This is a genomic window from Streptomyces sp. NPDC058295 (genome assembly GCF_042880655.1).
Taxonomy (GTDB): domain Bacteria; phylum Actinomycetota; class Actinomycetes; order Streptomycetales; family Streptomycetaceae; genus Streptomyces; species Streptomyces coriariae.
Window position 1 is genome coordinate 120,734 of the sequence record NZ_JBHVYO010000014.1, and the last position, 57,671, is coordinate 178,404.

45 protein-coding genes (1 of these 45 cut by a window edge) are annotated in these 57,671 nt (G+C 71.6%); 30 read left to right on the forward strand and 15 right to left on the reverse strand.

The features are described from left to right. Positions 1-341: 341 nt before the first annotated feature. The 5 genes from ACFVYS_RS17460 (at position 342) to ACFVYS_RS17480 (ending at position 3,658) form a co-directional block, all read left to right on the forward strand. Entirely contained in the window at positions 342-1,535 is a 1,194-nt protein-coding gene (locus ACFVYS_RS17460; protein WP_389502877.1) for a PotD/PotF family extracellular solute-binding protein, read from the forward strand. A gap of 120 nt (positions 1,536-1,655) precedes the next feature. Beyond that, the gene (locus ACFVYS_RS17465; protein WP_389502879.1) at positions 1,656-2,030 is read left to right on the forward strand and encodes a sortase-dependent protein; all 375 of its coding nucleotides are present in this window, start codon (positions 1,656-1,658) and stop codon (positions 2,028-2,030) included. Beyond that, the gene (locus ACFVYS_RS17470; protein WP_389502881.1) at positions 2,027-2,647 is read left to right on the forward strand and encodes a class F sortase; all 621 of its coding nucleotides are present in this window, start codon (positions 2,027-2,029) and stop codon (positions 2,645-2,647) included. Before ACFVYS_RS17465 ends, ACFVYS_RS17470 begins: the two co-directional genes overlap by 4 nt. After that, entirely contained in the window at positions 2,644-3,144 is a 501-nt protein-coding gene (locus ACFVYS_RS17475; RefSeq protein WP_389502883.1) for an RNA polymerase sigma factor, read from the forward strand. The genes ACFVYS_RS17470 and ACFVYS_RS17475 overlap by 4 nt, the downstream gene beginning before the upstream one ends. After that, positions 3,128-3,658 carry a hypothetical protein gene (locus ACFVYS_RS17480; protein ID WP_389502885.1) on the forward strand — a complete coding sequence of 177 codons (531 nt, stop codon included), beginning with the start codon at positions 3,128-3,130 and terminating at the stop codon, positions 3,656-3,658. Before ACFVYS_RS17475 ends, ACFVYS_RS17480 begins: the two co-directional genes overlap by 17 nt. 13 nt (positions 3,659-3,671) lie before the next feature. Here the strand turns inward: ACFVYS_RS17480 and ACFVYS_RS17485 are convergent, their stop codons facing one another. Continuing rightward, on the reverse strand, positions 3,672-4,823 hold the full coding sequence (locus tag ACFVYS_RS17485) for a serine hydrolase domain-containing protein (protein ID WP_389502887.1): 1,152 nt from the start codon (positions 4,821-4,823) through the stop codon (positions 3,672-3,674). A 321-nt stretch (positions 4,824-5,144) separates the two neighbouring features. Between ACFVYS_RS17485 and ACFVYS_RS17490 the strand changes: the two genes are divergently transcribed. Then, positions 5,145-6,836, forward strand: coding sequence for a sigma-70 family RNA polymerase sigma factor (locus ACFVYS_RS17490; RefSeq protein ID WP_389502889.1), 1,692 nt, complete (start codon positions 5,145-5,147; stop codon positions 6,834-6,836). Here the strand turns inward: ACFVYS_RS17490 and ACFVYS_RS17495 are convergent. Continuing rightward, positions 6,818-7,177, reverse strand: coding sequence for a winged helix-turn-helix transcriptional regulator (locus ACFVYS_RS17495; RefSeq protein ID WP_389502891.1), 360 nt, complete (start codon positions 7,175-7,177; stop codon positions 6,818-6,820). The two genes, ACFVYS_RS17490 and ACFVYS_RS17495, sit on opposite strands and share 19 nt — an antisense overlap. A gap of 111 nt (positions 7,178-7,288) precedes the next feature. Between ACFVYS_RS17495 and ACFVYS_RS17500 the strand changes: the two genes are divergently transcribed. After that, positions 7,289-7,882: an NADPH-dependent F420 reductase gene (locus ACFVYS_RS17500; RefSeq protein ID WP_389502893.1), complete on the forward strand. Its 594-nt coding sequence runs from the start codon at positions 7,289-7,291 to the stop codon at positions 7,880-7,882. 48 nt (positions 7,883-7,930) lie between these two features. On the opposite strand, the gene ACFVYS_RS17505 is transcribed toward ACFVYS_RS17500, so the two are convergent. Beyond that, positions 7,931-8,617 carry a glycerophosphodiester phosphodiesterase gene (locus ACFVYS_RS17505; RefSeq protein WP_389502894.1) on the reverse strand — a complete coding sequence of 229 codons (687 nt, stop codon included), beginning with the start codon at positions 8,615-8,617 and terminating at the stop codon, positions 7,931-7,933. A 26-nt stretch (positions 8,618-8,643) separates the two neighbouring features. After that, the gene (locus ACFVYS_RS17510; RefSeq protein ID WP_389502896.1) at positions 8,644-9,780 is read right to left on the reverse strand and encodes an adenosine deaminase; all 1,137 of its coding nucleotides are present in this window, start codon (positions 9,778-9,780) and stop codon (positions 8,644-8,646) included. Positions 9,781-10,141: 361 nt separating this feature from the next. Here ACFVYS_RS17510 and ACFVYS_RS17515 point away from each other — a divergent pair, with 361 nt between their 5' ends. Beyond that, on the forward strand, positions 10,142-11,122 hold the full coding sequence (locus ACFVYS_RS17515; RefSeq protein WP_389502898.1) for a DUF4190 domain-containing protein: 981 nt from the start codon (positions 10,142-10,144) through the stop codon (positions 11,120-11,122). A 423-nt stretch (positions 11,123-11,545) separates the two neighbouring features. Here ACFVYS_RS17515 and ACFVYS_RS17520 read toward each other — a convergent pair whose 3' ends face one another. After that, positions 11,546-12,124 (reverse strand): NADAR family protein, encoded by a 579-nt coding sequence (locus ACFVYS_RS17520; protein ID WP_389502900.1) that lies wholly within the window; start codon positions 12,122-12,124, stop codon positions 11,546-11,548. A gap of 222 nt (positions 12,125-12,346) precedes the next feature. On the opposite strand from ACFVYS_RS17520, the gene ACFVYS_RS17525 reads away from it, so the two are divergent. The 7 genes from ACFVYS_RS17525 (at position 12,347) to ACFVYS_RS17555 (ending at position 20,105) form a co-directional block, all read left to right on the forward strand. Beyond that, positions 12,347-13,861 (forward strand): gamma-aminobutyraldehyde dehydrogenase, encoded by a 1,515-nt coding sequence (locus tag ACFVYS_RS17525; protein ID WP_389502902.1) that lies wholly within the window; start codon positions 12,347-12,349, stop codon positions 13,859-13,861. 56 nt (positions 13,862-13,917) lie between these two features. Further along, positions 13,918-15,165, forward strand: coding sequence for a spermidine/putrescine ABC transporter substrate-binding protein (locus tag ACFVYS_RS17530; protein ID WP_389502904.1), 1,248 nt, complete (start codon positions 13,918-13,920; stop codon positions 15,163-15,165). A gap of 5 nt (positions 15,166-15,170) precedes the next feature. Further along, positions 15,171-16,322 carry an ABC transporter ATP-binding protein gene (locus ACFVYS_RS17535; protein WP_389502988.1) on the forward strand — a complete coding sequence of 384 codons (1,152 nt, stop codon included), beginning with the start codon at positions 15,171-15,173 and terminating at the stop codon, positions 16,320-16,322. Continuing rightward, on the forward strand, positions 16,322-17,251 hold the full coding sequence (locus ACFVYS_RS17540) for an ABC transporter permease (RefSeq protein WP_389502906.1): 930 nt from the start codon (positions 16,322-16,324) through the stop codon (positions 17,249-17,251). The genes ACFVYS_RS17535 and ACFVYS_RS17540 overlap by 1 nt, the downstream gene beginning before the upstream one ends. Further along, on the forward strand, positions 17,252-18,052 hold the full coding sequence (locus tag ACFVYS_RS17545; RefSeq protein ID WP_389502908.1) for an ABC transporter permease: 801 nt from the start codon (positions 17,252-17,254) through the stop codon (positions 18,050-18,052). A 29-nt stretch (positions 18,053-18,081) separates the two neighbouring features. After that, positions 18,082-19,500: an NAD(P)/FAD-dependent oxidoreductase gene (locus ACFVYS_RS17550; protein ID WP_389502910.1), complete on the forward strand. Its 1,419-nt coding sequence runs from the start codon at positions 18,082-18,084 to the stop codon at positions 19,498-19,500. Between the two features lie 152 nt (positions 19,501-19,652). Then, positions 19,653-20,105 carry a hypothetical protein gene (locus ACFVYS_RS17555; RefSeq protein WP_389502912.1) on the forward strand — a complete coding sequence of 151 codons (453 nt, stop codon included), beginning with the start codon at positions 19,653-19,655 and terminating at the stop codon, positions 20,103-20,105. Between the two features lie 538 nt (positions 20,106-20,643). Here the strand turns inward: ACFVYS_RS17555 and ACFVYS_RS17560 are convergent. After that, the gene (locus ACFVYS_RS17560; protein ID WP_389502914.1) at positions 20,644-22,272 is read right to left on the reverse strand and encodes a PucR family transcriptional regulator; all 1,629 of its coding nucleotides are present in this window, start codon (positions 22,270-22,272) and stop codon (positions 20,644-20,646) included. Positions 22,273-22,376: 104 nt separating this feature from the next. After that, a complete protein-coding gene (locus ACFVYS_RS17565; RefSeq protein ID WP_389502916.1) occupies positions 22,377-24,770 on the reverse strand; it encodes an ATP/GTP-binding protein in 2,394 nt (797 codons plus the stop codon). A gap of 237 nt (positions 24,771-25,007) precedes the next feature. Between ACFVYS_RS17565 and gabT the strand changes: the two genes are divergently transcribed. The 3 genes from gabT (at position 25,008) to ACFVYS_RS17580 (ending at position 29,036) form a co-directional block, all read left to right on the forward strand. Beyond that, on the forward strand, positions 25,008-26,342 hold the full coding sequence (gene gabT / locus ACFVYS_RS17570) for a 4-aminobutyrate--2-oxoglutarate transaminase (protein ID WP_389502918.1): 1,335 nt from the start codon (positions 25,008-25,010) through the stop codon (positions 26,340-26,342). 450 nt (positions 26,343-26,792) lie between these two features. Beyond that, on the forward strand, positions 26,793-27,551 hold the full coding sequence (locus ACFVYS_RS17575; RefSeq protein WP_389502920.1) for a phosphatase PAP2 family protein: 759 nt from the start codon (positions 26,793-26,795) through the stop codon (positions 27,549-27,551). A 39-nt stretch (positions 27,552-27,590) separates the two neighbouring features. Then, complete coding sequence (locus ACFVYS_RS17580; RefSeq protein WP_389502922.1) at positions 27,591-29,036, forward strand: aldehyde dehydrogenase family protein; 1,446 nt, start codon at positions 27,591-27,593, stop codon at positions 29,034-29,036. Between the two features lie 97 nt (positions 29,037-29,133). On the opposite strand, the gene ACFVYS_RS17585 is transcribed toward ACFVYS_RS17580, so the two are convergent. Beyond that, a complete protein-coding gene (locus ACFVYS_RS17585) occupies positions 29,134-32,022 on the reverse strand; it encodes a glycoside hydrolase family 3 C-terminal domain-containing protein (protein ID WP_389502924.1) in 2,889 nt (962 codons plus the stop codon). Positions 32,023-32,347: 325 nt separating this feature from the next. Here ACFVYS_RS17585 and ACFVYS_RS17590 point away from each other — a divergent pair, with 325 nt between their 5' ends. From ACFVYS_RS17590 to ACFVYS_RS17620, 7 genes are all read left to right on the forward strand, one after another. Further along, complete coding sequence (locus tag ACFVYS_RS17590) at positions 32,348-34,051, forward strand: extracellular solute-binding protein (RefSeq protein ID WP_389502926.1); 1,704 nt, start codon at positions 32,348-32,350, stop codon at positions 34,049-34,051. A gap of 25 nt (positions 34,052-34,076) precedes the next feature. After that, positions 34,077-35,111 carry an ABC transporter permease gene (locus ACFVYS_RS17595; protein ID WP_389502928.1) on the forward strand — a complete coding sequence of 345 codons (1,035 nt, stop codon included), beginning with the start codon at positions 34,077-34,079 and terminating at the stop codon, positions 35,109-35,111. Then, positions 35,108-36,043 (forward strand): carbohydrate ABC transporter permease, encoded by a 936-nt coding sequence (locus ACFVYS_RS17600; RefSeq protein WP_389502930.1) that lies wholly within the window; start codon positions 35,108-35,110, stop codon positions 36,041-36,043. The genes ACFVYS_RS17595 and ACFVYS_RS17600 overlap by 4 nt, the downstream gene beginning before the upstream one ends. A 218-nt stretch (positions 36,044-36,261) precedes the next feature. Beyond that, on the forward strand, positions 36,262-38,460 hold the full coding sequence (locus ACFVYS_RS17605; RefSeq protein WP_389502931.1) for a WD40/YVTN/BNR-like repeat-containing protein: 2,199 nt from the start codon (positions 36,262-36,264) through the stop codon (positions 38,458-38,460). Further along, on the forward strand, positions 38,457-40,436 hold the full coding sequence (locus ACFVYS_RS17610) for a beta-galactosidase (RefSeq protein ID WP_389502933.1): 1,980 nt from the start codon (positions 38,457-38,459) through the stop codon (positions 40,434-40,436). Before ACFVYS_RS17605 ends, ACFVYS_RS17610 begins: the two co-directional genes overlap by 4 nt. Beyond that, a complete protein-coding gene (locus ACFVYS_RS17615; protein ID WP_389502934.1) occupies positions 40,433-42,673 on the forward strand; it encodes a glycoside hydrolase N-terminal domain-containing protein in 2,241 nt (746 codons plus the stop codon). The genes ACFVYS_RS17610 and ACFVYS_RS17615 overlap by 4 nt, the downstream gene beginning before the upstream one ends. Before the next feature lie 35 nt (positions 42,674-42,708). Further along, entirely contained in the window at positions 42,709-43,422 is a 714-nt protein-coding gene (locus ACFVYS_RS17620; RefSeq protein ID WP_389502936.1) for a hypothetical protein, read from the forward strand. 137 nt (positions 43,423-43,559) lie between these two features. On the opposite strand, the gene ACFVYS_RS17625 is transcribed toward ACFVYS_RS17620, so the two are convergent. Together ACFVYS_RS17625 and ACFVYS_RS17630 are read right to left on the reverse strand one after the other, a co-directional pair. Next, entirely contained in the window at positions 43,560-45,602 is a 2,043-nt protein-coding gene (locus ACFVYS_RS17625) for a TIM-barrel domain-containing protein (protein WP_389502938.1), read from the reverse strand. A gap of 149 nt (positions 45,603-45,751) precedes the next feature. Beyond that, positions 45,752-46,765 (reverse strand): LacI family DNA-binding transcriptional regulator, encoded by a 1,014-nt coding sequence (locus tag ACFVYS_RS17630; protein ID WP_389502940.1) that lies wholly within the window; start codon positions 46,763-46,765, stop codon positions 45,752-45,754. Between the two features lie 412 nt (positions 46,766-47,177). Here ACFVYS_RS17630 and ACFVYS_RS17635 point away from each other — a divergent pair, with 412 nt between their 5' ends. Next, positions 47,178-49,112 (forward strand): acyl-CoA dehydrogenase family protein, encoded by a 1,935-nt coding sequence (locus ACFVYS_RS17635; protein WP_389502942.1) that lies wholly within the window; start codon positions 47,178-47,180, stop codon positions 49,110-49,112. Between the two features lie 38 nt (positions 49,113-49,150). Here ACFVYS_RS17635 and ACFVYS_RS17640 read toward each other — a convergent pair whose 3' ends face one another. Genes ACFVYS_RS17640 through ACFVYS_RS17660 form a run of 5 tightly spaced genes read right to left on the reverse strand, consistent with a single transcriptional unit; the run spans position 49,151 to position 52,428 of the window. Further along, complete coding sequence (locus tag ACFVYS_RS17640; RefSeq protein ID WP_389502944.1) at positions 49,151-49,870, reverse strand: hypothetical protein; 720 nt, start codon at positions 49,868-49,870, stop codon at positions 49,151-49,153. After that, on the reverse strand, positions 49,867-50,904 hold the full coding sequence (locus tag ACFVYS_RS17645; protein WP_389502946.1) for a hypothetical protein: 1,038 nt from the start codon (positions 50,902-50,904) through the stop codon (positions 49,867-49,869). The genes ACFVYS_RS17640 and ACFVYS_RS17645 overlap by 4 nt, the downstream gene beginning before the upstream one ends. 11 nt (positions 50,905-50,915) lie before the next feature. After that, entirely contained in the window at positions 50,916-51,773 is an 858-nt protein-coding gene (locus ACFVYS_RS17650; RefSeq protein WP_389502948.1) for a ThiF family adenylyltransferase, read from the reverse strand. A 33-nt stretch (positions 51,774-51,806) separates the two neighbouring features. Further along, positions 51,807-52,247 (reverse strand): hypothetical protein, encoded by a 441-nt coding sequence (locus ACFVYS_RS17655; RefSeq protein WP_389502950.1) that lies wholly within the window; start codon positions 52,245-52,247, stop codon positions 51,807-51,809. A 1-nt stretch (position 52,248) separates the two neighbouring features. Beyond that, positions 52,249-52,428, reverse strand: coding sequence for a hypothetical protein (locus ACFVYS_RS17660; protein WP_020128630.1), 180 nt, complete (start codon positions 52,426-52,428; stop codon positions 52,249-52,251). Positions 52,429-52,672: 244 nt separating this feature from the next. Between ACFVYS_RS17660 and dxr the strand changes: the two genes are divergently transcribed. The 4 genes from dxr to ACFVYS_RS17680 all read left to right on the forward strand — a co-directional run. After that, on the forward strand, positions 52,673-53,926 hold the full coding sequence (dxr, locus tag ACFVYS_RS17665; RefSeq protein ID WP_389502952.1) for a 1-deoxy-D-xylulose-5-phosphate reductoisomerase: 1,254 nt from the start codon (positions 52,673-52,675) through the stop codon (positions 53,924-53,926). Next, entirely contained in the window at positions 53,923-55,227 is a 1,305-nt protein-coding gene (locus tag ACFVYS_RS17670; RefSeq protein ID WP_389502954.1) for a M50 family metallopeptidase, read from the forward strand. The genes dxr and ACFVYS_RS17670 overlap by 4 nt, the downstream gene beginning before the upstream one ends. 216 nt (positions 55,228-55,443) lie before the next feature. After that, positions 55,444-56,601 (forward strand): flavodoxin-dependent (E)-4-hydroxy-3-methylbut-2-enyl-diphosphate synthase, encoded by a 1,158-nt coding sequence (gene ispG, locus ACFVYS_RS17675; RefSeq protein WP_028806657.1) that lies wholly within the window; start codon positions 55,444-55,446, stop codon positions 56,599-56,601. Between the two features lie 497 nt (positions 56,602-57,098). After that, positions 57,099-57,671: the 5' portion of a GNAT family N-acetyltransferase gene (locus tag ACFVYS_RS17680; protein ID WP_389502956.1), read on the forward strand. The gene runs 276 nt beyond the window's last position; the window shows 573 of its 849 coding nt (coding positions 1-573); the start codon lies at positions 57,099-57,101; its stop codon lies off the right edge, out of view.

Consider the following 57,671-nt stretch of genomic DNA (forward strand, 5'->3'; position numbering starts at 1 on the left):
CGTGACGCTCCGCTGGGTGGGGCGGGTTCAGTCTGCGGGGTCCGCTCTGTAGGTGCGGTGCTGTGCTGTGCTGTGCTGTGCTGTGCTGTGCTGTGCGGTACGGGTGTGGGTGCGGGTGCGGGTGCGCTGTGGCTGGTCGCGCAGTTCCCCGCGCCCCTAGGGGGTTCGGGTGGGCGTGTGGTTTTGCGTGCCCCTTGGGGAGTTCGGCCCTCGGTTCTTGGACCGGGGGCCGTTCCGTTCGCCGTTTGCCGGACCGGTGATCGACAGGGTGTCGGGTCGGGTGCGATGTGGTTGACGCAGCGTCGATTGTTCCGTGCGGGGCCCCACGGCATGCTGACGGCGTGCCCCAGACTCCCTCGCTCTCCCGTGCCGTGTCCCGCCGTTCCCTGCTGCGCGCGCTCGGGGGGACCGTCGCCCTCGGCGGGCTCGCCGGCTGCGGGGTGCCCGCCGCGTACGTACGGCCGGGCGATCGCGCCGGGGCCGACCTCTCCGCCGACGACAAGCGGCTGACCTGGGCGAACTGGCCGCTCTACATCGACACCGACGACGAGGACCCCGACCGGCGGCCCACGCTCGACGCCTTCCGCGAGAGCACGGGCATCGCCGTCGACTACGTCGAGGAGATCAACGACAACGACGAGTTCTTCGGCAAGATCAGCCCCGCGCTGATGAACCATCAGCAGACCGGCCGCGACCTGATCGTCATCAGCGACTGGATGTGCGCCCGCTTCGTCCGGCTCGGCTGGGTGCAGGAGATGGACCGGGCCGCGCAGCCCCACGTCACCGAGTACCTCGACCCGCTGCTGCGTTCGCCCGCCTTCGACCCCGGACGCGCGTGCACCGTGCCGTGGCAGTCCGGCATCACGGGCATCGCCTACAACCGGCGGAAACTGGGCCGGGAGATACGCAGCGTCTCGGAGCTGTGGGCCGACGACCTCAAGGGGCGGGTGACGCTTCTGTCCGGCCTGGACGAGGCGTTCGCGCTGCTGATGCAGGGCAACGGCGTGGACGTCACGAAGTGGACGGCCGACGACTTCCACCAGGTCTGCGACGAGGTGGAGCAGCAGGTCGGCCGCGGCCAGATACGCCGTTTCACCGGCAACGACTACACCAAGGACCTGGTCAGCGGCGATGTCCTGGCCTGTCAGGCGTACTCGGGCGACGTCATCCAGCTCCAGGCCGACAACCCCGACATCCGCTTCGTCGTGCCCGAGGAGGGCGCCGAGCTGTGGGCGGAGTCCCTGATGATTCCCAACCTCGCCCGGCACAAGGCGAACGCCGAGAAGCTGATCGACCACTACTACCGGCCCGAGGTCGCCGCCGAGCTCGCGGCCTGGGTGAACTACGTCTGCCCGGTCCCCGCCGCACAGGCGGTCCTCGCCGACTCCGACGACGAGGAGACGGCCGCCCTCGCGGAGAACCCGCTGATCTTCCCGGACGCCGAGATGCGGAAACACCTCGCGATCGCACGTGACATCACCTCCACGGAGCGCCTGGAGTTCGCCAAGCGATGGAACGCGATCGCGGGGCTCTGACGGCGGCTTTCCGGGGTCGTGGGCTGCCGATCGGGACTTTGCCAGTTCTTTACAACCCACTGCCCGGCTGTCTCGTCTCTTCGCTCGATCCGTCAACGGACCGAGGAAAGAGAGCGATTCATGCGACTCATGCCGCGAACGGGCCTTGCCGCCCTGGTAGTTGTGGGCACCGCCCTGTGGATGGGCGCGGCGCCCGCGCTGGCCGACGGCGGGACGCCGACACCCGGCGCCACCACCGCGGACCGCAGCGCCACACCGGCCCCCACCGAGGCGGGCGGCGACGCGAGCACGGTCCCCGCCCCGGCCGATGCCACCACGGCTCCGTCCGCCGTTCCGAGTCAGGTCGGTGTGGTGCCGCGGGGCGGTGCCGACACCGGGGTCGAGGAGCCGTCCGAGAGCCGCGGCGGGCTGATCGGCGGCAGCGCGGCAGCGGTGGCCGCGGCGGCCGGCACCGGCTTCTACGTCGTACGGCGCCGGAGGGCGACCGGCGCATGAGCCCGCTCTCCAGGCGCGCCCTGATCCTCTCGGCCCTGGCGGCGCCGCTGGTCGCGGGCTGTGCCGGCGATCCGGCCGAGCCGGCTGCCCCGGGCGGCGCCGCACGTACGCCGGGCACCTCCGCGGCTCCCTCCGTCCGGGCGGCGCGTCCCCTCGCGCGCTCGGTGCCGGTCGGGCTGCGGATTCCGGCGATCGAGGTCGACACCCCGGTCATGCGGCTGGGGCTGGCCGCCGACGGCACCGTGGGCGTGCCTCCGGTCGAGGAGCACGACCGGGCGGGATGGTACGAGAACTCACCGACGCCCGGACAGACCGGCCCGTCGGTGATCCTCGCCCATGTCACGGTCGGCAGCTACGGGGACGGTGTCTTCCGGCACCTCGACCGGCTGCGCCGGGGCGACCGGATCGGGGCGCGTCTGGAGAACGGCACGACGGCCGAGTTCGCCGTCACCGAGGTGACGACCGTCGACAAGGCGGAGTTCCCGACCGAAAAGGTCTACGGGAACGTGGACCGCCCCGAACTGCGTCTCATCACGTGCGGCGGCCCGCGCTCCGGCGACGGATACCGCGACAACGTGATCGTCTTCGCCGCCCTGACTCCCGCGGGAGAACGTTGAAACGGCCTGCTCGGTCCCGTGAGAGGGCGGCGTCCGAGTTGTTCGCCGCCCTCTACCCGCGCCTCGCCGGCTGGTGCCGCCGTCTCGTCGACGACGACGAGACGGCGCACGAGATCGCCTCGGAGGCGTTCACCCGGCTCTGGGCCCGCTGGACGGCCGTCGCGGAGCCCCAGGGGTTTCTCTTCGTCACCGCCGCCAACCTGGTCCGCGACCACTGGCGCAAGCTGGAACGCGAGCGCCGGGCCCTGCGCCGGGCCACCGTCGAGGCCGCCGTCGCCGCGCCCGCCGAGCCGGCCGACCCCTCGGTGCGGCTGCTCGTGCAGTCCCTGCCCGACCGGCTGCGCGTCCCGATCCTGCTGCACTACTACGCTGACATGCCGATCCGGGAGGTGGCCGTGCTGACCGGGCGCAAGGAAGGAACCGTCAAGGCCGACCTGCACGCGGCCCGCGAACTGCTCCGCGCCCACCTGAGGAGAAGCCTTGATCACACCCACTGACGACTTCGACGACGGACCGGACCTCGACCCCGACGACCCCCTCACCGTCATCCTGGGGCCCGTCCCCGGCCACCTCGGCCCGCCGCCCGGCCGTTACGAGGAGATCCGCCGCGGCGCGGTCCGCCGCCGGCTGCTGCGTACCGCGGCCGGGGTCGGCGCGACCTGCGCGATCGCCGCGCTCGCCGTGCTGCTGCCGTTGCGCCTGGTGGCGTCCGACGCGCCCACGCGCCCGGTGGTGCCGCTCGCACCGCCGTCGGTGAGCGGTCCGTCCACCGTGCCCCCGCCCTCGGCCTCGCCCTCGCCCGTACCGGGTACCGAGCGCCCTACCGAGGGGGCTTCGACCCCGGCCCCGGATCCGCGGACGTCGACTGCGCCCGTCGGCACCGCTGCCCCGACCATCGGCAGCGACGGTCGTAGCGCCTCGCCGGAACCGACCACGGCGAGCGAACCGGGCACCTCCTCCGCGGCGCGGCCCACCCCGTCCGTCGAGCCGTCGGAGGGCTCGCCGGAGTGAGGCTGCCGCGCCGTCACTTGAGTGCGGCCATGGCGATGCGCTGGGCCACCGGGTTCATGCCCTCGCCCTTGGCGTCGGTGGAGTTGACCGAGTAGACGAGGGTGCGGTCGAGGTTCCGGGTGCCGGCGATCAGCGCGTTGTAGCCGTAGCGGCCGCCCGACTTGAGCCAGTAGACCTTCCCCTCGTACGCGAAGCGCTGGAGGCCCGCGCTGTAGGTGGCGCCGTCGATGTGCGCGGGGACCGTGAACATCTCGCGCAGTTGGGGCCGGGGGACGATGCGGCCCCGGAAGAGCGAGGTGAGGAGGCGTTCCAGGTCCGCGGTCGTGGAGATCATGTCGCCGGCCGCGAACCGGTCCGCCTGGTTCCACTCGGTGACGTCCACCAGCTCCGTCGTCCCGTCCGTCTTCTTCACCGCCTGGTAGCCGCGGTTGTGCGGGCCGGCGATGCGCGGGTCGGTGCCGGGAAAGTACGTGTTTTTCATGCCCGCGGGCGCCAGGACCAGGCGGGTGGCCTCGGACGCGTACGACCGGCCGGTCACCTTCTCGATCAGCAGGCCCAGGACCGTGTAGTTGATGTTCAGGTAGTGCTGTTGCGTGCCCGGACGGAACTCCGGCCCCTTCGCCGCCGCGGAGACCACGACCTGCTGTGGGGGCAGCGTGTCGAAGCGGTGCGCGTACACCTCCTCGAAGGTGGTGCCGAGGCCGTCGCCCGCCGGGATGCCGCTGGTGTGGTTGAGCAGTTGCCGTACGGTGATCGGCCGGAACTTCCCGCCGAGCAGGCCGGGCAGATAGTGCTGGACCGGCGTGTTCAGGTCGATGCGCCGCTCGGCCGCCAGGCGCAGGACGGCCGCCGCCGTCACCACCTTGGTCGTCGAACCTGCCCGGAACCGGGCGTCCGGGTCGGCCGGTGCGGCGCTCGGCAGGTCGTGCACGCCCGCGCTGCCGCGCCAGGTGCCGTCGGCGCCGCCGACCCGGACGAGCGCGGCGGTCGCGTCCTGGTCCGGGAGCCCGGTGAGCGCGGCGGTCAGCGCTTTGACGTCGAGGGTGTTCGCATGGTGGGCCGAGGCCGGCGCGGGCGTCGCGAAGGCGGGCGCGGCCAGCGGGCCCGCGGCGAGGACGGCCACCAGGGAGGCGGCGAGGACCGTGGTGCGACGGCGAGCGTGCACAGGGGCTCCAGAGGAAGGGGGGCGGAGGGTTCGAGAGGATCTTCCGCCGGGATGCGACCGCCGCGGATCGTCGCCGAGGAGGGTGCCCGACCCTGGGGAAACCCTGAGCAACTGGCTTGCTGCTTGAGGAAGTTGCTCGGGGTGTCCCCTAGGGGTGCCGGACGGGTGTGGGCGGGGGGCCGACGTGGGCGCCGGTGTCTGTGCCGGATTCCGCGCCGGTCCGGGTGGTGAAAAGTGTTATCCGCGGCCCGTTACGGCCGTCTCCCTGGATGTGATCTGCGACCTTGCCAACAGCGGGGTCCCGGCTGAGAGGGTGCGGGCATGAGGACGTACGCCGAGGCCGGCCGGCACTGGCGTGCCACCATCGCCGACGCGCAGGCCGGCGACCGGCGGGCGCTGGACGAGTTGGTGGCGGGCTGGCTGCCGCTGGTCTACAACATCGTCGGCCGCGCCCTGAACGGCCACGCCGACGTCGACGACGTCGTGCAGGAGACCATGCTGCGCGCCGTCGACAACATCGGCTCGCTGCGCGACCCCGACAGCTTCCGCTCCTGGTTGGTCGCGATCGCCATGCGGCAGATCCGGGACCGGGCCCGCCGCAGGACACCACAGCGCCTCGACGAGAGCCTGCCGCCCGCCGAAGCCGCCGACTTCGCCGAACTCACCGTGCTGCGGCTCCAGTTGGCGGGGCAGCGGCGCGAGGTCGCGGAGGCGGCGCGCTGGCTCGACGACGAGGACCGGCAGTTGCTGTCCCTGTGGTGGCTGGAGGTCGCGGGCGAGCTCACCCGCCGCGAGCTGGCCGCGGCCGTCGGTATCAGCCGGCAGCACGCCGCCGTGCGCGTCCAGCGGGTGAAGGAACGCCTGGAGATCTCCCGGGGCATCGTCCGCGCCCTCGACGGGGCCTGCCCCGACCTGCGCGACCTGACCGCCCGCTGGAACGGCCGGCCGGACTCCGTGTGGCGCAAGCGGCTGGCCCGGCACATCCGCGGCTGCGGCTACTGCGGCGACAGCCGTGAGTCCGTCGTACCGGCGGAACGGCTGCTCGTCGGGATCGCGCTGGTCCCGTTGCCGGCCGGCTTCACGATCTCCCTCGCGCTCGGCGGCAAGACGGCCGCCGCGGCCACCGGCACGGCCTCCGTCGGCTGGTCCGCGAAGGTGCTGACCGCCCTCACCAAGCCGGCCGTCGCGGTCACGGCCGGCGCGACACTCGCCGCGGGCGGCGCCTACGTCGTCGTACAGACCCCCGACGATCCGCCCGCACGGGCGGCCGTGGTCCCCACGGCGGCGAGCGCGCCCGCCACCGGGCCGTCCTCCGCCCCCGGCCCCTCCGCCTCGGCCGCGCCGTCGGCATCCCCCTCGGCGTCGGCGAGCGAGCGCAGGACGGCCCGGTACGGGAGTGTCGTCGACGCCGTCGACAGCGCGCCCGATCCGGACACCCCGCCCGCCGCCCTGCCGGAGCGGCCCGCGTCCGGCGTCACCAGCAGCGGCGGCGCGCACGCCACCATGAACCACCGCGGGGACGGCGTGACGCTCAGCGGACAGGGCTATGTCCTCGTGCGCTGGCAGATATCGCCGCAGTACCGGTCCGGCGCCCTGGTCATGCCGAGCTGGACGGGGCTGAAGGGCAAGCTCTTCCACGTGGCCTCCGGCGGCGGCCGTCGCATGGACGACCCCGTCAGCGCCACGGACACCACCGCCACCGGGATGGGCAGCAAGGCCACCGGCTACATCGTCCTGCCGTCCGGCACCCAGCAGATGTGGCAGAACGAGTACTTCTACCTCGTCGGCAGCGTCACCCTCACCGTGAACGAGCGGGGTGCCGACTACGGCCTCAACGTCTTCCCGACCACCTGGGACGCCGTGGAGAAGGACGTCACGAGCGGTCCCGGCCAGGGCTCCGGGCGCTACGGCCTGGTCCGTGACACCGGCGAGGACGACACACCGGTCCCGCAGTACGTCACCCGTGAGACGCCGGCCGACCCGGCGACGGTCCCTCAGGCCTCGCGCCTGTAGCGGTCCTGGGCCCGGGTCACCTCGTCCCCGTGGTCATGGGCCCAGATGCCGAAGGCCTGGATCGGCGGGAGCAACGTCCGTCCCAGGTCGGTGAGTCCGTACTCCACCCGCGGCGGCGACCCGCCGTACGCCTGCCGCGTGACGAGCCCGTTGGACTCCAGTCTGCGCAGCGTCTCCGTCAGCACCTTCTGGCTGATTCCGCCGATGCGTGTCCGCAGCTCGCCGGGGCGTCCGGGGCCGTCCTTGAGGGCCCAGATCACCACCGGGTTCCAGGTGTGGGAGACGAGGTCGAAGGCGAGCCGGGTCCGGCAGTCGGCCAGGAACGCGAGGTCGGGGTTCACGTACCGAATGGTGCCTGAACGGCTTCCTACTGTCGTGGGAGATCCAGGGAACGGGCGATCCGCGGAACGCCGATCCATGGCACGGCGATCCGTGGAACAGGAGGAGGAACCATGCGCGTGGGAATTCTCGGTACGGGCGGAATGGCGGATGCGCTGGGCACCCGGTGGCGGCGGGCCGGACACGAGGTGGTCGCCGGCGGCCGCTCGGGAGGGCTGCGGGCGGCGGCGGAGGCGGGGACGGACGCGGTGCTGCTCGCGGTGCCGTACCAGGCCGTCGTCGAGGTGGTCGGCGGGCTGGAGGAAGCCCTGCGCGGACGGGTGCTGATCGACTGCACCAATCCGGTGGGCCCGGATTTCGGACTGCTCACGGCGGACGGCCCGGCGGCGGCCGAACGCATCGCCGCCGCCGCGCCCACCGCGCACGTGGTGAAGGCCTTCAACCTGTGCCACGTCGACGTCTGGCGACTCGACCCGCCCGTCTTCGACGGCCGCCCCCTGGCGGTCCCGCTGTGCGGGGACGACGAAGCGGCCCTGTCCGTCGTACGCCGGCTCGTCCGCGACCTGGGCTGCGAGCCGCTGAACGCGGGAGGACTCGACAGGGCCGGTCTGCTGGAGGCGACGGCGGCGCTGCTGATCCGGCTGTGGCTGGGGGAGGGCGCGGACGCCCAGGCGATCTCACCGCCGCTGGCGTACGCGGCGGGTTAGGCCCTGTCGTGTCGTGCGGATCAGCCACAGGATGCCGACGACGCGCGGTCAGCCCTGCTTGCGCAGAGCCGTCAGCACCTCGATCCGGTTGGTGGTGATGGAGTCGACGCCCAGGTCGATGAGCCGGCGCATGGAACGGCGGGTGTCGGGGGTCCAGACGGAGAGCAGGTAGCCGTCGTGGTGCACGCGGGCGGCCAGATCCCGGTCCACCAGGGAGAAGCGGTAGTTGAGCCAGCGCGGCTTCACCGCGTCGAGCAGCGCGGGCCGCGGAGGCGCCAGGCTGGTGCAGGTCAGGGCGATCTCGGCGGACGGATCGGCGGCGCGTACGGCGAGCATCGCGCCGGCGTCGGCGCAGTAGTAGACCCGGTCCGCCGCCCCGGCCTCGCGGACGGCGTCCACGATCCGCCGTGCCGTGCGCACGTCCCGGGTCCCCGGCAGATCGAGCATCAGCCGGCTGCCTTCGGTCGCCGCGAGCGCCTCCGCGAGGGTCGGCACCGCGCCGGCCGTCAGCCCGCGCACCTCGGCGGCGGACAGCGACAGCAGCGGCCGGTCCTGCTCCCACAGCCGCTTCAACGTCGCGTCGTGCAGCAGGACGGGTACGCCGTCCCGGGTGAGCCGTACGTCGCACTCGACGGCGTCCGCGCCCCGGTCGAGCGCGGAACGCAGCGAGTCGACGGTGTTCTCACGGAAGCGATAGGGGTCGCCACGATGGGCCACGGCAGTCACGTTGTGCATGGGCCCATTGTGGCGGCCGCCGGTCCTCAGGGAGCGAGCCAGCCCCTCGTGTAGGCCTCGATCTCGGCCCGGATGCGTGCCTTGCCGGCCTCGTCCAGGAAGGACGCGTCGACCGCGTTGCCGGCGAGGGCGGCGAGGCCCCGCTCGTCGAGGTCGAGGAGGCGGGCGGCGACCGCGTACTCGTTGTCGAGGTCGGTGCCGAACATGGGCGGGTCGTCGGAGTTGATCGTGACCAGGACGCCGGCCCGCACGAACTCCTTGATCGGGTGCTCGTCGAGGGTGCGGACCGCGCGCGTGGCGATGTTCGAGGTCGGGCACACCTCCAGGGCGATGCGGTGCTCGGCGAGGTGCGCGAGCAGCTTCTCGTCCTGCGCGGAGCTGGTGCCGTGACCGATGCGCTCGGCGCGCAGGTGCGTCAGCGCGTCCCACACCGTCTGCGGTCCCGTGGTCTCGCCGGCGTGCGGCACCGACCGCAGCCCGGCGGCGATCGCCCGGTCGAAGTAGGGCTTGAACTGCGGGCGCGGTACGCCGATCTCGGGCCCGCCCAGCCCGAAGGAGACCAGCCCCTCGGGACGGATCCGGTCGTCGGTGGCGAGCCGCGCCGTCTCCTCGGCGGCCTCGAGACCGGCCTCACCGGGGATGTCGAAGCACCAGCGCAGCACGGTCCCGAACTCCGCCTCCGCCGCCTTGCGGGCGTCCTCGATGGCGTCCATGAAGGCGAGTTCGTCGATGCCGCGCCTGGTCGACGAGAACGGGGTGATGGTCAGCTCGGCGTACCGCACCTGCTGGCGGGCCAGATCCCGGGCGACCTCGTACGTCAGCAGCCGGACGTCCTCGGGGGTGCGGATGAGGTCCACGACGGACAGGTACACGTCGATGAAGTGGGCGAAGTCGGTGAACGTGAAGTAGTCGACCAGGGCCTCGGGGTCGGTCGGCACCTTGGAGTCGGGGTGCCGGGCGGCCAGCTCGGCGACGATGCGGGGGGAGGCGGAGCCGACGTGGTGGACGTGCAGTTCGGCCTTGGGCAGCCCGGCGATGAAGGCGTGCACGTCACGGGCTCCGGCCGCGGCCGCAGCGGTGGGACCGGCGGGTGCGCCGGAGACGGGGGAGCCTGGGCCGGGGGAGCCGGGAGCGGCGGCGGATGCGTCGAAGCGGTCGGTCATGGGGTCCTCCCCGGGACGGCGCCCCGGGCCGAGCGGGCCGGACGGGACGCGGGTGATCGGCTGATCGATGAGTCGGGATCATCGTAGGCGGAGTGGGCGGGAGACGACCGCCGGCCTCGCTCACGGCATGAACCCCCGCCCACCGCCCACAGCGCCGGCCGCCGCCCAGCCGCCGCCCAGCGCACCGGCCGCCGCCCACCGCAGCGGCCGCGGGCCGTAGCATGACGGAACGTACGCAGGGCGGAACGGTGTACGGACAACGGAACGCAAGCGGAAACGCAAGCGGGAACGCGCGGGACGGTACGCGCGGGACCGAACGCCTGGCGGAACGCGGGGCAGAGGCGACAGAGGGGATCCACGCATGTCCGACGACGCGCCGACTCCGGCCGGTGACGCCGCCCATGACCCGTGGCCCGCGCCCGCTTCCGACGCGGCGGACGGTCCGCGGGACGCGGCTCCCAAGGTGCCGTTGGACAAGGGCAGGACGGACACGGGCCCGACGGACACCACGGGCACGACAGGCATCACGGGCGCGACAGACGCGATAGGCACGACGGGCGCGACAGACGCGACAGGCACGACGGAGAACGGTTCCGGCTCCGTCGGGTCCCCGGCCGCGTCGAACCCCTGGGCCGCCCCGGGTGACAGCGCGCGGAGCGGGGCGGGTTACACCGTCGCCGCGAACGAACCGCTGACCCACGCCCCCGGCGCTCCCTCCGTCCCCTCGGACCAGGTGCCGCCGGCCGTTCACGACCAGCGGACGGTCACCGCGCTGCCCGGCGTGCCCCCGCCGCCCGCGGACGTCACCCCGCAGCCCTGGGCCACCCCGTTCGGGAACCCGCCCGTGAACGGCCCGTTCGGTGCCTTCCCGCCGCCCCACCCCGGCACGGCGGCGGCAGGCGGCCCGCCTTTCAACCCCATCGACCCCATCAACCCCTTCGCTCCCCCCGGTGCGGGCGGGGCGGTGCCGCCGCCGCCCCTCGCGCCCTACGGGCCCGGACAGGTCCCGTACGGATATCCGGGCGGCTACGGCTACCCGGGCCAACCCCACTACGGGGGTGGCGTTCCGGGCCCGTACGGCTGGCCCGGCGGGGCGGTGGACCGCAACGGCATGGGCATCGCGGGGATGGTCCTCGGGATCGTCGCCGCCGTCGGCTTCTGTATGTGGCCGCTGTCCATCGTGCTCGGCATCCTCGGGATCACCTTCGGCGCGGTCGGGCGCGGGAAGGCCAGGCGGGGCGAGGCCTCCAACCCCGGTCAGGCGCTGGCCGGGATCATCTGCGGAAGCGTGGGCATCCTGCTCGCGATCGGCCTGGGTGCGCTGCTGATCGTGCAACCCTGAGGCCCCGGCGGGCGCGGACGCGGCGCCGCCGGCCGCACTTCAGGCAGCGCCGGCACCGCAGGCCGAGCAGCGACGCTCAACGCAGCCGCACCTCACGCTGAGCAGCGACGCTCAAGGCGGCCGCGACTCGGGCGGCGCCCGGCTTCAGGCCGCAGCCGCGCCTCAGACGAGCAGTGACGCTCAAAGCAGCAGCGACTCAGGCCGAGCAGGAAAGCCAACGCAGCCGCGACTCGGGCAGCAGCGGCACCGCAGGCTGAGCAGCGACGCTCAAGGCAGCCGCGTCGCGGGCAGCGCCCGTTTCAGGCCGCAGCCGCGCGGCAGGCCGAGCAGCGACGCCCAAGGCGCCCGAGCCTCAGGCCGCAGCCGCACCTCACGCCGAGCAGCGACGCCCAGGGCGGCCGCGACTCGGGCGGCGCCCGCGCTTCAGGCAGCGCCCGCGCCTCGGGCTGCCGCTCGCACTCTCTCCCGGGCCTCCATCAGTGCGAAGCCCAGCAGGTTCGGCCCGCGCCAGCGCTGTGGATCCATCGCCGCCTCGTCGTCCGCCGTCAGGCCGATGCCCCATACGCGGTCCATGGGGCTCGCCTCCACCAGCACCCGCTCGCCCGTGCTCAGCAGGAACGCCCGCAGCCCGGGGTCCGAGGCGAACTTGTGGACGCTGCCCTCGACCACGATCCGGAACCGCTCCCGCTGCCAGGTCGTCTCGTCGAAGCCGCGCACCAGCCGCCCCTCCTTCTTCGCCTGGGCGGGGGAGGCCGCGGCCAGCGCCCGCCGCTCCGCTTCCGCGTCCTCGAAGAGGCGGGCCTTGCCTGCCATCATCCAGTGCTCGGCCGTCGCGTAGGTGACCCCGTCCACCACGAAGGGTGACGGCCACCACTGGCTCAGGCAGCTCGACCCCAGCCGGCCGTCGGGCCGCGGCCGGTGCCCCCAGAAATGCAGATACTTGATCCTCGCCCCGGCCCGGACCTGCCTGACCAGGGCCTCCTGGCAATCGATCTTCTCCATGCACGCGAGTCTGGCACGCGCCACTGACAGTGCGTCCCGCCTTTTCCGCTCCGACTCGACACCTGGTCGACCCTCCGTCGACAGATTCCGTCGCGTAACCAAAAGGCAACAACGGAATCACTTGTTGGAGTGCCCTTGCTCTGTCAGGATCGGCAATCAAATCAAGCTGGAGCTACGCCAGCCGCCGCCGCGCACAGCGGGGCGAAGGCGGAGGAGAGCGACATGCAGGACCGGTTCCCCGCACAGGAACGATTCGCGGGCGGCGCTCAGTACATCGGGGGCCGTCTCAGGCCCGGCACATCCGGCCGGACCCACGCCGTGATCGACCCCGCCACCGGCGAGGAGGTCTTCACCTACGAGCTGGCCGGCGCCGACGACGTCGACGCGGCGGTCGCCGCCGCCCTCGCCGCCTTCCCGGGCTGGGCCGGCACCACGCCGGGCGAGCGCTCCGACGCGCTGCACCGGTTCGCCGCCGTCCTCGCCGACCGCGCCGAGGAGTTCGCCCGCGCCGAATCCCTCCAGTGCGGCAAGCCGCTGAAGCTGACCCGCGAGTTCGACGTGCCGGGCACCATCGACAACACCGCGTTCTTCGCCGGTGCGGCCCGCCACCTCGCGGGCCAGTCCGCCGGTGAGTACTCCGGCGACCACACCTCCTACGTCCGCCGTGAACCCATCGGCGTCGTGGGCTCCATCGCGCCCTGGAACTACCCCCTCCAGATGGCTGCCTGGAAGATCCTCCCGGCGATCGCGGCGGGCAACACCATCGTGCTCAAGCCCGCCGAGCTCACCCCGCTCACCTCGCTCCTCTTCGCCGAGGCGGCGACGGAGGCCGGCATCCCCGACGGTGTGATCAACATCGTCAACGGGACCGGACAGGAGGCGGGTGAGCGTCTCGTCGGGCATCCCGACGTCGCCATGACCTCCTTCACCGGCTCCACCGCCGTCGGCAAGCGCGTCGCCGAGGTCGCGACCGCGACCGTCAAGCGGCTCCACCTGGAGCTGGGCGGCAAGGCACCCTTCGTCGTCTTCGACGACGCCGACCTGGAGGCCGCGGCCAACGGCGCGGTCGCCGGGGCGCTCATCAACACCGGGCAGGACTGCACGGCCGCCACGCGCGCGTACGTGCAGCGGCCCCTCTACGAGGCGTTCGTCGAGCGGACGGCCGCCCTGATGGAGACCGTCCGGCTCGGTGATCCCTTCGCCCCCGGCACCGACCTGGGCCCGCTGGTCTCGCACGTCCAGCGCGACCGGGTCGCCGCCTTCGTCGACCGGGCGCGTGACTACGCGCGCGTGGTGACCGGCGGCGAGGTTCCCCAGGGGGATCTCAAGAGCGGCGCGTACTATCGCCCCACCCTGATCGCGGACGCGGCGCAGGACAGCGAGGTCGTCCAGTCCGAGATCTTCGGTCCGGTCCTGGTGGTGCTGCCCTTCGACGGCGACGACGAGGGCATCGCGCTCGCCAACGACACCCCGTACGGGCTGGCCGCCTCCGCGTGGACCCGGGACGTCTTCCGGGCGAACCGGGCGACGCGCGAGATCAAGGCCGGGTGTGTGTGGGTAAACGACCACATCCCGATCATCAGCGAGATGCCCCACGGCGGCTACAAGTCCTCCGGCTTCGGCAAGGACATGTCTGTGTACTCGTTCGAGGAGTACACGCAGGTAAAGCACGTTATGTTCGATAACACGGCGGTGGCCCGCAAGTCCTGGCACCGCACCATCTTCGGGGACTGTTAGAGCGACTACGACCGGCCGCCGACCACGGCCGACCCTCCCGAAAGGGCACCACGCGCATGGAGCAGTACGAGCCCGACCGCCTCAGCCCGGCCCAAGTGGCCGCCATGCGGCGCAGCCTCCGCAACGGCAGGGCGGCCATGACCCGCCGGTCGCTGCTGCGCGCCTCCACCGGAGGCGCCCTCGCGCTGGGCGGCCTCGGCGCGCTCAGCGCCTGCGGGATCCCCGCGGCCGGCAAGACCGAGGGCGGCACGGCCGCCGACGACCACTCGGCGAAGGAGAAGACCGTCAGCTTCTCCAACTGGACCGAGTACATGGACGTCGACGAGAGCGGCAAGCACCACCCGACGCTCGACGCCTTCACCAAGCGGACCGGCATCAAGGTCAAGTACACCGAGGACATCAACGACAACAACGAGTTCTTCGGCAAGATCAAGCCGCAGCTCGCCGCGGGCCAGGACACCGGCCGCGACATCATCGTCCTCACGGACTGGCTGGCCGCCCGCCTCATCCGCCTCGGGTGGGTCCAGAAGCTGGACCCGTCCAACCTGCCGCACGCCTACGCCAACCTGTCGGCCCAGTTCCGCAGCCCCGACTGGGACCCGGGCCGGGCGTACTCGTATCCCTGGCAGGGCATCTCCACGGTGATCGCCTACAACAAGAAGGCGCTCGACGGCGTCGAGGTGAAGTCGGTCTCCGACCTGCTCGACAACCCCAAGCTCAAGGGCCGCGTCGGCTTCCTCACCGAGATGCGCGACAGCATGGGCATGACGCTGCTGGACATGGGCAAGGACCCGGAGAAGTTCACCGACGACGACTACGACGCCGCCGTCGCCCGTCTCCAGAAGGGCGTCGACAGCGGCCAGATCCGCCGCTTCACCGGCAACGACTACACCTCCGACATCACCAGCGGCGACTTCGCGGCATGTATCGCCTGGGCCGGTGACGTCGTGCAGCTGAAGGCGGACAGTCCCGACGTCGATTTCGTCATCCCGGACAGCGGCTATCTGACGTCCAGCGACAACATGCTGATCCCCAACAAGGCACGTCACAAGACGAACGCCGAACGGCTCATGGACTACTACTACGAGCCGGAGCCGGCCGCCGAACTCGCCGCGTACATCAACTACGTCTGTCCGGTGGACGGCGTGAAGGACGCGCTGGCGAAGATCGACGAGGATGCGGCGAACAACCCGCTGATCATCCCAGACAAGGCCATGCAGGCGAAGTCGCACTCCTTCCGCTCGCTGAGCTCGAAGGAAGAGACCGCCTACGAGGCGAAGTTCGCGAAGCTCACCGGGGCGTGACGACGATGAAGACGACCAACAGCGGCAGCGGCGACGTCCGACTGACCGGCATCAGCAAGACCTACGGCTCCTTCGCCGCCGTTCACCCGCTCGACCTGACCGTCCCGCAGGGCTCCTTCTTCGCCCTGCTCGGCGCCTCCGGCTGCGGCAAGACCACCACCCTGCGCATGATCGCCGGTCTGGAGGAACCTTCCTCCGGCACCGTCCACCTCGGAGACCAGGACGTGACGGCACTCCCGCCGTACAAGCGCCCGGTGAACACCGTCTTCCAGTCCTACGCCCTCTTCCCGCACCTCGACATCTTCGAGAACGTCGCCTTCGGTCTGCGTCGGCGCGGCATCAAGAGCGTGAAGAAGCAGGTCGAGGACATGCTGGAGCTCGTACAGCTCGGCGATCAGGCCCGTAAGAAGCCGCACCAGCTCTCCGGTGGCCAGCAGCAGCGGGTCGCGGTGGCCCGCGCCCTGATCAACACCCCCAAGGTGCTGCTGCTCGACGAGCCCCTCGGCGCCCTCGACCTCAAGCTGCGCCGTCAGATGCAGCTGGAGCTGAAGCGCATCCAGACCGAGGTCGGCATCACCTTCGTGCACGTCACGCACGACCAGGAGGAGGCCATGACCATGGCCGACACGGTCGCCGTGATGAACGCGGGCCGGGTCGAGCAGCTCGGCTCGCCGACCGACCTCTACGAGAACCCGAACACCACCTTCGTCGCCAACTTCCTCGGCACGTCGAACCTCATCGAGGCCGAGGTCGACACCAAGAGCGGCGACGACATCGTGCTGAAGGCGGGCGGCGGCAAACTCGTCCTGCCCGGGTCGCGCTGCTCCGCGCCCACGGCGACCGGCGGCAAGGTGCTGGTCGGCGTCCGCCCGGAGAAGATATCCCTCACCCACGCCGACGACGCCGGTGAGATTCCCGAGGGCCGCAACCGCATCACCGGGCGCATCGCCAACTCGTCGTTCATCGGTGTCTCCACCCAGTACGTCATCGACACCCCGGTCTGCCCCGAGTTCGAGGTCTACGCCCAGAACATCGACCGGGACGCCCGGCTCGCCCCCGGCGCCGAGGTCGTCCTGCACTGGAGCCCCGCCCACACGTTCGGCCTCGACGCCGCCCAGGACATCGACGCCGGCATCCAGGAAGAGGCGGCGGTCTGATGGCGACGCTCACCGAGGCGCCCCCGCCTCTCTCCCCGACGGCGCCGACGGCGAAGCCGCCCCGCAAGCGCGGGCGCTGGACGCCGTACTGGCTGCTGCTGCCCGGTCTGCTCTGGCTGTTCGTGTTCTTCGCGCTGCCGATGATCTACCAGGCCTCCACGTCCGTGCAGACGGGCTCCCTGGAGGAGGGCTACAAGGTCACCTGGCACCTCGCGACCTACTGGGACGCGCTGAGCGAGTACTGGCCGCAGTTCCTGCGCTCGGTCCTCTACGCGGCCGCCGCGACGGTCCTGTGCCTGGTGCTCGGCTACCCGCTGGCCTATCTGATCGCCTTCCGGGCCGGCCGCTGGCGGAACCTGATCATGATCCTGGTGATCGCGCCCTTCTTCACCAGTTTCCTGATCCGCACCCTCGCCTGGAAGACGATCCTCGCGGACGGCGGCCCGGTGGTCGGCGCCCTCAACACCCTGCACGTCCTCGACGTCACCAGCTGGCTCGGCTGGACCGCGGGCGACCGGGTGCTGGCCACCCCGCTCGCGGTGGTCTGCGGTCTGACGTACAACTTCCTGCCCTTCATGGTCCTGCCGCTCTACACCTCGCTCGAGCGCATCGACGGGCGGCTGCACGAGGCGGCCGGGGACCTGTACGCCAGGCCGGTCACCACCTTCCGCAAGGTCACCTTCCCGCTCTCCATGCCGGGCGTGGTCTCCGGGACGCTGCTGACCTTCATCCCGGCGGCCGGTGACTACGTCAACGCGGAACTCCTCGGCTCGACGGACACCCGCATGATCGGAAACGTGATCCAGACGCAGTTCCTGCGGGTCCTGGACTATCCGACGGCGGCGGCTCTCTCGTTCATCCTGATGGCCGCGATCTTGCTCATGGTCACTCTCTACATCCGCAGGTCCGGGACGGAGGATCTGGTCTAAATGCCCTTCGTCAACTGGCTCAAGCGCCAATTCGTGGTCATCGCGGGACTTCTCACGCTCGCCTATCTCCTGCTGCCGAACATCGTCGTCACGGTGTTCTCCTTCAATAAACCGAAGGGGCGCTTCAACTACCAATGGCAGCAGTTCTCCACCGATGCCTGGAAGGACCCGTGCGGGGTCGCCGGGCTCTGCGGGTCGCTGTCGCTCAGCCTCCAGATCGCGGTCTGGGCGACCATCGGCGCGACCGCGCTGGGCACGATGATCGCCTTCGCGCTCGTCCGCTACCGCTTCCGCGCGCGGGGCGCCGTCAACTCGCTGATCTTCCTGCCCATGGCGATGCCCGAGGTCGTGATGGCCGCCTCGCTGCTCACCCTGTTCCTCAACCTGGGTGCTCAGCTGGGTTTCTGGACCATCCTCATCGCGCACATCATGTTCTGCCTCAGCTTCGTCGTGACGGCGGTCAAGGCACGCGTCATGTCGATGGACCCGCGCCTGGAGCAGGCCGCCCAGGACCTCTACGCCGGCCCGGCGCAGACGTTCCTGCGCGTCACCCTGCCCATCGCCGCCCCCGGAATCGCCGCGGGCGCGCTGCTCGCCTTCGCGCTCTCCTTCGACGATTTCATCATCACCAATTTCAACGCGGGCTCCACCGTCACCTTCCCCATGTTCGTCTGGGGTTCGGCACAGCGCGGAACGCCCGTTCAGATCAATGTCATCGGTACGGCCATGTTCCTCATCGCCGTACTGTTCGTACTGACCTCGATGGTCATCGGAAATCGCCGCAACAAGCAAAAGGCGTAATCGGAAAAGCCCTGTAGGGAGTTGAAATCATGGCCCCAAGCGCCATGAACCGGTGGATCACTTCTCTTTCCGACGCACAGCCGGTGCCGTACTGGCTGGAAGATCCCGGCAAGCCGCACCCCGAACCCGCGCTCACCGGCCCCGAGACCTGCGACCTGCTGGTCGTCGGCGGCGGCTACAGCGGACTGTGGACCGCGCTGGTCGCCAAGGAGCGCGAGCCGCAGCGGGACGTGGTGCTGCTGGAGGGCCGTGAGGTGGGCTGGGCCGCCTCGGGCCGCAACGGGGGCTTCTGCGCGGCCTCCCTCACCCACGGGCTGCCCAACGGGCTCGCCCGCTGGCCGGACGAGATCCACCGGCTCGAGGAGCTGGGGATGCGCAACCTCGACGAGATCGAGGCGGCGATCGCCCGGCACGGCATCGACTGCGACTTCGAGCGCACCGGCGAGATAGACGTCGCCACCGAGACGTACCAGGCGTCGGAACTGCGCGACTGGTACGAGGAACTCCAAGGCAAGGGTCTCGCCGACGGGCTGGAGTTCCTCGACGCGGACGCGGTGCGCGAGCAGGTCGCCTCGCCCACCTTCCAGGCGGGTCTGCACGACCGCCGGGGCGTCGCCATGCTCCATCCCGCCAAGCTCGTCTGGGGTCTGAAGCAGGCGTGCATGCGGCTCGGCGTCCGCGTCTACGAGCACACCCCCGCCCTGACGCTGAAGCCCTACGGCGCCGGAATGGCCGTGGGCACCCCGTACGGGCAGGTGCGGGCCCGGCAGGTCGCGCTCGGCACCAACATCTTCCCCAACCTGGTCCGCCGGGTGCGGGCGTACACCGTCCCGGTCTACGACTACGCGCTGATGACGGAACCGCTGAGCGCCGAGCAGCTCGATTCGATCGGGTGGAAGAACCGGCAGGGCCTCGGGGACTCGGCCAACCAGTTCCACTACTTCCGGCTGTCGGCCGACAACCGGATCCTGTGGGGCGGATACGACGCGGTCTACCCCTACGGGGGCCGGGTGCGCGCCGAGTACGACGACCGGCCGGAGACGTACGCCAAGCTCGCCGGGCACTTCTTCGGCTGTTTCCCGCAGTTGGAGGGGGTGCGCTTCACCCACGCCTGGGGCGGGGCGATCGACACGTGCTCGCGCTTCTCGGCGTTCTTCGGCACGGCGCACCAGGGGAAGGTGGCCTACGCCGCCGGATACACCGGCCTGGGGGTCGGGGCCACCCGCTTCGGGGCCGAGGTGATGCTGGACCTGCTGGCCGGGGAGAGCACGGAGCGGACGTCGCTCGAGATGGTCCGCAAGAAGCCGCTGCCCTTCCCTCCCGAGCCCTTCGCCTGGACCGGCATCGCCCTCACGAAGTGGTCGCTGGCCCGCGCCGACGCGCACGGCGGGCGGCGCAACCTGTGGCTGAAGACGATGGACCGGCTGGGGCTGGGCTTCGACAGCTGACGGCCGGCCGCCGACGGCCGACAACCGGCCGATGTCGGGGAGGTGTGGTCCGGTTCACTCCAACGGGTGGCCCCGACCCGCGTAATGCCCGCAGGGGACCTCCCTCTCCCTCGTGACGCGACCGCGTCCACGAGTGAAAGGGAGGTCTTCTCATGGCTGGGGCGAAGACGGCTGTCGAATGGCTGGCATCCGTCGCACCGGATCCCGAGGCATGCCGCTGGGAGTGGGAGCGCAACCCCCTGGGGGTGGCGCTGCTGCCCGCGGGCAAGGCCTGGGACCTACTCATCCTGCCGGGCGAGCTCGGCTATCCCACCCTCGACGTGCTCACCCGGATCCTTCATCGGCCGGGCCCCGTGCTGGTCGACTTCGGAGACAACCGCATGGGCTTCTTCGTGGCGCCCGGCACGGCCGCCCGCTGGCTCGGCACCGGAATCCGTACGGCGGGGGCCGGCACCTGGATCGTCGTGCCGTATCCGGGCCGCTCGACCCGGGGTGTCCGCTGGCTGGTCCCGCCGGACGGCTCCGGCACGCTGACCGATCCTGCGCTGCTCGAACTGGCGATGCACGAGGCGGCGGCGGGCCTGGCCGGCGGAGAGGGCGGCTGACCGACGGACACCTCCGCCGCGGTACCCGGCCACCGACCGGGTCCCGGCCGACGCGCCTCCACGTCCCCCGGAACGGGAGGCACGGCAGATCCCTTTCACGTCGGCCGCCCGCGCGGCCGACGCGGACGCCTCCGCCGAGGACCGGCTGCCCGGCGCCCGCCGTCTGCTGCCGCCGACGGCACCCACCCCGCCGTCCCCTCGCGCTGCTCGCCGACGTCGCCGTGAGCGGCGGCTCAGCTCCATCGCCGTAGGCCCGCTGTCTGTGGGCCGCCGGCTACCGACACGGGCGCCTCGCCCCGGCTTCCGTAGGGTTACTCCGCCGACCTCGCCTTGAGCGGTGGTTCAGCTCCGGCGCCGTATGCCTGCCGCTGTCCGTGGGCCGCCCGTTGGTGACATGAGGGCCTTGCCCCGGCCGCCCTGCCGGTTACTTCGCCGACCTTGCCCTGCGGGCCGGCTCAGGTCCATCGCCGGATGCCGACCGCTGCCGACGTGGGCCGATCGGCGTCGACACGGGCGCCTCGCCCCGGCTTCCGGACGGTTACTCCGACGATGTCGTCTTCAGCGCCAGCCACAGCTCCATCCGGACGTCCGGGTCGTCCAGGGAACGTCCGAGGATCTCCTCCACCCGCCGCATCCGGTAGCGCAGGGTGTGCCGGTGGACGCCCAGGTCGGCCGCCGCCGCGTCCCACTGGCCGTGGCGGGAGAGCCAGGCCCGCAGCGAGGCCACCAGGTCGCCGCGGCCGGTCGCGTCGTGTTCGCGCAGGGCGCGCAGCAGGCCGTCCGCGAACGCCTTCACCGCGTCGTCCGCGAGAAGGGGCAGCACGGAACCCGCCGCAAGCCGCTCGTGCTCCACGAAGACCCGGCCCCGGCGCCGCGCCACCGACAGTGCCTGCTCGGCCTGCTTGTAGGCAGCCGCCGCCGCGATCGGCCCGGCCGGCGCGGACAGGCCCACCACGAGTCCGTGCCCGTCGCCGGAATCCGGCCCGGCGCCCCCGGCCGCCCGGGTCTCCTCCAGCGCCGAGGTGTACTGCGCGCACGCCGCCGCGGCCGCGCCGCCGTCCGCGACCAGGGCCACCAGCCGGTCGCCCTCGGGCACCACCAGCACGGCCTCCCCGGCGCGGGCGGCCGCCGACTCGGCGACCTCGGTGAGACCGTCGAAGGGGTCCGCGCCCCCGTCGGCCGAGGCCGGCGCCGGCGTGGCGTCGGCGACGATCACCCGGAACGGGGCGTCGAGCAGCCCGCCGTACAGGTCCCCGGCGACGGCCCGCGCGTGGTCCGGCTCGCCCGCCAGCAGCATGCCCAGCACCGCCGCGCCGATCCGCTGCTGCGCCGCGTGCAGCGAGCGCGAGCGCTCGGTGGTCAGGGTGAGCAGCGCGATGGCCGAGTGGACGGCGTACCGCTCGGCGGTGCCGAGAGCCGAGGCGGTGCCGACCGCGAGCGCGGCGCGCGGGCGCCTGCCGGTGCCCAGGGAGTGCAGCTCGACCCGGTCGTCGTGCCGGTCGTCGGGTCCGGAGCGCTCCGGACCCCCGCCGCCGCCCACCACCGCCGAGGCCGGGGCGGGCCGTTCCCGCAGCCGCTCCACCTCCGCGGTGAGCCGCCCCGCCCGCCGGCCCGCCCACTCCGGCGCGGCTCCCACGACGGCGCCCGAGGCGTCGTACAGGGCCGCCCACCCGTCGACCTGCGCGGCGAGCGCGCGGAGCAGCCCCTGCGGGCCGTCCGTCAGCGCCTGCTTCGTCAGCTCGCGCTGGGCCGCGAACCCTGCCGTGACCGCCCGGTACTGGTCGGCCGCGATCGCCGCCGACACCGCCTTGCTGATGGCGAGGAAGGGGGTGCGGCGCGGCACCTCCAGCAGGGGCAGGCCCTCCTCCTCGGCCGCGTCCACGAGGGCCTTCGGGATGTCCTCGTAGTTGACGCCGACGGCGAAGCCGAGCCCGACCACCCCGGCCTTGGCCAGCCGCCGCACATAGCGCCGCATGGCCTCCGGGTCCTCGGCGTCCAGCTTGAGCGCGGTGATCAGCAGCAGCTCCCCGCCCTCCATGTACGGCACGGGGTCCGCGAGCTCGCTGACGTGCGCCCAGCGCACCGGCACGTCCAGACGGTCCTCGCCGGCCCGCACGGTCAGTTTCAGCGCGGAGTGGTGGACGAGCGAGGCGAGCGTGGGAGGCATGGGGCCTTCAGGTCGGGGGAGTGATCGGCGGTGTGATCTTTTGGCCGCCGCGTATGAACGGTCCCTCCCGATTCTGCCTCACTGTACGGACCGCGGACGCGTCCTCAGCCCCGAAGGTCCACCAGCAGCGGTGGCGCGTGCTCGCCCCGCACATCGGTCAGGGACAGCACCGCGTGGCCGGGCGGCACCTCGTGCGCCAGCCGGGACGCCGACCACCGCTCCCGCTCCACCTGGCGCACGGTCACCGCGTCCGTGGTCACCGCCTTGCCGGTGACGAGCTTGCGCAGGGCGTGGATGGCGCGGGTCATCGGCTGGTCGGCGAAGACGGTGTGCTTGGCGACCTCGGTGGTCTCCACCCACTCGGTGCCCCAGGTCTGCGCGAACCTGCTGCCGTCCCAGGTGGTGATGCCGGAGAACGCCATCCGGCAGCCGACGGCCCCGTACAGCGGACCGTGCAGTGCCTCCGGGACGTCGCCGATGGAGCGCAGGGCGAGCACCACGCCGGCGTTCTGCGAGCGCAGCCGCTGGAGCCGGCGCACCGACCCCTCGGTGACCGTTCCCGTCGCGTCGTCCAGGACCAGACAGGCGAAGTGGTCGCGCCGCTCCCGTACGACGGTGTGGAACTGGGCGAGGACCAGCCGGGTGATCAGCCGGGTGGCCTCCTCGTGACCCCGCTCGGGCAGGTCGACGCGGACCCGCAGCGGGTGGTGGGCGACGGCGCGCAGCGAGAACGCCCGGTGCGCGTTGCTGCCGCCGCCGAAGAACTCCGCGAACACCGGGCGGTCGAGCAGCGCCAGCCGGTCGGCGAGCGGCCGGCCCGCGTCGCCCGGGGCCCCCGTCTGCCGGACCCGTGCCTCCAGCTCACGGCGCATCACCTCGTCACCGGCCACGGCCTCGCGCAGCGCGGACAGCGCGGCCGGTTCGCCCTCCAGGAGTTCGCGCAGCTCGGGCAGGGTGGGGAAACAGCCGTGCGCGCTCCGGTAGGGGCCAAGCACCTGGGCGAGCGCCGTGGTCGCGCTCTGGCCGCTCACCGAGTCGAGGTCGCCGGCCAGCGCCTCGGCGAGGATCGCGGCCGCCTCGTCCGGGTCCTCGGACTCCGCGTACGGGTCCAGGTCGTGCACGGACGAGGGGTCCCCGATCCCGACGATCACGTCGAAAGCGGAGTCGGAGCCGAGCGGGCCGCCCCCGGGCGACGACACCGCCACGACGGCGCACGCCCCGGTGAGCGCCTGCAGGGCCAGCGTCTCGGTGAGCGGCTCGACCAGGGTCCGGGTCTTGCCCGATCCGGACGGCCCGACGGCGAGCAGCGAGGTGCCCAGCACCTCCGGGCCGAGTGCGGCGCCCGCGTCGTGATAGCTGTCCGGGGTGCGTTCGGCGGCCACCCAGCGGCCGACCCGCACCTGCCCGGTGAGCAGATCGTGGCGCGCGGTGCGCCGGGGCAGGTCGCGGGCGCCGGAGGGGTGGGTCCAGGCCGCCCCGCCCTGCCGCAGCACGGTGTCCCGGAAATCCGCGATCCCCGCCGTCCAGGCCCGTCGTACGCGCACGCAGTCCACGTCGTTCATCCGGCCGGCGGCGACCTCGGCGGTCAGCAGCTCGGCCGCCTCGTACTGTCCCGCGTCCCGCAGCTCGGGCCACCGGGCGCGCGGCAGCTCGACCGCGGGCGCGGCCCGGCCGGGCTCGGCGCGCCGGGCGGCGAGTCGTTCCTGCACGTACGGCCACCAGCCGCCGACCTTCGCGAACGGCCACACCACCAGCAGCGTGATGACCGTGTACAGCGCGTTCGTGAACAGGGGGGAGGCGAACAGCTCGTAGCTGCCGGAGATCAGGACGATCAGCGAGAACAGCGGGTCGATGACGGGCAGGGCGTCCCAGCCGACCCCGAAGGCGCCGGGGAAGACGAAGCTGAGGGTGGCGAGGGCGCAGAGCAGGGCGACGAGGGCCCGCGCGGGCTGCGGCCGGCGGCCCACGAAGTGCCGCACGGCGTGCGCCCAGCTGCCCAGCCGGCCCATCCCGTAGACGAGGACGGCGAAGAACACGCCGTCGTAGACCACCCGCGCCTCGGCGCCCTCCATGGACTTCGGGGACGCGATCGTGCCGCCCCACCACCAGTCGTCCGGGGTGAACAGCCGCAGCAGGGTGAACTGGTACGGCAGGCCGCCCCGGCGCCACAGCGACCACAGGACCAGCGCGACCACCAGCGGGACCAGCATGCCGACGACCGTCACCGGCGCGAGCCGCTCCGTCGTCCGGGCCGCCTTCGGCGGCCGGTACCCGAAGCGCCAGATCCCCGTCCCGGCCGCGGGCCGCTCCTCGTCGAGCCAGGCGGCGACGGCGGACGCGGCCCGCGGGGGCTGCCCGGGGGCAGGCGGTACGCCCGGCGCCCGGTCCGGCCGCGGCGGTGTGGAGGGCGGCGTCGACGGCGGCCGCGCCGGCCCCGCCGGGCGCGGCACAGGATTCGCCTGCGTACCCCGCGCGTCCTGCGTCCCGTCGCTGTCCATCGCCCCTGCTCCCCGACCAGCCGTTCCGTCCACCATCAGCGAGTCAATCTAACGCGCCCGCAAGGGGAGTTCACCGCTTACGCGGCCGGGCCTGTGACGATCACCGTCCGGCCGCACTGTCCACGACGGACAAGCCGCCCCGCCGACACCGCCCACATGGAGCATGCCCACCCCGCACTCCCCGTCCTAGCCTGCGAGAAAAGAACGAAAGTGTCCGCAAAACCCCAGGAGCCCCTCATGACCGCCCTTCCGCAGGAGCGCCGCGTCGTCACCGCCATCCCCGGCCCGAAGTCGCAGGAACTCCAGGCCCGCCGTACCGCCGCGGTCGCGGCCGGTGTCGGTTCGGTGCTCCCCGTCTTCACCACGCGCGCGGGCGGCGGCATCATCGAGGACGTCGACGGCAACCGCCTGATCGACTTCGGCTCCGGCATCGCCGTGACCTCCGTCGGCGCCTCCGCCGAGGCCGTCGTGCGCCGGGCCACCGCCCAGCTCGCCGACTTCACCCACACCTGTTTCATGGTCACCCCCTACGAGGGCTATGTGGCGGTGGCCGAGGCCCTCGCCGAGCTCACCCCGGGTGACCACGCCAAGAAGTCCGCGCTGTTCAACAGCGGTGCCGAGGCCGTCGAGAACGCCGTCAAGATCGCCCGCGCGTACACCAGGCGCCAGGCGGTCGTCGTCTTCGACCACGGCTACCACGGCCGCACCAACCTCACCATGGCGCTGACGGCGAAGAACATGCCGTACAAGCACGGCTTCGGCCCGTTCGCGCCCGAGGTCTACCGCGTCCCGGTCGCCTACGGCTACCGCTGGCTCACCGGCGCGGAGAACGCCGGCGCCGAGGCCTCCGCCCAGGCCATCGACATGATCAACAAGCAGATCGGCGCGGAGAACGTCGCCGCGATCATCATCGAGCCGGTGCTCGGCGAGGGCGGCTTCATCGAGCCCGCCAAGGGCTTCCTTCCGGCCATCAGCAAGTTCGCGTCCGACAACGGCATCGTCTTCGTCGCCGACGAGATCCAGTCCGGCTTCTGCCGCACCGGACAGTGGTTCGCCTGCGAGGACGAGGGCATCGTCCCGGACCTGATCACGACGGCCAAGGGCATCGCGGGCGGTCTGCCGCTCGCCGCGGTGACCGGCCGCGCCGAGATCATGGACGCCGCGCACGCGGGCGGCCTGGGCGGCACCTACGGCGGCAACCCGGTCGCCTGCGCGGGCGCGCTCGGTGCGATCGAGACGATGAAGGAGCTCGACCTCAACGCCCGGGCGAAGCGCATCGAGGCCGTCATGAAGGGCCGCCTCGCCGCCATGGCGGAGAAGTTCGAGATCATCGGCGACATCCGCGGACGTGGCGCGATGATCGCGATCGAGCTGGTCAAGGACCGTACGACGAAGGAGCCGAACCCCGAGGCGACCGGCGCGCTCGCCAAGGCCTGCCACCAGGAGGGCCTGCTGGTCCTGACCTGTGGCACCTACGGCAACGTGCTGCGCTTCCTGCCGCCGCTGGTGATCGGCGAGGACCTGCTCGACGAGGGACTCGACATCATCGAGCAGGCTTTCGCGCGCATCTGAGCCAAGGCACCGCACAGCTGATTCCCATCGCCCGCAGAGCATGTGAAGAAGGTGTGCGAGGAGGATGGCGGGACGGGATACAGCCTGTCGTACCGCCTGCCTCTGCCGTAGGTTCTCACCAGATGAGAGATACACCCCGTCCGCAGGGGACTGCGGACGGATCCAGGCCGGGGCCTCCCCAGCTTCGACCTGGTCGTGCCCTCGCGCACACAATCGGAGCTTCCGGCTTCGGATCTCCACACCGATCGGACGGCCGCCCGCCCCAAACCCCCCGGGGCGGCCGGCACTCCGGTCCGGACGGCCACCCCGGAACCATCCCCCCTGTTCCGGGGTGGCCGACCTCCTTCTCCGGTACAGACCACGGAAAGCAGACCCCGGACCCGATCCGGGGTCTTTTTTCGATCCGGGTTCCTTTTCCGCCGTCCGGCCGCTCCTGACAAGCTGGGGCCCATGCCGTCCCGCCCCACCCGCGCCGTTCTCGTTCTCCTGCCGCCCGCCCTGCTCTTCGCGCTGATCACCTGGCAGGTCGCCGCCGACGGCCCGCTGCTGCGCGCGGACGCGCGCCTCAGCCGCGCCCTCGTCCATCCCGACCGGGCCTCCGAGCTGCTGGCCGACCTGGGCGAGGTGCAGGTCGCGGTGCCCGTCCTGGTGCTGGTCGCCGGGTACGTGGCGTGGCGGGGGAGAGCGGCGGGCGAGGCGCGGTGGTGGGTGCCGTCCCTCGCCGCGCTCGCCGTGCTGCTGCTGGTGCCGCTGATCGTCGTGCCCCTGAAGGTGTGGACCGACCGGCCCGGTACGCCCGCCGTGCCCCCGGCCACCGGCTACTACCCCTCCGGGCACACGGCGACGGCGGCCGTCGCCTACGGGGCGGCGACGCTGGTCCTGCTGCCGTGGCTGCGCGCCGCGTCCGCCCGGTGGCTGACCCTCGCGACGAGCGCCCTGCTCGTTCTGGCCGTGTCGTTCGGGCTGGTCAGGCGCGGTTACCACTGGCCGCTGGACGTCATGGCGAGCTGGTGTCTGTGCACGGTGATGCTCGGCGCGCTGTGGCTCTTCCTGGAACGCGAGCGGCAGGCGCGGGAGCGGCTCCGGACGGCGGCGGGCCGACCGTGCCAAACCGGCGCACCCCGGCCGTCCACCCGTACGACTCGGACAAGCGACCCTTCGGCCTCCCGCCCCTACCGTGGAGCACGAAAGCCACAGGACACCCCCTAAGCGGAAGGGCCGGGACTCGCAATGCCCCAGGAAACGAATGTGGGGGCCACCCACGCCTTCTGGCTGGCCGGCCGCCAGGTCACCGGCGAGGACAGCTTCGACGTCACCTCGCCGTGGGACGGCCGGCTCGTCGGCAAGGCCAGCGTGCCGACGGACGCGCAGGTCGAGGAGGCCGTGGCCGCCGCGTACGCCGTGCGGGACGAGTTCGCCGCCACCCCGGCCCATGTGCGCGCCGCCGCCCTCGACCACGTCAGCAAGCGGCTCGTGGAGCGCACCGAGGAGATCGCCCGGCTGATCTCCGCCGAGAACGGCAAGCCGATCAAGTGGGCGCGGGGCGAGGTCGGCCGAGCCGTCTCCGTGTTCCGGTTCGCGGCCGAGGAGGCCCGGCGGTTCAACGGCGGCGAGGCCCAGCGCCTCGACACCGACGCCGGCGGCCAGGGGCGGCTCGCCCTCACCCGGCGCTTCCCGAAGGGGGTCGTGCTCGGCATCGCGCCGTTCAACTTCCCGCTGAACCTGTGCGCCCACAAGATCGCCCCGGCGATCGCGGCCGGTGTGCCGATCATCCTCAAGCCGGCTCCGGCGACCCCGCTGTCCGGCCTGATCATCGGTGACCTGCTGGCCGAGACCGAGCTGCCGGCCGGCTCCTGGAGCATCCTGCCGGTCTCCAACGACCGCATGCCCGCCCTCGTCCAGGACGAGCGGCTGCCGGTCATCTCCTTCACCGGCTCCGAGAAGGTCGGCTACGCGATCATGGACTCGGTGCCGCGCAAGCACTGCACCCTGGAGCTGGGCGGCAACGGCGCGGCCGTCGTCCTCGGCGACTTCGCGAGCGACGCCGACCTCGACTGGGCCGCCGGCCGCATCGCGACCTTCTCCAACTACCAGGGCGGCCAGTCCTGCATCTCCGTGCAGCGGGTCATCGCGGACGCCTCCGTGTACGACCGGCTGCTGCCGCGGATCGTCGCCGCCGTCGAGGCGCAGGTCACCGGCGACCCCTCGGACGACAGGACCGACGTGGGCCCGCTGGTCAGCGAGGACGCGGCCAAGCGCGTCGAGACCTGGGTGGACGAGGCCGTCGCGGCGGGCGCCTCGCTCCTCGCGGGCGGCAAGCGCGACGGCGCCTCCTACGCGCCGACCGTCCTCACCGACGTACCGGCGGACACCACCCTCGCCTGCGAGGAGGTCTTCGGACCGGTGCTCACCGTGACGAAGGTGGACGGCGAGGCCGAGGCCTTCGCCGCCGTCAACTCCTCCAAGTACGGCCTCCAGGCGGGCGTGTTCACGCACGACGTCCAGGTCGCCTTCCGCGCCCACCGGGCGCTGGAGGTCGGCGGGGTCATCGTGGGCGACGTGCCGTCCTACCGCGCCGACCAGATGCCGTACGGCGGCGCCAAGCAGTCCGGCGTGGGGCGCGAGGGCGTGCGGTTCGCGATGGACGACTACACATACGAGCGGGTGCTGGTCCTCACCGGACTCGCGCTCTAGCTCATGGGAACCATTTTCATATAGGCTCCCCGAAGGGGTCCGGCACCGATGCCTTCCGGTGCCGGACCCCTTCTTCGTGCCGGCTTCCTCCGGACCCTCAGCCGGAGAAGCCGACATGCGCCAGCCGCAGCGGGCCGCGCAGTCCGAGGCGCAGATCGTGGACGCCCCCGGCGGTGAGCGCCGCGTCGACGGTGAGGTAGTCGTACGGTCCCGGCGTGGGCGCGGCGACCGTCAGGGTGGCCAGGACCGGGCCGCCGTCGAGCGACAGCTCCACCGTGCCCGAGCCGGCCGCCGTCACCGTCACGCCCGTCGTGCCGGTGCCCGTGCCGAAGTCGCAGGCCCGGTAGACCAGTTCGCCCGTCCCGCCCGCCACCGGCGTCACCGCGTCGCCCGACACCTTCGTCCGGTCGACGATCTCGACGCCGCTCTGCTCGTCGAAGTCGGCGGCCTCCAGACCGCGCAGGCGCACCGGGCGCGGGGCGGACGGTTCGCCCTCCAGCGTGACGGTCGTCCGCAGCCGGACGTCCGTGCTGGACGCGCCGACCAGGAGGTCGTACGGGCCGGACTCCAGACGCCACCGGCCCTGCGCCACGTCCCAGAAGGCGAAGGCGGACAGCGGGACGTCGAAGGAGAGCTCCGCGCTCGCGCCCGGGGCGAGGGTGACCCGGCGGTGGTCGAGCAGCTCGCGGCGCGGCCGGGTGACCGAGGGGTCCACGGCGCGGGTGTAGAGCTGGGCGACCTCGTCGGCCGTCAGCTCCCCGGTGTTGGTGACCGTGCAGGAGACGTGCGCCGTGCCCTCCTCGACGCGCACCGCCAGGTCCGCGTAGGAGAAAGACGCGTACGACAGGCCGTGCCCGAACGGGAACAGCGGGGTGCCCTCGAAGTAGAGGTACGTCTGACGGGCGCCGATCACGTCGTAGTCGAGGAGGTCGGGCAGATCGGCGTCGGCGGCGTACCAGGTCTGCGGGAGGCGTCCGGCCGGGGAGACGTCACCGGCCAGGACCCGCGCGAGAGCGGTGCCCGCGGCCTGGCCGCCGTGCGCCGTCCACAGCACGGCGGACAGCGGGCCCGGCTCGACCGCGTACGGATACGCCGACACCAGGGCCAGCACCGTGCGCGCGTTCGCCGCCCGGGCGGCCGCCAGCAGCCGCTCCTGGTGGGCCGGCAGTCGCAGCGTGGTGCGGTCCTCGGTCTCCCGGCCGTTGATGTGCGGGTCGTTGCCCGCCACGACCACGACCACGTCGGCCCCGGCCGTGACGCGGGTCACCGCGTCCTCGCCGGATTCGACGACGATGACCTCGACGACCTCGGGATTCTCCTCGTCCGGCCCGGCAACCCTGACGCCGTCGGCGGCGACACGGACATGGCGACCCGTACCCAGATGCAGCAGGAGGTGACCGTTCCCTTGGGTGTTCCCGGAGGTGTTCCCGTCGGCGTCCGCCCGCGGGACCAGGCGGAACGTCTCCTGGACGACCCAGCCGCCGGGCTGGTCGGCGGAGGCGCGCAGGTAGCCGTCCTCGGCGACGGAGAGGTAGCGCCCGTCGGGCGCGCGCAGGGTCAGTACGCCCTCGCCCCAGTCGACGAGCGCGAGCTCCGTACCCGTCGCGTCCGTGGTCAGCGGCGGGAGGTCGGTGCGGCCCGCGAGCAGCGCCGGGTCGAGGGCGCCCTCCGCGCCGCGCACCTCGTCGGTGGCCTCGGGGGCGGTGGGGACCTTCAGGAACGTGCCCGCGGAGGTCTTGAGCAGGACCCGGTCCACGCCCTCCGCGAACTCCACGCGCTCGGCGCCGAACCGCTCGTACAGGCCCTCCAGCGGGGTGGAGCGGTGCAGCAGTGTGCCGCTGTACCAGTCGAGCTTGCACTCGTCGGCGAGCAGGCCGACCACCGCGATCCGGGTGTCGGCGGCCAGTGGCAGCACACCGTCGTTGCGCAGCAGGACGATCGCCTGCTCGGCGGCCTCCCCGGCGAGCGTGCGATGGGCGGGGGAGTCGAATTCGCCGGTGCCGGCGTACGGGTCGTAGTGCGGATCGAACTCGCCCAGCCGGAAGCGGACCGAGAGCTGGCGGCGGACCGCCGCGTCGACGTCGGCCGGGGTCAGCAGGCCCTGCTCCAGCGCCCCCTCGACCCGGGCGACGATCTTCGAGCCGTCGGTGCCGTGGTCGGTGAAGCTGTCCACGCCGGCCACGAGCGCGGCCGCCGTCGCCTCCTCGTGGGTGTCGAAGTAGTGCTCGGAGTCCACCAGGTTGGAGGGCGCGCCCGCGTCCGAGCAGACCAGCAGCTCCTCGTCGGTCCAGGCGCGCAGCTGCTCGCGCAGATACGGCGAGACATGGTTGGGGCGGCCGTTGACCAGGTTGTACGCCGGCATCACCCCGGCCACCGCGCCCGCCTCGACCGTCGCCCGGAAGGCGCGCAGGTCGTACTCGTGCAGCACGCGCGGACGGACCGAGGACGAGGTGACGTCCCGGCCGGTCTCGTTGTTGTGGGCCAGCCAGTGCTTGAGGACCGGGGCCGTGCGCCAGTACGTCGGATGATCACCGCGCAGACCGTGCGTGTACGCGGTGGCGATGGCGGAGGTCAGCCGGGGGTCCTCGGAGTAGCCCTCCTCGTTACGGCCCCACAGCGGGTGGCGCAACAGGTTGACCGTGGGGGACCAGACGTTCAGGCCCACCCGCTCGTCGCGGGCGCGCATCGCCCGGACCTCCTTGGACACCGCCTCGCCGATCCGGCGTACCAGGTCGGTGTTCCAGGTCGCGCCCAGTCCCACGGCCTGCGGGAACACCGTCGCCGGACCCATCCAGGCGACGCCGTGCAGCGCCTCCTGGCCGGTGCGGAAGGCGGCGATGCCGAGCCGCTCGACGGCGGGTGCGAACTGGTGCAGGAAGGAGACCTTCTCCTCGGGGGTCAGCCGGGACAGCAGATCGTCGATGCGCTTCGCGAACGGCAGCTGCGGATCGCGGAAAGGCGGCGTGGGCGGCGTGTGTGCGGTCACGTGGGGATCCCTTTGCGGTGGAGCGGGAAGGCTCTTTCGAAGCGCTTCGATGCTCATTCGACGGTGGGGCGGGTGTCAAGGGGACTTCACCGCTATTTCAAGCAGCGCATAAGGAGAGGTCGCCCCGGATACCTCGGAGGAATGTTGGGAGCGACCCTTGTGCACCCCAGGGTGTTCACTTAACCTCGCAGCAACATCGAAGCGCTTCGACTGGGAAAGAGCGAAACATCGTCGGAGGACCGCTTCGGCTCAGCCAGTTCCACTCGAGACACCGCAGCCGACGGCCACCGCCGGGTGTCCTGGTGCGCCATGAAGGGTTGACGCAATGACGCCGAACGCCGCTTCCCTCTCTTCTGGTCCCTCCGGGCCCAGCCGGAGAAGCTTCCTCGCCTCGACGGCGGTCGCCACCGCCGCGGTGGCGGGAGGGATGCCGTTGCTTGCCGCCTGCGGCGGTACGGACAGCGGCTCGCGCGACGGCACCACCTCGGGCAAGGACGCCAAGAAGATCCTGCCCGCCTACGTGGCCGGCAACGTGGTGACGCCCGACATCCCGTCGAAGAACGGCTCCTCGGTCGGCTTCACCAGCAAGCTCGACCTCGCCGTCCTGAAGACCTCGGTGCCGGAGAAGCTCGGCAAGGGCGGCAAGATCACCGTGATGTCGCCGTTCTGGGGCTCGCCGCCGAAGGGCGACAACGCCTACTACACGGCGATGAACGCCCTCATCGGCGTCGACGTCGTCTGGCAGAACCAGGACGGCAACACCTACGACCAGAAGCTCGGCGCCGTGCTCGCCTCCAGCGACGTGCCGGACGTGGTGGTCGTCCCCGGCTGGAACATGGGCGGCAAGATACCCAGCGCCATCCTCGGCAAGTTCGCCGACCTGGGCCCCTACCTGTCCGGCGACAAGGTCAAGGAGTACCCGAACCTCGCGGCGATCCCGACCGACGCCTGGCAGCGCTCCCTCTTCGGCGGCAAGCTGCGCGGTCTGCCGATGCCGTCGTCGTACGTCGCCAACATCGTGCCCTTCTACCGCAAGGACCTCTTCGACAAGAACGGCTACGAGGTCCCGACCACGACGGACGAGTTCACCGCGCTGGCCAAGGAGATCACCAACGCCAAGGCCAAGGTGTGGGCCTGCGGCGACATGAAGTGGACCGCGTTCAACAGCTTCGGAGTGCCGTCCGGCGGCGAGAAGCCGCTCGGCTGGATCCTCGAGGGCGACAAACTGGTCAACCGCATCGAGCTGGACTCCTACCTCGAAGCGCTGGAGTGGACCCGCAAGCTGTTCGCCGCCGGTTACGTGCACCCGGACTTCAAGCTGGGCAAGAGCCAGGCCGTCGACCCGAGCACCAAGTTCGCCGCCGGTGAGTTCCTCATCTACAACAACGACATCTCCAGCTGGTACGGGCAGCAGGCCTCGCAGGCCGCGCAGAACCCGGACTTCCGGATCTGGGGCATGGATATCTTCGGCCACGGCGGCGCCGACCCGGTCATCTACGCCACCCAGCCGGCCAACATCTTCGCCTTCGTCAACAAGAAGGCCTCCGAGGCCGTCATCCGCGAGGTGCTGGCCGTCGCCAACGTCACCGCCGCCCCGTACGGCACCAAGGAGTACATGCTCACCAACTACGGGGTGGAGGGCACGCACTACAGCGTCAAGGACGGGGTGCCCGTCAAGAACGACAAGGGCAACCAGGAGGTCCTCAATGCCTTCGTGATGATCGCGAGCCCGGCGTCGACCATCGCCCACCCCGACTTCCCGGACATCGCCAAGGGCCAGGTCGAGTGGCAGCAGCGGATGGGCGCCTTCACCAAGAAGTCGGCCTTCTACGGCATGCAGATCACCGAGCCGAGCCGCTGGACCAACCTCTCCAACAACTTCGAGCAGCTGGAGGACGACATCGTCCGCGGCCGCAAGAAGATCAGCGACATGCAGGCGGCCGTCTCCGACTGGAAGAAGAAGGGCGGCGACGAGCTGCGCGCCTGGTACCAGAAGCTGCTCGACGACAACGGCACGGCGACGAGCTGACGGCGGCGAGGCAAGGAGAACGGCCGTGTCGCACAGCACGGTGCCTCGGAGCAGGACCGAGGCCGACGAGTCGGGAAAGACCCCGGTGGCGCCCGGCGGCGCCACCGGCCCCCAGGGGAAACGGTCCTCCGGGAAGCTGGGTCTGCGGGTCAGGCTCAGACGGGACCGCGTCCTGCTGCTGATGACCCTCCCGGCGGTCCTCCTCATCCTGCTCTTCAACTACGTGCCGATCCTCGGCAACGTGGTCGCCTTCCAGGACTACGACCCTTACATCAGCGACAACGGGATCGTCGCCATCTTCCACAGCCCCTGGGTGGGTGTGGAGAACTTCCAGCGGCTCTTCGAGGACTCGGCCTTCTGGGAGGCCGTCCAAAACACCCTCGTGCTGTTCCTCCTCCAGCTGGTGCTGTACTTCCCGATCCCGATCATGCTCGCGCTGCTCATCAACAGCGTGGTCAGGCCCCGGGTCCGGGCGGTGTCGCAGGCGATCCTCTACCTGCCGCACTTCTTCTCCTGGGTGCTGGTCATCGCCGTGTTCCAGCAGTTGTTCGGCGGCGCGGGGATCCTCTCGCAGCTGCTGCGGCAGCACGGGTACGACGGCATCGACATCATGACCGATCCGGAGACCTTCAAGTTCCTGATCACCGCGCAGAGCGTCTGGAAGGACGCCGGCTGGGGCATCATCGTCTTCCTCGCCGCGCTGGCCTCGGTCAACCCCGACCTGTACGAGGCGGCCGCGATGGACGGCGCGAACCGCTGGCGCCGGATGTGGCACGTGACGCTTCCGGCCCTGCGCCCGGTGATCGCGCTGCTGCTGGTGCTGCGGGTGGGGGACGCGCTGACGGTCGGCTTCGAACAGATCCTGCTGCAGCGCGACGCGGTCGGACCAGGGGCGTCGGAGGTCCTGGACACCTTCGTGTGGTGGAACGGCGTCCGCAACCAGGACTTCGGCTACGCGGCCGCCGCCGGTCTCATCAAGGGCGTCATCAGCCTCGGCCTGGTGCTCGTCGCGAACAAGGTGGCCCATCTCATGGGCGAGCAGGGGGTGTACCAGAAGTGACCACCGTGATCGACAAGACCGTGCGCACACCCGGCCGCTGGGCGGCGCCGCCGCGGCCCGTGTGGGAGGAGGAGCCCAGCAGGGCCGGCCTCGCGGGCAAGGGCATCGCCCTGTCCTTCGCCTGCCTGGCGATCCTCTTCCCGCTGTGGATCGTCCTCGTCACCAGCCTCTCCTCACGCAAGACCATCGACGAGGCCGGCGGGCTGGTGATGGTCCCCAAGGGGATCACCTTCATCGCCTACCGGGAGCTGCTCAGCGGCGGACAGGTCACCCGCGCCGCGGTCATCAGCGTCCTGATCACCCTCGTCGGCACGCTCTTCTCGATGGGCGTATCCGTCCTGTGCGCCTACGGCCTCTCCCGCTCGGGCTCGCTCGGGCACCGCTGGATCCTGATGATCCTGCTGGCGACGATGTTCTTCAGCGCGGGCCTGATCCCCACCTACCTGCTGGTGCAGTCCCTGGGCCTGATGGACACCTACCTCGCGCTGATCCTCCCGAGCGCGATCAGCGTGTTCAACATCCTGGTCCTGCGCGGCTTCTTCATGGGGATCTCGCAGGAACTCATCGACAGCGCGCGGATCGACGGGGCGGGGGACCTGCGGATCCTCTGGCAGATCGTCATGCCGCTGTCCAGGGCGGTGCTGGCCGTCATCACGCTGTTCTACGCCGTCGGGTACTGGAGCGCCTGGTTCAACGCGTCGCTGTACCTCAACGACCAGGACATGATGCCGCTGCAGAACGTCATGATCCAGCTGGTGCAGAAGCAGGAGGCGCCGGTCGGGCTGGGGCAGGCGATCAAGACGGGGCAGCTGTCGGGGCTGGCCGTGCAGATGGCGGTCATGGTGATGGCGCTGCTGCCGGTGGCGGTGTTGTCGCCGTTCGTCCAGAAGCACTTCAAGAAGGGGATGCTCACGGGGGCGGTCAAGGGCTGACGTCCCCCGTCGCGAGCGCGGGAGGTACGGCGGCCGCGGGTTCGCCGTGGTTGGCCGCGCCCACGCGGCGGAGCCGCAGATCGACACAGCCCCGCGCCCTCGGGCCGGCGCGACCGGCCCTGCCAGGGGCGCGGGGAACTGCGTGACCAGCCCCCACCACCCGCAGACGAACGACACACCCCGGGCCCATCAACCTTCACCCACCGAGGTACCCCAACATGCACCCCACCCGCCGCACCCTCCTCGCCGGCACCGCAGCCGCCGCCACGCTCACCGCACTCCCGCTCACCCAGGACCGAGCCCAAGCCGCGCCCACCCGACCCGGCTCAACCGCCGGAGGCTACCGCTGGCGCAACGCCGTGATCGGCGGCACCGGATTCGTCACCGGTGTGCTCTTCCATCCGGCCGTCCGGGGTCTCGCCTACGCCCGTACCGACATCGGCGGCGCCTACCGCTGGGACGACCGCGCGGCCCGCTGGACCCCGCTCACCGACCACCTCGGCTGGGACGACTGGAACCTCCTCGGCGTGGAGGCCCTCGCCGTCGACCCCGCGCACCCGGACCGCCTCTACCTCGCCCTCGGCACCTACGCCCAGTCCTGGGCGGGCAACGGAGCCGTCCTGCGCTCCGAGGACCGCGGCGCCACCTGGACCCGCAGCGACCTCACCGTGAAGCTCGGCGGCAACGAGGACGGCCGGGGCGCGGGGGAGCGGCTGCTGGTCGATCCGCGGGACAGCGACACCCTCTGGCTGGGGACCCGGCACGACGGGCTCCTCAGGTCCACCGACCGGGGCGCCACCTGGGCGGCCGCCGACGGCTTCCCGGGCACGCCGAGCGCGAGCGGCCAGGGCGTCACCCTGCTCGTCGCCGCCGGCCGCACCCTCTACGCCGGCTGGGGCGACTCCGACGGGACGAGCGCCAACCTCTACCGGACCGCCGACGGCACCACCTGGGAGGCCGTCCCCGGCCGGCCCACCGGCAGCTCGGCCAAGGTGCCCGTCCGCGCCGCCCACGACCGCCACACCCGCGAGCTGTACGTGACGTACGCGGACGCACCCGGCCCCAACGGCCAGGCGGACGGCAGCGTGCACAAGCTGGCGACCGCGAGCGGCAGGTGGACCGACGTCACCCCGGTCCGGCCCGCCGCCGGTGACACCTTCGGCTACGGCGGCGTCGCCGTGGACGCCCGGCGCCCCGGCACCGTCGTCGTCTCCACCAACAACCGCTGGTCGGCGGTGGACACCCTGTACCGGACCACGGACGGCGGCCGCACCTGGACGTCGCTCAAGGACACCGCGGTCCTCGACGTGTCCGAGACCCCGTTCCTCACCTTCGGCACCGACGCACCGAAGTTCGGCTGGTGGATCCAGGCCGTCGCCGTCGACCCGTACGACTCGAAGCACGTCGTCTTCGGCACCGGGGCCACGCTCTACGGCACCCGGGACCTGAAGCACTGGGCCCCGCAGATCCGCGGCCTGGAGGAGACCTCCGTACGGCAGCTGATCTCGCCCCCGACCGGGGAGGCGCACCTGATCAGCGGCCTCGGGGACGTCGGGGTGATGTACCACGAGCGGCTCACGGCCTCGCCGTCCCGGGGCATGGCGACGAACCCCGTGTTCGGGACGGTGACGGGACTCGCGCAGGCCGCGGACAGGCCGTCGTACGTGGTCCGCACCGGCTGGGGAGACCACGGCAACGGCGCATGGTCCGCCGACGGCGGCAGATCCTGGGCGCCCTTCGCGGCCCAGCCCGCTCTCGCCGAGGACGCACCGGGGCCCATCGCCACGAACACCGACGGCAGCGTCCTGCTGTGGAGCTTCGTGCACTGGGACGGCACCAAGTACTCCGCCCAGCGCTCCACGGACAACGGGGCGAGCTGGTCAGAGGTCCCCTCCTTCCCCAAGGGCGCCACCCCGCTCGCCGACCCGGCCGACCCGGCACGCTTCTACGCGTACGACACCGACACGGGAACCCTGTTCGCCAGTACCGACGCCGGCCTCACCTTCACCGCGCGGGCGGGCGGACTGCCGTCCGGCGACAGCCAGTTCCAGCTGGCCGCGGCCCCGGGGCGCTCCGGCGACCTCTGGCTGAGCACCAAGGGGAACGGGCTGTACCGGTCCACCGACGGCGGCGCGGGCTTCACCAAGTCGACGAGCTGCTGGGCCTCGTACACCGTCGCCTTCGGGAAGGCCGCCGAGGGCGCCGCGTACCCGGCCGTCTACCAGGTCGGTTCCACGGAGGCGATCACCGCCGTCTACCGCTCCGACGACGGCGCGCGGACCTGGGCGCGGATCAACGACGACCGGCACCAGTGGGGCTGGATCGGCGCGACCATCGCCGCCGACCCGCGGATCCACGGCCGGGTGTACATCGCCACCAACGGCCGGGGCATCCAGTACGGGGAGCCCGTCCGATGACCGCCGCCGACCGGCCCGGTCTCGCCGACGCCACCCGCGGCCGCATCCTCTTCGGCGGCGACTACAACCCCGAGCAGTGGCCCGAGGAGACCTGGCACGAGGACGTCCGGCTCATGCGGGACGCCGGCGTCAATTCGGTCACCCTCGGCGTCTTCTCCTGGTCCCGGCTCGAACCCGAGCCGGGCGCACGGGAGTTCGGCTGGCTCGACACGCTGATGGACCTGATGCACGCGAACGGCATCGGCGTCGTCCTCGCCACCCCCACCTCCGCCCCGCCCCCCTGGCTGGGCCGGCTGTACCCGGACACCCTGCCCCGCGACGAGAACGGCGACGTCGAGTGGTGGGGCGGACGACAGCACTTCTCGCACTCAAGCGCCACCTACCGCCGGCACGCCGCCGCCATCACCGAGGACCTGGCCGCCCGCTACGGCGGCCACCCCGCCCTCACGATGTGGCACATCAACAACGAGTACTGCACGGCCGACCACGGCGACGAGGCGGCCGTCGCCTTCCGCCGCTGGCTGCGCGAGAAGTACGGCACCCTGGACGCCCTCAACACCGCCTGGGGCACGGACTTCTGGAGCCAGGGCTACGACAGCTGGGACACCGTGCTGCCCGCCCGCCGCCCCCACTACCTGAAGAACCCCGGTCAGGTGCTGGACTTCCGGCGCTTCACCTCCGACATGCTCCTGGAGTGCTACCTCGCCGAGCGGGACATCGTCGCCCGGCACACCCCGCACATCCCGGTCACCACCAACTTCATGCCGCTCTTCTTCGGCCAGGACGCCTGGCGCTGGGCCGAGGAGGAGGACGTCGTCTCCGTCGACCTCTACCCCGATCCCCGCGACCCGCTGGGCGCCCAGCACGGGGCACTCGTGCAGGACCTGACCCGTTCCCAGGCGCGCGGCCCCTGGATGCTGATGGAACAGGCGGCAGGACCGGTCAACTGGCGCGGGGTGAATCACCCCAAGCCGCGCGGCCTCAACCGGCTCTGGTCCCTCCAGGCCGTGGCCCGCGGCGCGGACGCCGTCTGCTACTTCCAGTGGCGCCAGTCCCGGCAGGGTGCCGAGAAGTTCCACTCCGGGATGGTCAGCCACGCGGGGGAGCGGGGCCGTACCTTCCAGGAGGTGAAGCAGCTGGGCGCCGAACTCGCCCGGATCGGACCCGAGGTGACGGGTAGTCACATCAGTGCGGACGTCGCGATTCTGCACGACTGGCACGCCTGGTGGGCCGGCGCACAGGACGGCCGTCCCTCCACCCACGTCGACCACCCGGCCGTCCTGCACGCCTGGCACCGCGCCCTGTGGGAGAGCCGGCTCACCACCGACTTCGCCCACCCCGGGCACGACCTCGGCGGCTACCGGCTGGTCGTCGTCCCCCAGCTGTATGCACTGACGGACGCGGCGATCGACAACCTGCTGGCGTACGTCCGCGGCGGCGGCACCCTCGTGGCCGGCTTCCTGACCGGTGTGGCCGACGAGGACGACCGGGTGCGCCCCGGCGGGATGGACGCCCGGCTGCGCGAGCTGTTCGGCATCCGCACCCTGCACGAGTGGTGGCCCCTGGAAGCGGGGGAGCGCGTCGAGACCGACGGCTTCCGCGGGACCCTGTGGTCGGAGGAGCTGGAAGCCGAACCGGACGCGGTGGAAACCCGTTACAAGGGTGGCGAACTCGACGGACTGCCCGCCGTCCTGCGTCACGACCGCGCCTGGTACGTCTCCACCCTCCCCGAGCCCGACGCCTTCCGCGCGCTGCTCGCCCGTATCGCCGCCGACGCGGGCGCCCGGCCCGTCCTCGAAGGTCTCCCGCCGGACGTCGAGGCCGTACGCCGGGGTGACCTGCTGTTCCTGCTCCACCACGGCCGTGAGCCGGTGACCGTCCGGCTCCCGGGCACCCACCACGACCTGCTGACCGGGACGCGCTTCACGGACGAGATCACGCTGGGCCGCCACGGCGTGGTGGTGTTGCGCTCATGACCCGCACCTCGTCGCATGCGCACCCCGTCCTCCCGAGCACCGACCGCCCCGTGCACGGAACGCACGAGTACCGGCCCGCCGACCGCTGGGAGGACGCCTTCCTCAGCGGCAACGGCCGGCACGGCACCCTCACGTTCGGTGATCCGTACGACGACCGGGTCGTCGTCACCCACCACACCCTGGTCCGCCCCAACGGCGCCGAACACGCCCGTCCGCCGGAGCTCGCCGCCGAGCTCCCCGCCCTCCAGGACAAGTTGCTGGCCGGAGAGTGGGAGGCCGCCGAAAGCTTCACCGACCACCGGCCCCTGCAATGGGTCCAGCCCTTCCACCCGGCCTTCCAGATACGGCTGACAGCGCCCTCGGACGAGCCGCGCCACTACCGTCTGCGGACCGTCGACTTCACCACCGGCGAGGCCACCGCCACCTGCCGGGGCGGCACCAGCCGGGTCTTCGTCTCCCGCGCCGACGACGTGATCGTCCACCAGGTCACCGGCCTCGACCTGGACATCTACCTGGACCACCGGCTGCCGGGCGCACCCGCCGGCCTCGCCGTCGGCCAGGGATCCGTCCTCACCCCGGACGGCGCCCTGCTCACACTGCGCGCCCGCTATCCCGACAGCGACCGCGCCTACACGGGCGTGACCCTCGTCGTCGTCACCGGCGGCCGCACCCGGCTCACGCACCCCGGCGTGCGGGTCACCGGCGCGGAGTCCGTGCTGCTGCTCACCCGGGTCCGCAGACACACCGGCGAACTGGACGTCACCGGGGAACAGCGCGCCCTGAACGAGCTGCCGCACCTCTACGACGACCTGCTCGCCCGCCACCTCCCCCTCCACCGCACCGCCTACGAGCGCGTCACCCTCGACCTCCACGCCGAGCCGGAGGAGCGCGGGCTCCCCGGCTCCGAGCTGCTGGAACGCCCCCGCAGCAGGGCGCTGCTCGAGCGGCTCTTCGCGGCGGGGCGCTACCACCTCCTCTCCTCCTCCGGCCTCAACCCGCCCCGCCTGCCGGGACTGTGGACCGGCGACTGGGACACCGCCTGGGCCGGGGCGTTCACCAACGACGCCAACGTCAACCTCCAGACGGCCTCCGCCGCGGCCGCCGCGCTCCCCGAGGTCACCGACGCGCTGGCCTCCCTGATCCACCGGCAGCTGGACGACTGGCGGGAGAACGCCCGCGCGGTCTTCGGCGCCCGGGGCGCGGTCGCGCCCGCGCACTCCGACGGCGAGTCCGGGCTGGCGTACCACTTCAGCCGCGAATACCCGCTCCACCTGTGGACGGCCGGCGCCGACTGGCTGCTCAAACCCCTCGTCGACCACGACGAGACCCGCGGCGAACGCGACCCGCGCACCGTCGCCGCCCTCGCCGAAGTCGCCCGGTTCTACGAGGACTTCCTCACCCGCACCGACCCCGACGACCCCGACGGCCCGCTCGTCGTCGTCCCCTCCTACTCGCCGGAGAACCGGCCCACGGGCGGCAGCTGGGGCGCCGTGAACGCGGCCATGGACCTCTCGGCGGCCCGGCACGCGCTGCTGACCGCCGCCGGCCACCACCCGGGCTCCGCCGAGGCGGACCGCTGGCGTGCCCTCGCCGACCGCCTCCCGCCGCACCGGATCAACTCCGACGGCGCCCTCGCCGAATGGGCCAGGCCCGGCCTCGACGACACCTACGACCACCGCCATCTGAGCCACCTCTACGGCGTCTGGCCCCTCGACGAGATCAACCCCTACGACACCCCGGGGCCGGCCGCCGCCGCCCGCCGCGCCCTCGAACTGCGCGGCGCCGAGAACGACTCCGCGCACGGCCACCTGCACCACGCGCTGATCGCGGCCCGTCTGCGGGACGGCCGGCGGGTCGCCCACGCCCTCGGCGAGGTCCTGGACGGCGACTTCTTCCACGCCTCCCTGATGAGCGCCCACTACCCCCGCCGCGACGTGTACAACGCCGACGCCGCGCACACCCTCCCCGCCGTGCTGATCGAGATGCTCGTCCAGTCGACCCCCGACCGGCTGGTCCTGCTGCCGGCGCTTCCCCCGGGGCTCCCGTCGGGGGAACTGCGGGGCGTACGCACCCGGTTCGGCGCCGAACTCGACCTCTCCTGGGGTCCCGACGGCAGCCGGGCCGTCCTGCGGCCGCGGCGCGGTCACCGCATCGAAGTCCGGACTTCCTCCGGCGGCGCATCGCCGCTCGACCTGGTCGCCGGAGAAGACCACGTCCTCACCTCGGGGACGTGGTAGCCGCAGTCACTCCCCCCACCCATGGAAGGGACACCATGGCAACACGTATCCCGAGCAGGGTCGCCAAGGCCCTGCTCGCCCCCGCACTCGCTCTCGGCGTCACCGTCGGACTGGCCTCCGCCCCCGCCTCGGCCGCCGTCTGGAACTCCTGCGACCAGTGGGGCAACACCAGCCTGAACGGCTACACGCTCTACAACAACATCTGGGGCTCCGGCGCCGGCAGCCAGTGCGTCTGGGCCAACTCCGGTACCAACTGGGGCGTCTGGGCCAACCACCCCAACACCGGCGGCATCAAGTCGTACCCCAACTCCAAGAAGGTGATCAACAAGACGATCACCTCGCTCGGCTCGCTGTCCAGCAGCTACAACGTCACGGTCCCGTCGTCCGGCGCCTACAACACGTCGTACGACATCTGGGACACGGACTACGACTACGAGATCATGCTCTGGGTGAACTACAACGGCGCCGTCGGCCCGCTCGGCACCTCGCAGGGCAACGTCACCCTCGGCGGCCACACCTGGACCGTCTACAAGGGCAACAACGGCGCGAACGAGGTGTTCTCGTTCCTGCGTACGTCCGACTCGTCGTCCGGCACCGTCAACGTCCTGCCGATCCTCAAGTGGATCAAGGACACGAAGGGCTGGTTCGGCAACGAGACCATCGGGGACGTGCAGTTCGGCTTCGAGATCACCTCGTCCTCGGGCGGGCTGGACTTCGTGACGAACAACCTGACCGTCAGCAGCAGCTGACCCGGGGCGCGCCGAGGCCGGCCGGGACCCCTGCGCCCGGTCGACCTCGGCCCGCGGCACCGGTCACTCAGGATCCACGGGCGGCCGGTCCCTCCCCTGGTCCGGGACCGGCCGCCCCTCTTCCCCTCCCCGTGCGGCTACTCCGTCACCGGCAGCCGCGCCCCGTCCCGCAGGAACAGCGGGAGGCGGTCCAGCGGGGCGTCGACGGTCACGGCCGCGCCGCCCTCGTACGTCTCGCCCGTCCACGCGTCCGTCCAGGTCGCGCCCGCCGGGAGGTAGGCCGTGCGGGCCGTGGCGCCCGCCGTCAGCACCGGGGCGACGAGCAGGTCCCGGCCGAAGAGGTAGGAGTCGTCCACCGACCAGGTCGCCTGGTCGTCCGGGAACTCCAGGAAGAGCGGCCGCATCGGCGGCAGCCCCTCCTCGTGGGCCTCCCGCATCACCCGCAGGACGTACGGCTTGAGCCGCTCGCGCAGCCGCAGGTACTTCTCCAGCACCGCGCCGGCCGCCTCACCGTACGACCACACCTCGTTCGGGCCGCCGGTCATGTCCGGGCCCAGCGGCATGCCCGGGTCGCGGAAGCCGTGCAGCCGCATCAGCGGGGACAGCGCGCCGAACTGGAACCAGCGGACCATCACCTCCTGGTACGCCGGGTCGCTCGGGTCGCCGCCGTGGAAGCCGCCGATGTCGGTGTTCCACCACGGAATGCCCGACAGGGCGGTGTTCAGGCCCGCCGCGATCTGCCGGCGCAGGGTCGCGAAGTCGGTGCCGATGTCACCGGACCACAGGGCGGCGCCGTAGCGCTGGCTGCCCGCCCACGCCGAGCGGTTGAGGCTGATGATCTCGTCCTCGCCGGAGGCGCGCAGACCCTCGTAGAAGGTGCGGGCGTTCTCGGCCGGGTACATGTTGCCGACCTCCAGGCCCGGACCCGCCCAGTAGCGCAGGTTCTCCTGGAAGCCGGGCTTCAGCTCCGGTTCGCAGGCGTCCAGCCAGAAGGCCGTGATCCCGTACGGGGTCAGGTAGTTGTCGCGGATCTTCGACCACACGAACTCCCGGGCGTCGGGGTTCGTCGCGTCGTAGAACGCCACCTGGACCGTCGACGCGACGCCCTTGTCCGGCCAGTCGGCGTGGGCCATCGGGCCGTACTGGGTGCCGATGAACCAGCCGCGCTGCTCCATCACCGGATGGTTCTCGCTCAGCGGCGACACGGACGGCCACACGCTCACCACCAACTTGACGCCCAGCTCGTCCAGTTCGCGGACCATCGCCGCCGGGTCGGGCCACTCGGCCAGGTCGAACTTCCACTCGCCCAGGTGGGTCCAGTGGAAGAAGTCGCACACGATGACGTCGAGTGGCAGGCCCCGGCGCTTGTACTCCCGTGCCACGCCGAGCAGTTCGTCCTGGGTGCGGTAGCGCAGCTTGCACTGCCAGAAGCCCGCCGCCCACTCCGGCAGCATCGGGGTGCGGCCGGTGGCCGCGCTGTAGCGGCGCTGGGCGTCGGCCGGGGCCCCTGCGGTGATCCAGTAGTCGATCTGCCGGGCCGAGTCCGCGACCCAGCGGGTGCCGTTGCCGGCCAGCTCCACCCGGCCGATCGCCGGGTTGTTCCACAGCAGGGTGTAGCCGCGGCTGGAGGTGAGCACCGGGATGCCCACCTCGGCGTTGCGCTGGACCAGGTCCAGGACCAGGCCCTTCTGGTCCAGGCGGCCGTGCTGGTGCTGGCCGAGGCCGTACAGCTTCTCGTCGTCGTAGGCGGCGAAGCGCTGCTCCAGGCGGTGGTGGCCGTTGCCGACGGCCGTGTACAGGCGGGTGCCCGGCCACCAGAAGTGGGCGCGCTCCTCGGCCAGGATCTCCGTGCGGTCGTCCGTCCGCAGGAACCGGATCACACCCTCGGCGCTCACCTCGACGGTGAGGGTGCCGACGGTCAACTGGCCCTCGGTATCGGTGATCTTGACGGTGCTCTCGGTGGCCGGCGGCTCGTCGAGCAGCGCGCCCGGCAGCCCTTCGAGGATCGGCCCGCCGAGCCGGGCGCGCACCCGGACGGCGTCCGGACCCCACGGCTCGACCCGCAGGGTCTCCTGGCGGCCGCTCCACTCCAGGGCGCCGCCGTGCTCACGGAAGGTGCCGACCGTGGGCGACGACTGCGCGAGGCTGACCTGAGGCTGGTTCTCGGCAGGCTGGTTCATGTGAGGTTGCTCCTTGAAGGAGTGCAGACATGGCGGTGCCCTGGCAGCGGGCGCGACGGCGGAAGAGCCGGATGGGTACGGAGGAGCCGGGGTACGGAGGAGCCGGGCGGGTACGGAAGAACCGGGTGGGTGCGGAGAAGCGGGGTGGGTCAGGAGGCGGTGGGCGCCGGTCCCGTGCTCGCCCGGACCGTCAGCTCGGGCGCGATCAGCACGACTTCGTCGCTGCCGTGCCCCTCCAGCTTGGCGACGAGGCGTTCCACGGCGTGCCGGCCCATCTCCTGCGCGGGGATGGCGACCGACGTCAGCCGCACCGAGGCCTGGACGGCGACCTGGTCGGGGCAGATGGCCACCACCGACACGTCCTCCGGTACGGCCCGGCCCTGCTGGCGCAGCAGCGCGAGCAGCGGCTCGACCGCCGACTCGTTCTGCACGACGAACCCGGTGGTGCCCGGACGCTCGTCGAGGACCCGGGCCAGGGTCACGGCCATCGCGTCGTACCCGCCCTCGCACGGGCGGTGCAGCAGCCGCAGGCCCAACTCCTTCGCCCGGTACCGGAGTCCGTCGAGCGTGCGCTCGGCGAAGCCGGTGTGCCGTTCGTAGACGGCCGGTGCCTCGCCGATGACAGCGATGTCACGGTGCCCCAGCGTCGCCAGATGCTCCACGCACAGCGCGCCGGTCGCCGCGAAATCCAGATCGACGCAGGTCAGACCGGAGGTGTCGGCGGGCAGTCCGATCAGCACGGACGGCTGGTCGGTGGAGCGCAGCAGCGGCAGCCGTTCGTCGTCGAGTTCGACGTCCATCAGGATCATCGCGTCGGCGAGCCCGCTGCCGGTGACGCGGCGGACGGCGTCGGGACCCTCCTCGCCGGTGAGCAGCAGGACGTCGTACCCGTGCGTGCGTGCGGTGGTGGCCACCGCGATGGCGATCTCCATCATCACCGGCACGTACATGTCGGTGCGCAGCGGGATCATCAGCGCGATGATGTTGGACCTGCTGCTGGCCAGTGCGCGGGCACCCGCGTTCGGGTGGTAGCCGAGCTCCCGGATGCTCTGTTCGACCCGCTGCCGGGTGTTCGTGGAGATGGACCGCTTGCCACTGAGGACATAGCTCACCGTGCTCGCCGAGACTCCGGCGTGCTGGGCGACCTCGGCGAGGGTGACCATCCAGCTCTCCAAGTTTGTGAAGCGCTTCGACAGTGCGCAGGGCGAACAGGGGCGGGTGAGGGTGGTTCGACAGTAGCTCTAGCGGGGGTGGGTGTCCATAGGTTGTCGAAGCGCTTCGACAGCGAGTTGTGGGGGATTGGTGGAGAAGAGTACGGCAAGCTTTTCCGGCCCCCGCGGCCGCCACTCGTTCGGCGCAAGCCGCGCCCCGACGCCGGGTGCGTCCCCGGCGGCGGAGCGGGTGCCGAGCCGGGAAGGGATCAGGCCACCCGGACCGGAGCCGTACGCCTCCGGCACCGGCCGGACCCACGCGCGTGGGGTGGCCACCTCGCCCCGGATCGGGTACCAACGATCGGGTAGCACCCATCGGTAACCAATGTGGCCCGAGATCCCGATTCGCGGCGAGGTGAGCCTCATGTCCGCACCACCCCTCAAGAAACCCACTGTCACCGAGCGCGAGGCGCGCCAGGTCGCCGAGGCAGCGCGGGAGCAGGACTGGCGCAAGCCCAGCTTCGGCAAGGAACTGTTCCTCGGCCGCTTCCGGCTGGACCTCATCCATCCCCACCCGCTGCCCACCGACGAGGCCGTCCGGCGCGGTGAGCAGTTCCTGACGAAACTGCGCGCCTTCTGCGAGGCGAAGGTGGACTCGGCCCTCATCGAGCGTGAGGCCCGCATCCCCGACGAGGTGATCAACGGGCTCAAGGAGCTCGGCGCCCTCGGCATGAAGATCGACCCCAAGTACGGCGGCCTCGGCCTCACCCAGGTGTACTACAACAAGGCGCTGGCCCTGGTGGGCTCCGCCAGCCCCGCGGTCGGCGTGCTGCTCTCGGCGCACCAGTCGATCGGCGTCCCGCAGCCGCTGAAGCTGTTCGGCACCCCGGAACAGAAGCAGCGGTTCCTGCCGCGCTGCGCCCGCACCGACATCAGCGCCTTCCTCCTCACCGAGCCGGACGTCGGCTCCGACCCGGCGCGGCTCGCGACGAGCGCGGTGCCGGACGGGGACGACTACGTCCTCGACGGGGTGAAGCTGTGGACCACCAACGGTGTGGTCGCCGACCTGCTGGTCGTGATGGCCCGGGTGCCGAAGAGCGAGGGCCACCGGGGCGGCATCACCGCCTTCGTCGTGGAGGCGGACTCGCCCGGCATCACCGTCGAGAACCGCAACGCCTTCATGGGCCTGCGCGGCATCGAGAACGGCGTGACCCGCTTCCACCAGGTCCGGGTCCCAGCCGCGAACCGCATCGGCCCCGAGGGCGTGGGTCTGAAGATCGCCCTGACCACGCTCAACACGGGACGGCTCTCGCTGCCCGCGTCCTGCGTGGCGGCGGGCAAGTGGTCCCTGAAGATCGCCCGTGAATGGTCCGCGGCCCGTGAGCAGTGGGGCAGGCCGATCGCCCACCACGAGGCCGTCGGCGCGAAGATCAGCTTCATCGCGGCGACCACCTTCGCCCTGGAGGCGGTGCTCGACCTGTCCTCCCAGATGGCGGACGAGGACCGCAACGACATCCGGATCGAGGGCGCGCTGGCCAAGCTCATCGCCTCCGAGCTGGGCTGGCGCATGGCCGACGAGCTGGTCCAGATCCGCGGCGGCCGCGGCTTCGAGACAGCGGCCTCGCTGGCCGCCCGCGGCGAGAAGGCCGTCCCCGCCGAGCAGGTCCTGCGCGACCTGCGGATCAACCGCATCTTCGAGGGCTCGACGGAGATCATGCACCTGCTGATCGCGCGTGAGGCCGTCGACGCCCACCTCTCGGTCGCCGGCGACCTGATCGACCCCGACAAGTCCCTCCAGGACAAGGCGCGGGCGGGCGCGAACGCGGGCGTCTTCTACGCCAAGTGGCTGCCGAAACTGGTGGCGGGACCGGGTCAACTGCCGTCCTCCTACGCGGAGTTCAAGCACGGCATCGATCTCTCCCCGCATCTGCGTCACGTCGAGCGGCACTCCCGCAAGCTCGCCCGCTCCACCTTCTACGCCATGTCCCGCTGGCAGGGCCGGATGGAGACCAAGCAGGCCTTCCTCGGCCGGATCGTCGACATCGGCGCGGAGCTGTTCGCGATGAGCGCGGCCTGCGTGCGCGCCGAAATGCTGCGCTCGCGCGGCGAGAACGGCCGCGAGGCCTACCAGCTCGCCGACGCCTTCTGCCGCCAGTCCCGGATCCGCGTCGACGAGCTCTTCGGCCGGCTGTGGAGCAACACCGACGACGTGGACGGCAAGGTCGTCAAGGGCGTCATGGCCGGCACCTACGAGTGGCTGGAGCACGGCATCGTCGACCCGTCCGGGGACGGCCCCTGGATCGCCGACACCACACCGGGACCCAGCGAGCGGACGAACGTCCACCGTCCCATCCGCTGACCGGGCGCCGGGACGTGAGTCCGCCACCGTGCGCGGACTCACGTCCCGGCGGCGCCGCCCGCGGCTCCCGGTGCCCTCCTGGTCAGCACCCGGACCACGTTCGTCGGAACGGTGATCACCCGGCTCCCGGCCCGGGCGGTCACCGCCAGTTCGACCCAGCGCGGCATCGGATCCGGCGGCAGAACGGCACCGGCCCGCAGCTCGAGACGCCTGACGAGCTGCGACTCCAGCTGCCACAGCGCGATGTCCAGGCCGCCCTCGGGGACGTCGTACGACAGCGTCCGCGTGAACTCGGACTCCGTGTTCACCGAGATGGTCGACCTGGTGAGTCGGGACCACTGCGCGCTGGCCTGCGCGGCGAGGAAGGGGATGTCCAGCTTCGCCTCCAGGCCGATGGTGCTCGCCAGCTCCCGGGTGGTCTCCTCGCTGACGCCCACGCGGACCGTCCGCTCGTCGGTGAACTGGCTGGGCCCGTCGGTGGACACCACCCACAGCAGCCGCCAGCGCTGCACATGGCCGAGCCGGAACGTCAGTACCTCGGAGGCCGCGCCCAGCTGTGACGACGCCAGCGTGCCGAAGCCCGGCTCCCGCGCGAGCAGCCGGCGGGTGAACGCCGGGGCGGAGATGCTGCGCGAGACCAGCCAGGCGGACTGGCGGTGCTGGAGCGCACCGAGCGACGAGCCCACCGACTCGCCCAGGAAGGCGGGCGGTTCACGATGGGTCAGGGCGAGGGTGCGCCGGTTCGTGGTCGTGCTCATGGCCGCGGTCCGTTCTGCCCGCCCCGGGCGGGCGGACCGGCGGACCGGTGCAGGGCCCGGTGGTGGATGTCGGCCGCGCACTGCGCGATGGACTCCACCGCCTTGAGCGCGAAGGCGAGGTCGCCGGACCGGTCGCCGGTCAGACTGACCTCGAGGGTCTGGTTCCCCGCGACGGTCACCTTCAGCAGCCCGTCGGTGGTGTGCGCCGAGGACGGGTACAGCACATGCAGGGTCACCGGGACCCGGCCGGCCCAGACCACCTGGCCGGTCACCGCGATCCGGTCCGAGCGGACGACATGGCGCAGCCCGCTGTACCTCGCTATCAGGTCCCGGTCACGGGCCAGCCGTTCCTGGCCCTGGGGCGAGTCGGTCCAGCCCGGCACCGACAGCGGCACGGGCCCCTGCTGCGCCGCCGGGTCGGGCACCGCGACGGCCCCGCCCGCCGGGCTGGGCGGGCCCGCCGAGCCCGTGGGGTCAGGCGGCCCCTCGGTCACGACCAGGTTCTCTCCCGTCAGCTCGTAGTAGTGCCGGTCGCCCCGGACGAAGAGGAAGTGCCGGGCCGACGCGAAGCCACGGCTGTCCGTGCCCAGGCTGGCGAAGAAGAAGTCGTGGTTGTGCCCCTGGGCGTTCACCGTGTCCCGGTATCCCTCGATGTCCCCGGAACTGAGGCTGCGCAGCTGGTTGGGATGGTGACTGTGCCAGCTGCCCAGATGCTCGATCTCGGGGTACCGCTTCTCCAGCCGCCGGAACTCCTGGATCTGGAACTCGGTGTCGCCGCGGTGGAACGTGGGGGTGCGGTCCGCCCGCGGCCCGTCGTCGATGTAGTCCACGACATGCAGCTCCAGCCGCTCCATCGCGTCATGGCGCTCGTCCAGGCGTTCGGACCGCTTCGTGCCCCGGATGAACCCGACGTACTTGCCGCCCACCTCCACCTTCGGATGGCCGAGGATCTCCTGCGTGAAGCGATGCGTCACCCGGGGCCGTACGAAGACCCGCAGCGTGGCTGGGCATTTCTTCCGGGCTGTTCCGAACATCTCCACCGTCCTCACTCGCTGCCCGTGTCGGGCTCGGTGGCCGGCCCACAGGCGAGATGGCACCCGGTGAGCGGCCGGAGCAGGATGCGCGTGTTGTCGTACGAATTGCCGAAGAGGCCTTCGGCCCGGCGGATGCCGACGGTCAGCCAGTTGAAGCTCGGCTGGAGCAGATACCGCGAACGGCGGCCGCCCAGCAGCGAGAGCACGTAGTGGGCGTGGTACGAGGCCACGATGGAGATGTCGGCGGCCAGCCCGGAAGCCGCGAAGTCGGTCTCGCCCAGGCCGTAGATCCGCTGTTGTTCCTCGTCGGTGAGTTCCAGCCAGTCGTCGAGGTCCAGGCCCCGGTCCATGCAGAACTTCAGCTTGCAGTCGTGGCAGCCGGTCTCGCCCGGAAGGTAGGCGTAGACCTCGCCGCCCAGTCCGGTGCGGAACACCATGCCGAAGACACACGGGACGCGGCTGCGCACACACAGCTCGTTGACGTAGTTGCGGGCCACGGCGTCGTCGACCGCGCACACCACCAGGGCCGCCCCGGCGATCGCCCCCTCGATCTCGGGGGACCTGGTCACGTCGTGCGCGAAGGAGTCGACCCGGCTCGCGGGATTGCGGTCCACGAGCCATTCGGCGGCGATGTCGGTCTTGAGCCGCCCGAGGTCGCTGCGCCGCGCCGGATGCTTGACCAGGTTCTCCGGCTGGAGCACATCGGGGTCGAACAGCGCCCAGTCGCGGATGCCGCACATGGCCAGGCGCTCCATGACCACGGTCCCTCCGCTCCCCAGGCCGACCAGGACGATCCTGGCCCGGCCCAGTTCGGAGGTGTCGAGGAGATAGTCGATGCGGGATGTGTCGAGCACCGCGTCAGCGGTCATACCAGGACCTCCTCAGATGCCCGGTGGCCCCTGCTAGTGGGGCTGCTGCGGGCCCGGCCATACCTGCCGGTCGACCCAGATCTCGTACTTGTTGAGCCAGATCGCCGCCTTCGCGACCACGGCGGCCGCCGAGAAGAAGGAGGACCACTGCCTGCGACGCATCACGCAGATCGTGCCGTCCGCGTACATGTGCGGGTTCTTCACCGGCGTCCAGCCGTGCGGCCAGACCTGCGGAAGGCTGTGCGGATAGCCGTCGGGCAGATCGATCCAGATGTCGTACTGGGTGCCGGCGAACGTCCGCAGCGGGCCGCGGGCGACCGCCCAGGCGCCCGCGCGCGGAGTCGTGGAGTCCAGGACGAACCCGGGGAAGTGCAGCGCCAGGATGCGTCTCTCCTCGGCCAGCCGGCCGCCCACCGGATCGGCGCCGATGACCAGGCTGCGGGTGACCTTGATGTCCCTCGCCCCGCCCGGCACGTCAGGACCGGCCCGTCCGGGAGTACTCCCCCTTCTGGTCGGCGATGCCGACGATCGGCTTGTTGATGAACCCGGCGGGTGACTTTCCGGCGGCATAGATGTTGCCGTCCTCACCGACCTCCACGAGGTCGTTGTCACCCAGCGATGACAGCAGTTGCTCCGCCTCTGCGCGGCTCGTCATCAGAACCCCCCGATCGATCCGCAGATCCTGCGCGAAAGCTAGCGGCACGGATAGGTGAAGTGCCAACGAAATAGACCAAATGATCTGTAGGGAAAACTGTGCGGAAAACTCCGTACAGCGGACGATATGAAGTGCACACTGTCGACCACCTTCGGCCGTGCCGGGTGGGGCACACGTGACCGGTGGACCCTCCCGGGGGGACACCCCGGTCCTGCCGCACACCCGTTGCGGCAACAATGGGGGGATGAGCGACAGTCCAGCCCCCCTCGCCGACCCGCACCTCGTCTACGACCCGGTCGCGGGCGACGGCCCGAAGGACGTGGTGATCCTCGGCTCCACCGGCTCGATCGGCACCCAGGCCATCGACCTCGTGCTGCGCAACCCGGACCGCTTCCGGGTGACCGGCCTGTCCGCCAACGGCGGCCGGGTCGCCCTCCTCGCCGAGCAGGCCCGCAGGCTGCGGGTACGGACCGTCGCGGTGGCCCGCGAGGACGTCGTGGCGGCTCTGCGCGAGGCCCTCGCCGCCGAGTACGGGACGGGGGAGCCGCTCCCCGAGATCCTGGCCGGACCGGAGGCCGCCACCCTGCTCGCCGCCTCCGACTGTCACACCGTCCTCAACGGCATCACCGGCTCCATCGGCCTCGCGCCCACCCTGGCCGCCCTCGAGTCCGGCCGCACCCTCGCGCTCGCCAACAAGGAATCGCTCATCGTCGGCGGCCCGCTGGTCAAGGCGCTGGCCGAGCCCGGCCAGATCATCCCGGTGGACTCCGAGCACGCGGCCCTCTTCCAGGCCCTGGCCGCCGGCACCCGCGCGGAGGTGCGCAAGCTGGTCGTCACCGCCTCCGGCGGCCCCTTCCGAGGCCGCACCAAGCAGCAGCTGGCGAACGTGACGGTCGAGGAGGCCCTCGCCCACCCCACCTGGTCCATGGGCCCGGTGATCACGATCAACTCCGCGACCCTGGTCAACAAGGGGCTGGAGGTCATCGAGGCGCACCTTCTCTACGACATTCCCTTCGACCGCATTGAGGTCGTCGTGCATCCTCAGTCGTATGTCCACTCGATGGTGGAGTTCACGGACGGATCGACGCTGGCCCAGGCGACGCCCCCCGACATGCGAGGGCCGATCGCCGTCGGTCTGGGCTGGCCCCGGCGCGTCCCCGACGCGGCGCCCGCCTTCGACTGGAGTACGGCGTCGACGTGGGAGTTCTTCCCGCTCGACAACGAGGCCTTCCCCTCGGTGAACCTCGCCCGGCACGTGGGCGAGCTCGCGGGCACGGCCCCGGCGGTGTTCAATGCCGCCAACGAGGAGTGTGTGGAGGCGTTCCGCAAGGGCGCGCTCCCGTTCAACGGGATCATGGAGACCGTCACCCGGGTCGTGCGGGAGCACGGCACGCCGGCGACGGGAACTTCACTCACCGTGTCGGACGTCCTCGAAGCGGAGACCTGGGCACGGGCCCGGTCCCAGGAACTGACGGCTACCGCGGAGGCGCGTGCATGACAGCCCTGATGATGATCCTCGGCATAGTCGTCTTCGCGGTCGGCCTGCTGATCTCGATCGCCTGGCACGAGCTGGGACACCTGTCCACGGCCAAGCTCTTCGGCATCCGGGTTCCGCAGTACATGGTCGGCTTCGGCCCGACGGTCTTCTCCCGGAAGAAGGGCGAGACCGAGTACGGCGTCAAGGCGATCCCGTTCGGCGGCTACATCCGCATGATCGGCATGTTCCCGCCGGGCGACGACGGCCGGATCACGGCCCGCTCCACCTCCCCCTGGCGCGGCATGATCGAGGACGCCCGCTCGGCCGCGTACGAGGAGCTCCAGCCGGGCGACGAGACGCGCATGTTCTACACGCGCAAGCCGTGGAAACGGGTCATCGTGATGTTCGCGGGCCCGTTCATGAACCTGGTGCTCGCGGTGGGCCTGTTCCTCACCGTCCTGATGGGCTTCGGCATCCAGCAGCAGACCACCACCGTCAGCTCGGTCTCCCCCTGCGTCATCTCGCAGAGCCAGAACCGCGACGAGTGCAAGTCGACCGACCCGGCCTCCCCGGCCGCGGCCGCCGGCATGAAGCCGGGCGACAAGATCGTCTCCTTCGCCGGTGAGCGGACGGACGACTGGAACACGCTCTCCGACCTGATCCGGGTCAGCGCCGGCAAGGAGGTCGCCATCATCGTCGACCGGGGCGGCAAGGAACTGACCCTGCACACGACGATCGCCACCAACCAGGTCGCCAAGAAGGACTCCGACGGGACCTACGTCCAGGGCGAGTACATCAAGGCCGGCTTCCTCGGCTTCAGCGCGGCCACCGGCGTCGTCAAGCAGGACTTCGGCGACTCCGCGTCCTGGATGACCGACCGGGTGGGCGAGGCCGTCGACTCCATCGCCGCCCTCCCCGGCAAGATCCCGGCCCTGTGGAACGCCGCCTTCGACGGCGCCCCCCGCGAGCCGGACTCACCCATGGGCGTGGTCGGCGCGGCCCGCGTCGGCGGTGAGATCTTCACCCTCGACATCCCGGCCTCGCAGCAGCTGGCCATGGCCGTGATGCTGGTCGCGGGCTTCAACCTCTCCCTGTTCCTCTTCAACATGCTCCCGCTGCTCCCGCTGGACGGCGGGCACATCGCGGGCGCCCTGTGGGAGTCCCTGCGCCGCAACCTGGCCAAGGTCCTGCGCAGGCCGGACCCGGGCCCGTTCGACGTGGCGAAGCTGATGCCGGTGGCCTACGTGGTGGCGGGCATCTTCATCTGCTTCACGGTGCTGGTCCTCATCGCGGACGTGGTGAACCCGGTGCGCATCTCCTAGCCACCCTCTCGTCACCCGCGGTTCGCGGCGGCCCGGGACGATCCGTCCCGGGCCGCCTTGCGTCGCGTCGGGTCGACGGCCGGCGAGGGTCCCCCCGCCGAGTGGTTTGGAGGTGGGGGAGTGCTCACGCCTGGGCCGGTGCCGTAATCTCGAAGCCGGGAACCCGACTGAAGACGGGACCTGGGCCTTGATCCACGACTTGGGGTTGCACAGCAGATGACTGCGATTTCTCTCGGCATGCCGTCCGTTCCGACCAGGGTTGCCGAGCGCCGGAAGAGCCGGCAGATCCAGGTCGGATCCGTGGCGGTCGGCGGAGACGCCCCGGTGTCCGTGCAGTCGATGACCACGACCCGTACCTCCGACATCGGCGCCACCCTCCAGCAGATCGCCGAGCTCACCGCCTCCGGCTGCCAGATCGTCCGCGTGGCCTGCCCCACCCAGGACGACGCCGACGCGCTGGCCACGATCGCCCGCAAGTCGCAGATCCCGGTGATCGCCGACATCCACTTCCAGCCGAAGTACGTCTTCGCCGCGATCGAGGCGGGCTGCGCCGCGGTCCGGGTGAACCCCGGCAACATCAAGCAGTTCGACGACAAGGTCAAGGAGATCGCCAAGGCGGCGAAGGAGCACGGCACCCCGATCCGCATCGGCGTCAACGCCGGCTCGCTGGACCGGCGCCTGCTCCAGAAGTACGGCAAGGCGACCCCCGAGGCCCTCGTCGAGTCCGCCCTCTGGGAAGCCTCCCTCTTCGAGGAGCACGACTTCCGCGACATCAAGATCTCGGTCAAGCACAACGACCCGGTCGTGATGATCGAGGCGTACCGCCAGCTCGCCGCCCAGAGCGACTACCCGCTCCACCTCGGCGTCACCGAGGCCGGCCCCGCCTTCCAGGGCACGATCAAGTCGGCGGTCGCCTTCGGCGCCCTGCTCTCCCAGGGCATCGGCGACACGATCCGCGTCTCCTTGTCGGCCCCGCCGGTCGAGGAGGTCAAGGTCGGCAACCAGATCCTGGAGTCCCTCAACCTCAAGCAGCGCGGCCTGGAGATCGTCTCCTGCCCGTCCTGCGGCCGCGCCCAGGTCGACGTCTACAAGCTGGCCGAAGAGGTCACCGCGGGCCTCACGGGCATGGAGGTCCCCCTCCGCGTCGCCGTCATGGGCTGCGTCGTCAACGGCCCCGGTGAGGCCCGCGAGGCCGACCTCGGCGTCGCCTCCGGCAACGGCAAGGGCCAGATCTTCGTGAAGGGCGAGGTCATCAAGACCGTCCCCGAGTCGAAGATCGTGGAGACCCTCATCGAGGAGGCCATGAAGCTGGCCGAGCAGATGGAGGCGGACGGCATCACGTCCGGCGAGCCGTCGGTGTCCGTCGCAGGCTGACGAGGCCCGTAGACGCCGGTCGGGCATTCGAGAACGACGAGTCCGTCCCGAGCGAGCTGCTGCCCAGGCAGACGCATCCAGCCCGCCCGGCGTTTGGGCGGGGTCGGGTGCAGCGACCTCCGGTGGTTGGGGGCGCGGGACGGCCGTCTTGGGCTTCGCGCAGGGCAGGTTGATCCTGTGCGTCCGGCGTCCGGCGTCCGAGGACGCGGGGCGGCCGTCCCGCGCTTCAGCGCGAGGCAGGTTGATCCAGCCCGTCCGGTGGTTGGGGGCGAGGGTCGTCCCGGGCTTCTGTGCGAGGCAGGCTCATCCAGCCCGTCCGGCGTTTGAGGACGAGGCCGTTCAGGCTGACAGCGGGGGTCTGGGGGCGGCAGCCCCCAGGGGACGGCACCACACCCGACGGTCACGGCAGACGAACGCCAGCTGAACACGGGTCGGCACCGCCCAGCTTCCGCAGGTACAGTGCGGGGACCAGCAGACCTGAGTGTGAGGCCCCGCGCGTGTTGACCCAGACCACCTCCCGGGTCCTCGAACCGAGCGACCTGGACGCCGCGCTCGCCGTCCTCGACCGCGAGCCGGTGGCCAACGCCTTCGTCACGTCACGGGTACAGGTCGCTGGCCTCGACCCGTGGCGCCTCGGCGGCGAGATGTGGGGCTGGTACGAGGACGGCATGCTGACGTCCCTGTGCTACGCGGGCGCCAACCTCGTCCCGATCTGCGCGACCCCGAGAGCGGTGCGCGCCTTCGCCGACCGCGCCCGCCGGGCAGGCCGCCGCTGCTCCTCGATCGTCGGGCCCGCAGAGCCGACGACCCAACTGTGGCGCCTCCTCGAACCCCACTGGGGCCCGGCCCGCGAGGTCCGCACCCGACAGCCCCTCATGGTCACCGACCGCATGCCCGCCGACACCGCCCCGGATCCCTACGTCCGCCGCATCCGCAAGGACGAGATGGACACGATCATGCCGGCGTGCGTGGCGATGTTCACCGAGGAGGTCGGCGTCTCCCCGATGGCCGGCGACGGAGGCCTGCTCTACCAGGCCCGGGTGGCCGAACTCGTCGGCTCCGGACGCTCG

Excerpts from the sequence above, each read along its gene's own strand:
- ACFVYS_RS17465 (WP_389502879.1), top strand. The coding sequence starts at position 1,656 with ATGCGACTCATGCCGCGAACGGGCCTTGCCGCCCTGGTAGTTGTGGGC.
- ACFVYS_RS17470 (WP_389502881.1), top strand. The coding sequence starts at position 2,027 with ATGAGCCCGCTCTCCAGGCGCGCCCTGATCCTCTCGGCCCTGGCGGCG.
- ACFVYS_RS17490 (WP_389502889.1), top strand. The coding sequence starts at position 5,145 with ATGAGGACGTACGCCGAGGCCGGCCGGCACTGGCGTGCCACCATCGCC.
- ACFVYS_RS17500 (WP_389502893.1), top strand. The coding sequence starts at position 7,289 with ATGCGCGTGGGAATTCTCGGTACGGGCGGAATGGCGGATGCGCTGGGC.
- ACFVYS_RS17505 (WP_389502894.1), bottom strand. The coding sequence starts at position 8,617 with ATGCACAACGTGACTGCCGTGGCCCATCGTGGCGACCCCTATCGCTTC.
- ACFVYS_RS17510 (WP_389502896.1), bottom strand. The coding sequence starts at position 9,780 with ATGACCGACCGCTTCGACGCATCCGCCGCCGCTCCCGGCTCCCCCGGC.
- ACFVYS_RS17515 (WP_389502898.1), top strand. The coding sequence starts at position 10,142 with ATGTCCGACGACGCGCCGACTCCGGCCGGTGACGCCGCCCATGACCCG.
- ACFVYS_RS17520 (WP_389502900.1), bottom strand. The coding sequence starts at position 12,124 with ATGGAGAAGATCGATTGCCAGGAGGCCCTGGTCAGGCAGGTCCGGGCC.
- ACFVYS_RS17525 (WP_389502902.1), top strand. The coding sequence starts at position 12,347 with ATGCAGGACCGGTTCCCCGCACAGGAACGATTCGCGGGCGGCGCTCAG.
- ACFVYS_RS17530 (WP_389502904.1), top strand. The coding sequence starts at position 13,918 with ATGGAGCAGTACGAGCCCGACCGCCTCAGCCCGGCCCAAGTGGCCGCC.
- ACFVYS_RS17535 (WP_389502988.1), top strand. The coding sequence starts at position 15,171 with ATGAAGACGACCAACAGCGGCAGCGGCGACGTCCGACTGACCGGCATC.
- ACFVYS_RS17540 (WP_389502906.1), top strand. The coding sequence starts at position 16,322 with ATGGCGACGCTCACCGAGGCGCCCCCGCCTCTCTCCCCGACGGCGCCG.
- ACFVYS_RS17545 (WP_389502908.1), top strand. The coding sequence starts at position 17,252 with ATGCCCTTCGTCAACTGGCTCAAGCGCCAATTCGTGGTCATCGCGGGA.
- ACFVYS_RS17550 (WP_389502910.1), top strand. The coding sequence starts at position 18,082 with ATGGCCCCAAGCGCCATGAACCGGTGGATCACTTCTCTTTCCGACGCA.
- ACFVYS_RS17555 (WP_389502912.1), top strand. The coding sequence starts at position 19,653 with ATGGCTGGGGCGAAGACGGCTGTCGAATGGCTGGCATCCGTCGCACCG.
- ACFVYS_RS17560 (WP_389502914.1), bottom strand. The coding sequence starts at position 22,272 with ATGCCTCCCACGCTCGCCTCGCTCGTCCACCACTCCGCGCTGAAACTG.
- ACFVYS_RS17565 (WP_389502916.1), bottom strand. The coding sequence starts at position 24,770 with ATGGACAGCGACGGGACGCAGGACGCGCGGGGTACGCAGGCGAATCCT.
- gabT (WP_389502918.1), top strand. The coding sequence starts at position 25,008 with ATGACCGCCCTTCCGCAGGAGCGCCGCGTCGTCACCGCCATCCCCGGC.
- ACFVYS_RS17575 (WP_389502920.1), top strand. The coding sequence starts at position 26,793 with ATGCCGTCCCGCCCCACCCGCGCCGTTCTCGTTCTCCTGCCGCCCGCC.
- ACFVYS_RS17590 (WP_389502926.1), top strand. The coding sequence starts at position 32,348 with ATGACGCCGAACGCCGCTTCCCTCTCTTCTGGTCCCTCCGGGCCCAGC.
- ACFVYS_RS17605 (WP_389502931.1), top strand. The coding sequence starts at position 36,262 with ATGCACCCCACCCGCCGCACCCTCCTCGCCGGCACCGCAGCCGCCGCC.
- ACFVYS_RS17610 (WP_389502933.1), top strand. The coding sequence starts at position 38,457 with ATGACCGCCGCCGACCGGCCCGGTCTCGCCGACGCCACCCGCGGCCGC.
- ACFVYS_RS17615 (WP_389502934.1), top strand. The coding sequence starts at position 40,433 with ATGACCCGCACCTCGTCGCATGCGCACCCCGTCCTCCCGAGCACCGAC.
- ACFVYS_RS17620 (WP_389502936.1), top strand. The coding sequence starts at position 42,709 with ATGGCAACACGTATCCCGAGCAGGGTCGCCAAGGCCCTGCTCGCCCCC.
- ACFVYS_RS17625 (WP_389502938.1), bottom strand. The coding sequence starts at position 45,602 with ATGAACCAGCCTGCCGAGAACCAGCCTCAGGTCAGCCTCGCGCAGTCG.
- ACFVYS_RS17630 (WP_389502940.1), bottom strand. The coding sequence starts at position 46,765 with ATGGTCACCCTCGCCGAGGTCGCCCAGCACGCCGGAGTCTCGGCGAGC.
- ACFVYS_RS17635 (WP_389502942.1), top strand. The coding sequence starts at position 47,178 with ATGTCCGCACCACCCCTCAAGAAACCCACTGTCACCGAGCGCGAGGCG.
- ACFVYS_RS17640 (WP_389502944.1), bottom strand. The coding sequence starts at position 49,870 with ATGAGCACGACCACGAACCGGCGCACCCTCGCCCTGACCCATCGTGAA.
- ACFVYS_RS17645 (WP_389502946.1), bottom strand. The coding sequence starts at position 50,904 with ATGTTCGGAACAGCCCGGAAGAAATGCCCAGCCACGCTGCGGGTCTTC.
- ACFVYS_RS17650 (WP_389502948.1), bottom strand. The coding sequence starts at position 51,773 with ATGACCGCTGACGCGGTGCTCGACACATCCCGCATCGACTATCTCCTC.
- ACFVYS_RS17660 (WP_020128630.1), bottom strand. The coding sequence starts at position 52,428 with ATGACGAGCCGCGCAGAGGCGGAGCAACTGCTGTCATCGCTGGGTGAC.
- dxr (WP_389502952.1), top strand. The coding sequence starts at position 52,673 with ATGAGCGACAGTCCAGCCCCCCTCGCCGACCCGCACCTCGTCTACGAC.
- ACFVYS_RS17670 (WP_389502954.1), top strand. The coding sequence starts at position 53,923 with ATGACAGCCCTGATGATGATCCTCGGCATAGTCGTCTTCGCGGTCGGC.
- ispG (WP_028806657.1), top strand. The coding sequence starts at position 55,444 with ATGACTGCGATTTCTCTCGGCATGCCGTCCGTTCCGACCAGGGTTGCC.